The organism is Streptococcus gallinaceus (assembly GCF_024170225.1).
GTDB classification, from domain to species: Bacteria; Bacillota; Bacilli; order Lactobacillales; family Streptococcaceae; genus Streptococcus; species Streptococcus gallinaceus.
This window is the reverse complement of the sequence record NZ_JALJXU010000006.1, coordinates 57,306-113,738: the sequence shown is the minus strand read 5'-3', so window position 1 is coordinate 113,738 and position 56,433 is coordinate 57,306. Positions and strand designations below refer to the sequence as shown.

Here is a 56,433-nt window from a genome sequence, read left to right as displayed (position 1 = left end):
GGTTGCTGGAGTGGCATTATGTGCTAGCCCCATTTTTCCAGCTGGATGAAGGAAAGAGGCAATGACTAAGACAGCCAATACAAAGAGTAGGGTCGGCGTCAGGTATTTCCCGATACGGTCCGCCATCTTGCTCGGACGAATAGCCAACCAATAGGAAATCCCAAAGAAAATCAGAGCATAAATGACTTTCCCCATAAAAGACGGTCCAAAAATCGGCTCAATCCCGATAGAGTAGGAAGTTGCACCTGTCCGAGGAATGGCAAAAAATGGACCAATGGACAGATAGAGAGCAACTGAAAAACAGAGAGCGTATAGTTTAGAAACTGGTCGCGCAATGGACTCCGCATCCTCCGTTCCCGTATAGGCGATAGCCGCAACCCCCATCAAGGGCAGGGTAACAGCTGTCAAACAAAAGCCAACAATAGTCAGCCAAACATTGCTTCCCGCATAAATTCCAAGATAAGCAGGGAAAATCAAATTCCCAGCACCAAAAAAGAGGGCAAACAGCATCAATCCAATGGTGACATAAGCACTAAGCGACGGTTTCTTTTTCATTATCTTACCTTTTTCTAGAATAAATTCATTCTCTCTATTCTAACAGAGTCTAGCGCCGAATTCAAGAAAAACGAGGCTAAATCACTGTCTAGCCTCACTTTCTTTTATGCTTTAAAATTGTATTGCTTGCAAAGGGTATCTAAATCTGCATTGATTTTGGCAATGCTATCTTCACCACCGACTTTCAAGTCATTTTGGCGGTCAAAGAGGGCATCCACTGCATCGGAAATTTTTTCTTTCACCGTTGCATCTGCCATCTCTTCAGCTACTTTCAAAGACGCCCACAATCGTTCTTCCAGAGCATCCATTTCCGGACCAGTTACCTTGGCACCTTCTTCAGTGTTGTCTTCATCAGCGCCATCTTCCTTGTCTGCTGGCTCCTCAGATGGGGAAAAATTATTGGTTTCAGGGTCGCTAGCGTTGCTACCATGTCCATAGTCACTGCTGTGGCCCCATCCGTCTTTGGCAGGCAATTCGTCAGGGTGGGCAATGTAGTACTTAATCGTCGCAAAGAATTGCTCTAAAGTATAACCATCTGGCGCAGTATACAACTTTTCATCAAACCAGCTAAACTTGAGGTTATGGTAATGGTCTGTATGCGGAATGATGATGTAATCGTCCGATACTTTGACCGCATAAGCTGCATTGTAGCTCATCTTTTCAACTGGAACAATCTTAGCTGGTGCTACGCGCTCATACAGCTCTTTGGCAGAAAGATTTGCCAGTGGATTCGTTGGTTCAGCAGATTCTGCAGGTTTTTCTACTGGCTTTTCTACTGGTTTATCGACAGTTTTTTCTGTTGATTTTCCAGCCAAGAATTCCTCAGCCGCCTTGCGTTCTGCGGGTGACAAATCTTTCTTAGGAACCCAGTGCTCATGCGTCATGTGAGGGATAATATAAGCCTCTCCCAAATCCTCTTTGATATCTTTCGCATCAAAGATATAGCCGTCTGACGTTGCGTATTTACCTGCTGCCTTTGCAGCGGCCACTTCTTCTGGGCTATAGATAATTTTTGAATTTGGCTTACCAGGACGCTCTGCTATAGGGGTAAAATAGGTCACATGCTTGCCACCATGATGCTCCTCCGAAACAATCGGTTTCGGACTTGGTTGCGCGGGTTGAGGTTGATGGGCAATTGGTTGTGGTTGCGGCTTCTGTTGCGGTGGATTCACCCTTTCTGGTTCGTGGAAGCCACTCACATCTGCCCCAATAGGAATACTACGGGCAATTTCTTGTTCCAACGGGCTCATCTGTGAATAAGGAATCATATGGTAGTGATTGCCGTGCGGTACCACGACTCCTTGCGGAACCCGACGCGTGATTTGTGCAGGATCAAAAACGAGACCGTCTGGCTCTACATGACGTTGATTGCGTGGGAGATTGTATAATTGGCGAAATAATTCGCGCCAATTTCCAGCTGAATGGCTTGGTTGACTAAGAGGACTTACTTGATGACGAGGCGCATCATAACCTGTCCAACTGTTGCTAGGAACTCCGTAGCTGACGGACGAATTTCCGCTTGATTTGCCTTGCTTTTGGTCCCAATAAGCCTGAGCTGCTTGCAGTTCTGCTGGTGACAAGTCCTTTTTAGGGATGTAATGGAAATGGTCCCCATGCGGTACTAAAAAGGCATCTCCAAAGTCATCGATGATGTCTGTCGGGCTAAAGACATATCCATCATCCGTAGTATAGCGTCCTTGTGCCGCTGCAGACGCCAACTGACTAGCCGAGGCTTGACCAGATAATGCACGACTATGTCCACCCCATTTTTTCTGCTCTGCTTCAATCTGAGCCTTTGTACGGATATTGACTTTCTTGCTACCCGACTTCAGATAGAGGTAATAAGCTCCATCCACTTTGATAATGTAGCCATCTCTCACTTCGTTGATGACGTCAGAAGATTTGAAGACGTAATGTGGGTCTTTCATAATCAATTCTTCACTGATAATCGCATCGTAGGGCACTTTCCCGTTGAAGAAATGGAAATGGTCTCCGTGAGATGTGACGTAGCCCTTGTCCGTGATTTTTACAACGATTTGCTCTGCGTGAATGCCTTCTTCGTCACTGATTTCGTCTGGCGTTTTTTCCTTATTGGCCAGAGCTTTTGTTTTTTCTGCCTTTCCATCTATATACGCAACTTTCTGACTAGCTCCTATCTCCGCTTTTGCCTGGTAATGTCCCGCCTGGTAACCCGCAAAGCTCAAAATAATCGCTACAACAGAACCATAAATATAGTGTTTTTTCATCGGCATCTCCTATTCTAAATCTTTGGCTAGAACAGCTAAATTTGCATCTAAATTCTCAATAAAACTTTTCTCATTTGCTGGGTCTGCTTCAAGAGGTTGCAAGACCTTCAACTTCACATTGGTCGATGTCTTCAAGGTCTTGGCTAGCTTATCCGATACCCCGTGTTCTACAAAAATGGTCTTCACCTTGTAACGCTCGATAAATTCTTTTATTTCAGCGAGCTGACGTGGACTTGGCTCCTCTTCAGACACCCCTGCAATCCCTAATTGCTCCAACCCAAATCGCTTGGCTGTATAAGCAAATGCCGTGTGCTGAGTTACAAAACTCTTCTGTTTGCAGGCTGCAAATTTCTTTTTGTATTTATCTGTTAGCTGTTCTAACTCTTTTGTCATCTTGTCTGCATTTTTGTGGTAGGTTGTTGCATTTTTCGGATCAAGTTCTGATAATTGATTGGCAATGATGGCAACTTCTTGGCTCACCAAAACCGGATCAAGCCAACTATGAGGATCGTAAAGTGTCGACTCATCCATACCCGCACCCGCTTGAACATCTTCTAAACCTGCTACTCGCTCTAAGTCAATCCCTTTTGACGCCTCAATCATCTTGACTTTTGAGTGTTGAGTGGAAGGATTCAGACGCCCAGCCCAGAATTCTAAAATGTGAGAATGATAGAAAAAGACATCCGCATCATAAATGGCCTGAATATCCGTCACAGACGGCTCAAATGAATGAATTCCTTGCCCAGATTGAATCATGCGCACGTCGTTTAACTCCCCTGACACCTCCTTTGTCATGGCATAGATAGGGTAGAAACTAGTGACAATTTTCATTCCTTTATTTTCTTCCACCTTGGGCTTACCGCAGCCAAACAAGGTCAGCACCGACAGGAAAACCAACAAACTACCGACTATTCTTTTCACAATATCCTCCTTATTTATAAAAAATATAATTAACCAGTTAACTATTTGATAGTATACCATTTGAAAAACTGACTGGCAAGCAAAAATCGTTTTCTGGCGAAAAAATAAAAAACCTTGCATTTGCAAGGTGGTTAAATCCAATCTTTCAGCTTTTCTACGAATAAATAAGCCGCTGGACAGATCAATGTATTCTTGATGGTTAAATGGTTGATTTGATAAATTTTCTTGCGGTCTGTGTGGGGAAATTCCCGACAGGCCTTTGGACGAACATCATAGATTGAGCAGAGATTATCCCCTCCCAGAAACGGGCAAGGCATGGACTTGAAAATCTTGTCCCCATCTTCGTCCACTTTGAGGTACATCTCCTCAAAGGCTGATAATTTCATCCGGAAATGCTTGGAAATCCGCTGAATATCCGCCTCTGTAAACAAGGGGCCTAGAGTTTTACAGCAATTTGCACACTCGATACAATCAATTTCATTGAAGACTTCCGTATGTACTTGCTGGACAATCTTGTCCAAATTTTTCGGTGCCTTCTTCTTCAAACTCGCCAAAAACTTGCGGTGCTCTCCCTGCTTTTGCTCGGCCAAAGTCCGATATCTTTCCAAATCCATATCCAATCTCCTCTATCTAGTATGGAAACTATTATAACAAAAAATAGGTAGAGAGAAATCCCTTGGTCGGTCAACCACTATTTTCATGAGATAAAAAACACAATCGAGTCCGAAAACTCGACTGTAGGATTTATTTTTTGAATAGGACTGCCATGATTGTTCCTTTTCCGATGGAGCTAGATAGATTCAGGTGACCATTATGAAAGGCTAGCGCTTTTTTAACGATAGACAAACCTAGGCCGGTTCCTCCGACTACTTTTGAACGGCTCTTGTCCACTCGATAAAAGCGCTCGAAAATCCGCTCTTGATCATCCGAAGCAATCCCAATCCCCGTATCTGCCACAGTCAGGCTAATCTCATGCAGCAGATTTGCCACAGTCACTTCAACACTGCCGTGCTCTTTGTTGTAAATGATGGCATTGTCGCACAAGTTATAAACCAAAGAATGAAGCAAGACAGGATTTCCACGGAGAAGGGCATCTTCTCCCTTCAAGACAAGTGAAACATCTTTTTTCTGAGCTTTTAGCTGCAAATCCTCTATCACCGACTCAGTAAGCTGGTAGAGATTGACTTCTTCCATTGGAAATTCAGATTGCTCATCCAGTTGAGACAGATTGATGATGTCTTCTACCAATTTGACCAAGCGGTCAGACTCTGTATGAATTTTCGTGGCAAACTTAGGTACTTCTTCACTCGGTACCATTCCATTGGCCAGCAATTCTGAATAGCCCGAAATAACATGAAGAGGTGTTTTTAATTCGTGGGAAACATTGGCGGTGAATTCCCGCTGCAATTCTTCCAAGTGTAGTTGATCCGTGACATCAAAGAGCAAAATCACCAAACCAGTTACAGTGGCACCATCCTTGGTCGGTCTCACCAGCACCTTGTACTGACTTTGCTCAATCGCGATGACCCCTTCGCGCTTTTTCCCTGCAAGTCCTTGGTCAATCAAGGAGGTCAGGGTCAGGTCACGACTGATTTCCAGCATCAAGCGTCCCTGCCACTCGCCCTCCACATGGAAGAGGCGGCGGGCTTCCGCATTGATACTGACAATCCTTGCCTGGTCGTCTAGGAGAACCATGCTTTCTTTGATTTTTGCGATAATGGTGTCAAATTCCTTTTGTTGCCGTTGAAGCATGGATTTTTGCTGACGAATCTCGCTTTGGTGGCTATCAATCCGTCTCAACAGAGGCGTGATTTCTTCATAGCTGTCGTTTGAAAGCGGGTGTTCCAAGTCCAGATTATTGAGCGGCTGAGAGACTTTTTTGGAAATATACCGGGCAATAAAGACCGACAGCCCCACAGACAATAGGACGATGAAGAGAATGGGCGATACCATTCCCAACAAGAGAACGAAAATCGTTTGCTGGGCTACAGATAGGCGGACAACAGTGCCGTTAGGGAGACGCTGCGCCGCGTAAATGGATTTTTCTGTCAAGGTCGAAGACCAGCGAGTACTTTCACTGTAACCATCTTTCAGCGCTTCTTTAATCTCTTCGCGGTTGGCATGATTTGGCATGGACTTGGCATTCGACTGGGTATCATACAGGACCTGACCACTATTGTCCACCCAGGTTATCCGCACGCTAGATGTTTTGAGATTTTCAAAGAAATCCTTGCCCTCAAAGGCAATTCCTTGCGCCGCCAGAGCCGTCTGGGTCCGTAGCTGTTCTCTTTGGATTTGACTGAAGTAATTATAGAGAAATCCGAGGAGCAATAATATGGTCACAAAGACCATGCCGAGGCTGGCGGATAGGGTCGCCCGAAAAATCTTTTTAATCATGGTCTTCCTCCAAACGATAGCCAACACCGCGCACGGTCGCAATCAAGTGGCCGTCATCGCCTAGCTTGGTTCTCAACGTGCCAATGTGGACATCAACCGTTCTCGTCTCACCCAGAAATTGCTCGCCCCAGACCTTGTCCAAGAGTTCCTGGCGGGTAAAGACGCGATTAGGATGGCGGAAAAAGAGTGCCAACAAGTCAAATTCTTTCAAGGTCAGCTGAATTTTTTCCGTGCCGCGCTTGACCAAGTAATTGCTGGTATCTAGGTCAAGATTGCCGATAAGGATGTGGTCTTTCTGATCACTTTTCTGGCTTCTTCGAAGTACTGCCTTGATGCGCGAAATCATTTCCATCATGCCAAATGGCTTGACCAAGTAGTCATCTGCTCCCAAGTCCAAGCCTTTGACCTTATCGTACTCGCTCCCTTTTGCCGTCGTCATCAGGACAGGAATCATCTCTGTCTGACGCTTGCTTCGTAGCTTGTCAAGAATGGTCAAGCCGTCATCACCAGGTAGCATAATATCGAGCAAGACAAGCTCAGGTTTCTCCTGGTCAAGAGCTTGCCAAAAATCCTCACCATTTGAAAAACCTCTAGCTATAAAACCGGCCATTTCTAGGGTATAGAGCACCATTTCACGAATATCTGCATCATCTTCCACACAATATATCATTACGTTTCTCCGTCTAGGTGTCCTGTGATTGAAAACAGTACCCATTTAGCAATATTGACGGCGTGGTCTCCGATACGTTCCAAGTATTTTGCAACCATCAAGACGTCAATCGGGTATTCCCCTTCTACATCTGGTACTGAAAAAGATAAAACTAACTGCTTCTTTATTGTATCAAATTCCTGATTAACTGTCTTATCTTGCTGAATAACTTGGTGGGCTTGATCCTCGGTTCCGTAGATAAAGGCATCGATACTCTTGGTCAGCATTTCAATCACGTTTTTGGACATGTGGTCTAGCTGCTGACGTTCTGGTCCAGTACCTTGGACAATATGACCCAAGCTAATGATTTCTGCAATTTCATAGGACTGGGCACCAATCCGTTTCATATCATAGACCATCTTCAAGGCAGAAGAAATCCGGCGTAAGTCCTTGGCAACTGGCTGCTGACGCAACAAGAGTTTGAGACATTTTTCTTCAATATCCCGCTCCATTTCTTCAATCTTATGATAGGTTTCTGAAATGCCCTCCAGCGATAGCTCTTGACCATCTGTCAGAGGAGCCAGAGATTTCCCGATAATATCCTCGCACAAGGCTCCCATAAAAATAATTTCTTTATTCAAGTCATTAAGCTGATTGGTAAATTTTGAACGAATCATCCGAATCTCCCTGTGATATAGTTTTCTGTGCGCTCATCCTGCGGCAATGAAAAGAGTTGGCTGGTTTTATTGTACTCCACCACCTCGCCCATTAAGAAAAAGGCAGTCTTGTCTGAAATCCGCACAGCCTGTTGCATATTGTGGGTAACAATCACGATAGTGTAGTTCTTCTTGAGCTCCATGACCAAATCTTCGATTTTAGCTGTTGAAATCGGGTCTAGGGCACTGGTCGGCTCATCCATCAAGAGAATGTCTGGTTCAATAGCCAATGCACGCGCAATGCATAGACGCTGCTGCTGCCCGCCCGACATGCCTAAAGCTGACTTGTGCAGACGATCTTTGACCTCATCCCAGAGAGCAGCCTGTCTCAGCGAACGTTCGACAATGGCATCCAACTCCACCTTGGCATGGATACCATGTGTTCTCGGTCCAAATGCCACATTATCGTAGATGCTCATGGGAAATGGATTTGCTTTTTGGAAGACCATTCCCACTTTTTTACGCAATTGATTGATGTCTAACTCCCGATAAACGTCCTGACCTTCCACCGTGATTTCTCCAGTGATTTTGCAATTTTTCACTAGGTCATTCATGCGGTTGAGACTCTTCAAAAGAGTGGATTTTCCGCAACCTGACGGTCCGATAAAGGCTGTAATTTCTTTTTCTTCGATGTCGAGATTGATATTTTTAAGAGCATGAAAATCTCCGTAATACAAATCCATATTCTTAATCGCTAATTTACTCACTATTTGACTCACTTCCTAAATGCTTGGCAACTCGGCCTGACACAAAATTCACCACCATGACCAAGACCAATAAAACAACTGCTGTGGCATAAGTCTGATTGACATACAACCCTTCTCCCGAGATAGCATACATATGAACTGCCAAGGTCCGAGTCGAACTAAAGACAGACTGGGCTACCTTAGCGACTGTCCCCGCTGTAAAGATCAAGGCCGCCGACTCACCGATAATCCGGCCAACCGCCAAGATAATTCCTGAAAATATCCCCGAGACCGCACTCGGCAAAACAATTCGAAAAATGGTACGCAACTTTCCAGTACCAAGAGCAAAAGCCCCTTCCCGATACGAATCAGGTACCGACAAGAGCGCTTCTTCGGTCGTCCGCATAATCAAGGGCAAGATCATAATGCTCAAAGTCAAGGAACCCGATAGTAAGGAAAGCCCCAAATGCGTGTATTTGACAAAGAAAAGCGCGCCAAATAAGCCGTAGATGATTGACGGGATACCTGCCAGTGTCTCCGTGGCTATCCGTATGATTTTCAGATAAGGATTGTCCCGTCGAGCATATTCAGTCAGGTAGATAGACCCACCAATCCCCAAGGGAACGGCTACCAGCATGGTCAAAACAATCATAAAAACAGTATTGATAAAGGCCGGTAGCAGCGATACATTTTTCGTGTCATAGGTCCAGGCAAAAAGGCTAGCATTGATATGCGGCACCCCCTTGACCAAGATATAAACCACGACGAAGGCAATAGTCAGCACACTCAGAAAAGCAGCTAGATAGACAATGGTAAATAAGAAGAAAGAGAGTGGATCTCTTTTAAGAGACTCCCAATACTGCTTGGGAGTTCGTTGATTGATATTTTCCATCTTACCCCTCCTTCTGAAGCGCTGAAAAGCTGATATTGATCAACAAGATAAAGACAAACAGGACAACCGCTGTCCCGATAAGAGCCTGCCGGTGAAGACCAGATGAATAGCCCATTTCCATAACGATATTGGTGGTCAAGGTGCGGACGCCAGAGGTCAATGATTGCGGCAAGATAGCTTGATTTCCAGCTACCATGATGACCGCCATGGTTTCCCCAATCGCGCGCCCTGTACCAAGAACGATTGATGCCAAAATCCCCCGCTTAGCCGCTGGGACTACCGCAAAAAAGACGCTCCACTCGTGGGAGGCTCCAAGAGCAATCCCACCCTCATAATAAGCAGCAGAAACTGCCCTCAGAGACGACTCAGAGATACTGATAATGGTCGGCAAAATCATCATGCCAAGCAAAATCGAGGCCGCTAGGACGCCCATACCAAAGCCACCCAAAGACTGGCGAATCATGGGAACAAGAACGACCAACCCAAAGAAACCATAGACTACAGACGGAATCCCCGCCATCAAGTTAATGGCTGACTTCAGCGGCTTGTAGAGAACTGGCGGGCAAAAATAGGCCATAAATACAGCTGTCAAAATCCCGATTGGACCACCCAAAATCAAGGCACCAGCTGTCACATAAAGCGAGCCCACAATCATAGGAAAAATCCCGAAAAGGCTATTCCCCGGACGCCAAACCTTCCCCAAGAGAAAGTCTCCCCAACCAATTTTCATAACGGCAGGTAAACCACTTGCAAAGAGAAAGATACAAATTAAAATTGCTGATACGACACTAACACAAGCTGTGAGGAAAAACACAGCTTGCATCAGATCTTCTTTTGTTCGTTTCATGTATTCTTCTTACCTTATTTTGATAAGTCGGCCCAAGACGTTGTCTTCCCAGTGAAGATTTCTTTTACCTGTTCAGTTGTTAAATCACTCACTTTATTTTTCTTGTTAACCACGACAGCGATACCGTCTGTGGCAATAACAGTTGCTTTGACACCTTTGCCAGATTCTTCGTCTTTCAATTCACGAGAAGCCATACCGATGTCTGCCGAGCCGTCGATGGCACTTGTGATACCTGTTGATGAATCACTTTGTTGGATTTCCACATCGACCTTAGTATTTACTTTTTGGTAAGCTTCCTTAATTTTTTCCATGACAGGCGTTACCGAGCTAGAACCTGCCACCACCACCTTGCCCGATGAAGCTGTTGACTTGTAAGCTGCTGCATTGTCTAGCGGGATGTAACCAGCAGTTTCCACCACCTTTTGGCCATCCGTACTCAAGATATAATCCATAAAATCTTGCGCTGCTTGGCTGACCTTGTCTTCTTTTGTCACGATATTAAATGGACGTGAAATCTTGTAGGTTCCATTCTTGATGTCTGCCACACTAGCTGTCTTACCGTCGATATTTAACACTTTTACGCTATCATTCAATGAACCAAGCGAAGCATAGCCAATCGCTGACGCATCCTCAGCCACAGTTGTCAACATGACAGAAGTCGAGTTGGTCACAATAGCTGTGGTAGACGTATTGTCAACTTTTTCACCGTTAGCATCCTTTTCTTCCACGCCAAACAATTCAATAAATGCCCCACGCGTACCGGAACCTTCCTCACGCGAAACCACGTTAATGGTATCGCTGGCAGAAAATGAAGAGCCTCCCGAACAAGCCGCCAAGATACCCAGTCCCATCAATCCAGTCGCTGCCAAAAGTAAAATTTTCTTAGATGTTTTCATGTCAAACTCCTCTATTTTGATTAGCTTCAGTATACCCAAGAAATGTCAAATCTATTTGTAGACTTTTGTAAAATCTATGTAAAATCAAAAAAGTGTCCTGAACTCTCAAAAAATTCTCGGCAAAATAAAAAAGCAAGACCATCACTGATCTCACTTTTACTAACTACTTTTATTTTTGGCGTTTTTTAACACCGACTAACACGCTAAATCCTAGAAGAATACTTCCTAAAACAATGGCCAATCGTCCTTGTTGGTCTCCTGTTTTTGGTAATCCTTTGGTTTTAACTGCAGGTGATGGCATAGCAGTTACTTGCTTCTTGGCATCGGACGCTTCCTTATTTCCTGTTGCTGGAGTTACTTGTGTTGATGGCTGAGTGTCAGCTGCAACTCCTGGTTGAACTGAAGTAGATGCTGCAGAAGTTTAGGTTCTGCCTTTGGCATTTCACCTTGAACTGTTTTGCCTTCAACTTTTGGCTCTGTTTTTGGCTCCACTGATGCTTTATCGGATGGTTCAGAATAGTTCGCTTTATTTAGGTATTTTGAATTCCCAATTTCTGAATAATCTTTGATTGTGATATTGCCAAGCATAGAAGATGGATCTGTAGACATAAAGTGCTCTTTTCCATCTTCTGTCACCAAATGATAATGATCTTGGTGCTTGTAGACCTCCTTAACGAGGCTACCATCAATCTTCCAATCCTTGATAACCGCATCGTGAGAAGCATCTTTCCCCTTTAGCGTCTTAGGATCACACACATGGCGAACTGTTTCTTCAAGCGCCTTGGTCCAGTTGCGGGCGATATTAGCTGCTTCTCGTGTCTTAGACTGGCCCCAATCATAAGTAGACTGCCCATTCGCCTGAGCAATTTGAAGCGGAGTTAATACTGTTGGTACAGGAGTTATATATTGATTATTCGCATAACTTGACGAAGTAGTCGGTGGCACTTGTCGCAACATTTGCACCAACCCCTACAAATTGACCTCCTATAAATCCAGCTAATGCTCCTATCCCGGCACCTTTAAGTGTAGAGCCAGCTAGTGACCAGCCACATTGACCAGATGAATAAGCATCATGGCCAAAGACAATAGCTCCAGTAGCCGCACCACCAATAGCCATAGCTACAGAGGAGCCTAGACCTCCTGTTGCTACTGTAAGGGCAATACCGACACCGATTGCTCCTGCAGTGACACCAACCTTCTTCCAGTCAACATTTTTCAAGAATTTTACAGTAGCCTTTTTAATACGTTTACCCGTCTTACATACGTGGGTATACATATCTTTGAGTGCTTTACCCCAGTTGCGGAAGAGACTCTTTCCTTCACGAGTCTTAGGAGTTTTCTTGAGACCAGTAGCTTGAGCGTAGTCCTCTCGGATATGTTGCTGGCGATGTTGTTCTGCTTGTGCTCGTTGTTGGGTTTGTTGGTACTTCTGTTCCACATAGTTGCTAGTTCCATTATAGGCATAGGGATTACCTGTATACTACATTAACATCAACTGACACATCCTTATCTGATAGACTCTTAATTTTTATAGTAAAGTCTTTCTTAGATTGAAAGCTAAATGTAACATCTTTGGGAGTATCTATGCTTATACCTTCCTTGTCTACTGCAATACCGTCCAGTGGATTCTGCAAAATCATTACTGCACTCTTCCCTAAGACTGAATCATACTCCCATTTTTCGACCTGAGCAGTAGTTATATTATAGTGAATATCTGCATTAGCATTATACCAATTATGCCCGTATGATAACTTTATTCTTCCACTGTTGCGATAACTTATTACTTGGATTTCAATCAGAGCATCCAAAGATTGAGTATTGCCTTTTATTCTAATTAGTCGTTCCTCATCTGGCTTTAAATGATACTTGTTCAGTTTAATTTGTAGAAAAAACATCAACATAATGCTTAAAATTCCTATAATGATAATCCATTTATTCAAAATAATTTCCTGTCATAAAACTTTTGAATGCTTTCCAATCTGCTTCGAAAAATCCAAGCGATTTAATATCTGAAACCTCTTGAGCTGCTCCTGCGGCAAACTTTAAATAATCATCTGAAGAATGTAAATAGCCTTTCCCAACATAACCATACAAATAATTTCCTGCATAGTCATTTTTTACACTATTTCCCCAATCTCTACTCCAAATTGAATAACCTACATCTTCTGTTGATTTATAGGATCTATTCTTTAAGTCTAACGGCTGTCCAGTATTAACTAAATTATAGAATTGATAATTATCCTGAATACTTGCCGATATTTTACTTCCTACTACGAATGGAATATATCCTGCATTAGAGTTTACAGATAAAATATCATCTCCCATTTGTTGCAAGATAGTTTTAATATTCACACCAGATTTTTGTAGCTTTTCTCCAAGTTTTCTTTCTGCAGCTGCAGCTACTTGATTTTCTGCGATATTCCAAGTTTTAGATTTTTTCTAACAGTCCAATACTCATCAAAAGCAGCTTTATTAGTATTATATAAATAATCCTCATATGCTTTGATGATTTCATCTGATCTGATACTATCCGATTTAGAACTTGCTTTGATTATTTCTAAAGAATTATCAAGTCTAGCTTTCTCAATAGAAATATTGCCTTCAAAGGTTACTGTACTAGCGTGAACAGTTGTTCCGTCAGTTGCTCTACCAGCTACTTCACAAACATGGCGGATTGTCTCTTCCAGTGCTTTCGTCCAATTATAAGCGATGTTTTTGCTTTCTCTAGTCTTAGATTTGCCCCAGTCATAGACAGATTGACCTGCCTGTTTAGCTAGCGTCCATGCGTTTGAAACTGTTTGATAGGCTCTTGAAATTCCATTCATCACTCCATTGTATGCACTGTTCGCTGACTTATAGAGCGGGGTTTGTTGGAAATTATACCATTACTTACTTGCAAAATTAACTATGGCTTTAGGAGCGTTGATAATTCCTTTAACAAGATTTGTTCCAATATTTACGGCGGATTTCACAAGATTACCCAGTGGTTTTGCTACTGATTTGACAACACTCTTTACTGCATTAACTGCTTTGTTATAAAGGTTCTTAGCACCCTTAATTAGCCCTTTTAAGAAATGCCCACTAGGGTCGGTGTAGTTGACAGGGTTGTTCTCTACATAGGCATAGCGATTTTGGCTAAGTGGGTCTAGTTGTGTCCCTGCGTAGGAATCCTCGATCAAGAAGGTTCCAGCGCTGCTATCATAGTACATCACCTAATTCTTCATCGATTAGCAACTCATCTGTAATCGCAGAGAATCGTGCTGGAGCTGTTACAAAAATTTCCTCACCATTTATTAGATATGATGATGTAAAGTCTTTTACATAAGTACTCTCCATTATTGAATTACCTTCCTTAATATGACTTAAGTGAACTAAATTTATTAGTTGACTCATCATAAGTTAATGTATATTGTACGGTATTCGCCGTTGGTTCGCCACCTCTAACAGATGTTTGGTATTTAATGATAGCATAACATGTGTTCCCAAGAAAGTAGTATTTTTCATCAGCTATCTGTGTCTTGACATCTTTATTTACTGTAGCATACGGAGATAGGTTACTTACAACTTCTTCTGTTGCATAATTCATCGCCTTTTCTTGGTATGCTAACAATCGTATCAGATGTGTTCCACCAAAAACTAATGAAGAGCTACTTAGAATTGAGTTATTTTCTAAAAATGATATAATGTCTAATGTACGAGAAATAGCCCTCCTGAAGTATCGAATGGCACTATCAGGCAGTTACTATTTACAAACAAGGTCTAAACCCTTGATACGAAAGGAATCTAGAAAATCTTATGATGAATATGCAAAATATGATGCGTCAAGCACAAAAACTCCAAAAGCAAATGGAGCAAAAACAAGCCGAATTGGCTGCGACTGAGTTTGTCGGTAAATCAGCCCAAGACTTGGTGGTTGCTACATTTACAGGAGACAAAAAATTGGTATCCATCCAATACGCTGAAGCTGTTGTTGACCCAGAAGATATGGAAACTCTTCAAGACATGACTACTCAAGCCATCAACGATGCTCTGGATCAAATTGAGCAAGAGACTAAAAAAATCATGGGCGCTTTCGCTGGAAAATTGCCATTTTAATCAATTGTAGCTCCGATAAAATCGGAGCTTTTTTCCTAGTTGAATTTGCTAGTAAAATAGAGCATATTAGGGTAAAATGATACTATTAGAATTCAAAGGAGATACCGTCATGCCAGCATTTTGGGACCAATATCCTGCTATTCAGACGCAAATTGACCAGACACGTCAGATGATTGACCGGCGTGTTCATGTACGAAATTCGGATATTGAAGCTGCTATCCTTGAACTCAGCAATGCTGGTGGAAAGTATCTGCGCCCTGCTTTTTTCTTTTTATTTACTGATTTTGGAAAGGACAAGCACACTGACCCCGAGCGGCTCACTAAGATTGCAGCATCTCTTGAGATTTTGCATATGGCAACCTTGGTGCACGATGATGTGATTGACGACTCGTCTTTGCGCCGCGGGAAAACAACGGTCCAGGCCCGCTTTGGAAAAGACATCGCTGTTTACACGGGCGACTTGCTGTTTACTGTCTTTTTTGAGCTGATTTTGGAGGGGATGAATGGCACGCCATACATGGCCATCAATGCGGCATCCATGAAGAAAATCCTGATGGGTGAACTCGACCAGATGCACCTTTATTTCAACCAAAAACAGCGCATCCGTGACTATCTCCGTGCGATTGCTGGAAAGACTGCCGAGCTTTTCAAATTAGCCTGCAAGGAAGGGGCCTATTTTAGTGGAGCAGACGAGTCTGTTGTGCGATTGGCAGGACGGATTGGTTACCACACTGGAATGGCCTTTCAAATTTTGGATGATATTCTCGATTATACTGCCGACAAGAAAGAGTTTAACAAGCCAATTTTAGAGGATTTGGGAAATGGCGTCTATAGTCTACCACTGCTTTTTGCCCTTGAAAAAAATCCAGCCGCCTTCAAGCCACTGTTGGACAAGAAGGACCAGCTAACAGTTGCCGATACTCAGGAAATTGCAGACCTAGTCATCGACCATAAAGGTGTCGAAGACGCTCGAAATCTCGCTCGACGCTTTACCGAAAAAGCTCTGGCTGATATCAAAAGATTACCCAAAACGACATCGCGCAAGTACTTGCTACAGCTGACCAACCATCTCCTCAAACGGAAAATTTAACAAAAGAAAAGACCGGAAAGTCACCTTCCAGTCTTTTTTATTCACCATCATCAATGGCTTTCAAGAGCTGATAGCGCTCATTGCTACTAGCCAATTCTGCCGGCGAACCGGACATTTCCAATTGACCATCCTCGATGAAAATGACGCGATCTACCGCTTCAATGCCTTTCAAATGGTGTGTAATCCAAATCAAAGTCTTGCCTTCCAACTCTTCCATAAAAGTTGAAATCAAGGCTTTTTCTGTAATAGGGTCCAAGCCAACCGTCGGCTCATCCAAGATAATAATCGGTGTTTCTTTCAACAAAATCCGCGCCAAGGCCAAGCGATGCCGCTCGCCACCCGAAAAGCGCAAACCTGCCTCATCTACCATGGTTTGAAGACCAAGCGGCAAGACTGCAACCATCTCTTTCAAGCCGACGCGTTCTAAGACCTGCCAAACCTCTTCTTCGCTAGCCGCTTCATTTCCCAGACGAACATTATTGAGAATGCTGGTGTTGAAGAGATAAGGCGCTTGCTGAATCACGCCAATATAGTCCGAAATGGTCTCTTCTAGGCTCGAAACCTCCACACTTCCTAGCAAGATATGTCCTGCACTTGGCCGCAAATCGCCTCGAAGCAAGGTAGCAAGAGTGGATTTACCCGAGCCACTACGCCCTAAAATAGCTAATTTTTGTCCTGCAGGTATCTGCAAATCAAGCCCTTTTAGCACTTCTTTTTGGTCAGAAGCATAGCGGAAATGCAAACCGTCCACTGCTATATCAAAGGGAGCTTGTGGCGGCTGAGCTGCTCTTGCAACCGGATTAACCTCTGGTAAGTTGTTCAAGCGGTGAATCGAGTCCGCATATGTGTTGGTCTCTTGAGCCGCAGTGGACAAGCCTGAAAATGCTTCTGCCAGCGGAAAAACAGCCAAGACAAAGGCTGCAATCCAGTTGGCTTGTCCGCCGTGATTACCCACAAATTCCTGACTTGACCAGACAAGAGTGAGAAGCCCCAATACTCCAAACCCCAACTCAAATAGAAAAGTACGACGATTATTGAAATGACGCATCTTCTTCTGCACAGCCAACAAATCATCCTCCGAAGACTGATGAAGAGCGACATATTCCTGCCCACGTTGGCTGAAAATCCAATCCGAAACCCCCAGTACATTATCCGTCAAATCTGTATACAAGTGATTTTTCAGTACCTTTTCCTGCTTCTGACGAGCTCCATTGACCAAGACCGACCAGAGGGGAAAGACAAAGATTAAAATCCCCAGATAGAGCAGGATAAACAAGGCGAACCAGACAGAGAAGAAGCCCAGACCAATCACGACAAATAGGTAGAGCAACCAGGCAATCAAGGTTGGAAAAATCGTTCGCAGATAGAGGTTTTGGAGATGATTGATATCTTCTGCCAAGAGCCCCATGATGTCTCCCAAACGGTAATTGCGTTTGAGGAAAATGGCATCCTGTTCCAGACTCTCATACAATTTTTTCCGTAAAGTTGACGTCATCCGCAAGACCCAGTTATGGCTGGTCAACCGTTCAACATAACGAAAAATTGGCCGACTAATCCCAAATGCTCGTGTCAAAACAATCGGGATATAAACCAGCAAGATATTGACAGGGAGTGACGCTGACTTACTGATGAGAAAACCTGAGTTGAACATCAGCGCCGCTGCGCTGAAGAAGGTCAAAAATCCCAAAATTAGAGCCGTCACTAGCGAGAACTGATATTGCTTAAAAAACGGCTTGACCCACTGGTCTCTTTTTAACTCTTGAAACAACGGTATCTTATTCATGATTGCCTCCCATAGCATGCTTTAACTGATAGAGATAGCCTTTTTGAGCCAGCAATTCTTGGTAAGGACCGAATTCAACCACCTTACCTTGATCCAGAACAAGAATGACATCCATTTCTTGCAACCAGTGCAAGCGGTGAGTCGCAAAGAAAACTAAACGATTGTCCATCAATGGAATCATTTTTTCCTTGAGTTCTAACTCAGTCTCGATATCCAAGTGAGCTGTTGGCTCGTCAAACAGCATGATGCGGCGTTGTCTATCCAGAAATGCACGCGCCAAGGCAATCCGTTGCGCCTGACCACCCGAAAGAGGGCGAGCCCCATTTCCGACCAAGGTATCCAGACCCTGTGGCAGTTCAGCCACCAACTCCTCTAGCCCGACCACTCGAATAGCCTCCCAGACTTCCTCGTCACTGGCTGTCGGTGTATAGAAGCGGATATTTTCTCGTAGCGATGTCTCAAAAACATAGGGAGACTGTGGAATATAGAGAAGTTGCTTGCGCCAATTTTCCTGATGCAGGTTGGTCACCACTTCACCATCCAGGTCAATCTGACCGCTAGCTGTTGGCAAAAAACCACCTAGTAGATTGATTAGGCTGGATTTTCCTGAACCGCTCATCCCAATAATCCCAACCTTCTGGAATCCTGTGAAGGTTAGATTTGTGCCTTCTAACAAGGTCTTGTCCTCGTAAGCCATGGAAATATCCTGCAAGGCAAGCTGACTGGTTGGATGCCAAGTCTCAAGAGATACTTGCTCCTCACGAATATCCTCCGTTGCCAAGACCGCTTGAATCGCCTGAAAAGCATTTTTTCCATCCAAGGTCGCATGGTAATCGCTTGAAAATTCACGAACAGGCAGGAAATACTCGGGTGCCAAGATTAGTATCGTCAAAGCTGGCAATAAGAAAATTTGCTCATTTAAGAGACGAAGACCTAGCAATACCGCGACAATGGCGATTGACAAGGTGGTAAAGAAATCCAAGGCAAACGTAGATAAAATCCCGATTCGCAAGGTAGACATGGTCGCCTTCCGAAAGACTTCACTGGTATTGTAGATGCTAGTGGCATAGCGTTTGCTAAGACCGAAAAAGCGAAGGGTGTCCATGCCACGCAGCGAGTCTAAAAAGTGATTGGACAAGGATTGGTAGGACTCGTACTGACGGTCCGCCTTTGCCTTCGCAGCCAATCCAAGAATAATCATAAAGACGATAATCAAAGGAAAGACCAAAAGCAAAATCACTCCCGATTTCCAATCCAAGTAAAAAATAGTCGCCAGTACAATCCAGGGAACCACACTCATATCCATCATCTTTTTGAGGATGAGGTGCAGATAATTTTCAACCAAGGAAATGCCGTCCAGAGCCATCGTAACTGTATTCCCCGTTCCTTGATTTTGGACAACCTGCGGCCCCAAATCAAAGAGTTTTTCCAACAGTTGCCCACGAAGAAGTTTCCCTTGCATGGCTGAGAAATCATCCAGCCGCTCATCCTTTACATAGTTGATGGCGTGACGTCCTAGATAAGAAACGAGAAAAGTGACCATTGGCACGATTTGCCCCACCAAGGCCTGCCCCTCCCAGAGCCCTGTAATGGCCAAACTCAAAGAATATGCCTGTCCGATAATAAAGATTGCCTGAAGGATGTCTAATCCCACAAGCAATCCCATTAGTTTATGAATACCGGATAAGCGCATAACCGCTTTATCTAACATTATTTTTCTCCTGCATGAACCACTGGTAAAGCAATGCGTTTTCTGAAAATATAGTAGCTCCACGCCGTATAAGCCAGTACAAATGGTACCAAGGTTAAGGCAACAATGGACATGATTTTCAGAGTATAAGGCGATGAAGAAGCCTTTTCAATTAACAAGTCATACTTGGCGCTGATAGAGCTAATCATAACACGTGGGAAGAGCCCTTGGAACAAGAGAACTACAACTGCTACCAAGCTCAAACCGCTTGATAAAAAGGCTGTCAACTCCACACCTTTGAAGATTGCTACATGGGCCACCACTGTCAAGACCACAATCAAAAGGGTCAATGCAAAACTAGCGATAAAGTGCAATTGGAAGAAGTCTGTCTTCAGCACCAACAAGAGTGTAAAAACAACCAAACCAAGGTAGAGAACCCAGTAGAGGAACTGCGCGTAGTTGCGCGCACGTTCACGAACAGGACCATCTGTTTTCAAACTAATGTAATTCAAACCGTGCAAGTAAGACATGAGTACCATAGCTACTCCACCAACGATAGAGAAGAGGTTAAAATAATCTCCAAAACTTGCCCAAACATTTCCATCTGCATCCATTGGCATCCCTTGAACCAAGCTGATAAAGAGGACACCAAAGAAGAATGGCACAATCGTTGAGCCGATGGTCAAGGTCCAGTTCCACAATTGTTTTTGATGGGCTTCGACTTTATGACGGAATTCAAAGGATACCCCGCGGATAATCAAGCCAAACAAAATTGTCAACAAAATCAAGTAATAACCACTAAAAAGTGATGCGTACCAGTAAGGGAATGAAGCAAACATGGCCCCACCCGCTGTCAACAACCAGACTTCATTTCCATCCCAAACAGGGCCAATCGTATGAACAATCTGGTCTTTTTCCTCTTCGTTGTGGGCCAAGCTTTGAACAGCCATGCCGACACCGAAGTCAAAGCCTTCCAAGAAGAAGAAACCTGAAAAAAGAAGTCCGATTAGAAAGAACCATAATAGTTGTAATCCACTCATCTTAGTAGGCTCCTTTCTCAAATGGGTCAATCGTTGAATAAGCATTCAAACGAGCTTGCTCTTCTTCGTACTCTGGTCCTTTTTTCAATTCGCGAACAGTCAAGCCGACCATCATCACGGCCAAACCACCAAAGAGTAGGAAGTAAACAGTATTTGAAATCAATAGAGATGTCACGGAAACATTTGGTGATACGGAGTCTTTGATTTTAAACAAACCGTAGACCGTCCAAGGGTAACGCCCTTGTTCTGTGATAATCCAACCAAATGAGTTGGACAAGAACGGTGCAAATGTTGTCAAGGCAACAATCCACATCATCCATTTGTGCTTGTAAAGAATCGGTGCTTTCTTACGTGTCAAGAAGAGACCAAGTACCGATACACCCAACATCAACATACCAAAGGCTGCCATTGTACGGAAACCGTAGAACATGAGGTTTACCATTGGGTAATAATTGTCCTCACCATATTCTGCCACGAGGTTTTTATTGGCTGTTTCCATACCATCAACCGCACCTGACAATTTTCCGTAAGAAAGGATAGACAGCATGTATGGGATTTTAATGCCAAACACTTGCTTGTGCTGAGCTTCATCCGCCCAAGCCACAACCGTCCAGGCTGCAGGATTACCAGAATCCTCGTAATCCCCTTCCATGGCTGCAAATTTCATTGGTTGGTCTTCAATCAAGGCCTTCATTTGCAAGTCACCAGCTCCCATAACAGCAAGAGAACCAAGCAGACCGACAATCAAACCAACGCGCAATGATTTTTCGTAAATTTCTTGAACAGACTCCGTCAAACTTTCCATTTTCAAGAGACGGAAAGCAGCCATCCCTGCTACGACAATCCCACCCATGGTGAAAGCACCAAAGATAACGTGAGTAAACTCATAGAAAAACTGATGATTGGTAATCAAGGCCAAGAAATCGGTCATCTGCGCACGTCCGTTGATGACTTCGTAGCCAACTGGATGTTGCATGAAGGCATTGGCCGTCAAAATCCACATAGCAGACATCATTGAGCCAAATACAACCAACCAGATAAAGGTGGCATGCAAGCCCTTGCTGATTTTCTTGTTGTCCCAAGTAAACATCCAAAGTCCCAAGAATGTTGACTCCATAAAGAAGGCCAAGAGGGCTTCAACTGCCAGTGGTGCCCCAAAGACATCCCCGACAAAGCGTGAATAGTCTGACCAGTTCATCCCAAATTGGAATTCTTGGATAATCCCGGTCACCACACCGACCGCAAAGCTGAGCAACATAATGTTACCCCAAAACTTGGTCATTTTTTTGTAGATATCATTTTTCGTTTTGACATACATGGTTTCCATAATTGCCACTACCAAACTTGTTCCGATAGTAAATGGCACGAAGAAGAAATGGAAAACTGTTGTCATGGCAAACTGGAAGCGTGCTAAAGTTTCAATATTCATCATAATCCCTCTTTCTAATGTCTTGCATTAGAATGTATCCTAAAATAGCTGTTTCAGCCGAGTAATGATCCAACTAATCTTAATGGTAAAGGTCGAAACGGCCTTTGGCCATGAGTTCCTTTAAGCCACCGATATCAAGGAGTGACTTGTTCATAATCATTTTCTTCGCAGCTGAGGCTGGGTAGGCTTTCAAGGTCACACCAAGCGACTCACCGAGTCCATGCGTATTCCCAACAGAAGCAACAGTTCCCAATGACTTAAACTTAAAGTCTACAGGTGCTTGTCCTTTTAGTTGAAGAGCCAAGTTTTTAGCCACGTGAGCTCCCATGCGTGTCGCGATTTGAGCTGTCGTTGGGAATGGGCGATTTGAGGCTGTATCCATGAAGGCTGCTACGTCACCGATGATGTACATGTCTTGGTGAGCGGGATCACGCAAGTCCGCACCAACTACGACACGACCACGACGTTGGTCAAATCCTGACTCAGCCATAACAGGGCTACCGCTGACACCCGTTGTCCACACGATTGTTCCAGCTGTCAATGACTGGTATTCTGTATCTTCTGGATTGGTCACGTACAATACTTGACCGTCTTTGATTTCTTTAATCATGCAACCAAGCATGAGGTTAGTTCCAACTTTGCGCACAAGTTCTGTACCGTAGGCTGCCAAGTTATCATCAAACATTGGGAAAATACGGCTTGCCGCTTCCACGCAAATGATTTCAATTTTTTCAGGAGCTACACCAGCCAAGTCCGCATAAACCTTACGCTCGTCTGCAAAGGCACCCGCCAACTCAACACCTGTAAATCCAGCTCCACAGATCAATAGACGCAAATTGTTCTCATCTTTTGTTTCGCGATAGGCTTTCATTTTAGCTAGGATATGCTCATGGATGGCAACTGCTTGGTCAATCGTTGTCATTTGCAAGGCATTGTCCATTGCGCCTGGGATGCCAAACGTTTCTGAAGTAAAGCCCAAGGCTACAACGACATAATCATAGGTCAACTGACCATGTTGTACCAATTCAACTGTTTTTGCATCTGCATTGACCGTCACAACTGAATCTTGAATGAAGGTTACTTTTTTCGGGTCAATCACATCTGCGATTGGGTACGAAATTTTTTCTTTCGGCACTGAACCAGCTGCCACTTCGTGCAATTCTGTTGCTTCATAGTGGTAATCATTGCGGTCCACCAATGTAATATGGAAATCACCAGCTTGTTTTTGCAAAGAAACAACTGTTTTCAACCCTGCATAGCCAGCTCCAAGAACGAGGACTTCTTTCATAATCTAACTCCTTTTATAGTAAAATCCCAAATAGATAGGTCAGGGCTTGAGTTGCCGAACCCAAGGCCAAAATCCGTATCGCACACACAAACGTTTCTTTCTTGACTTGCTTTTGCCACAACTGCCGTGTCTGTCTGTAAATAAACGGAACCAAGACAAGCGTCAGCAAGACTGTGGCGGGAGCCAGCCCAAAAAGAAACTCCAACAAAATCGCAAGCACCGCCAAGATATTGGCTAGTGCAAACAAGTACAAGCCACCCCTAGTGCCAGTATAGTGGACCAAGGTATAGCGGTGGTTCTTTTCATCTTCTTCCTTGTCGCATAGATTATTGGCCAACATCAGATTGGCAATCCATAGGGTATTAGGCAAGGAAATGAGGAGAATCTGTCCAATCGTTTGCATATCCCAGCTAAACACCTGATAGGTATTGAGATAGACACAGATCAGACTAATCATGAACCCCATGGTAAATCCCGAGAATACCTCTCCTAGCGGCAAACTAGACAAGGGCTTGGGCCCCGAAGAATAGAAAATCCCAACAGCAAAACAAAAACCACCCATCAACAACAAGGGCCATCCAACCAGCCATGCCAAGGCAAGACCAAGTAGGGTCGAAGCACCGATCAGGCAGGCTAATAAGATTTCTACCTGACGCAGAGATAAATTCTTCCGCCCGATAATGTTGGTATCTGTCTTGTAGGTCTTATCGACCGCATTCTGATAATCATTGTAGTTGTCCCACACATCCACAAACATGTTAAACAAAAACATGGCTAGAAAATACAAACCAACCAATAGGGGATGTATACTGCCATACTGATAATAGGAATAACACAGACCGATTAGAAAAGGGAGTACACTTGCCGTTTTTGCTTTGATTTCAACTAATTCCAGAAACACTGGTAACGTCATCTTTGTCCCCTTTCTATGTTTATAGTTCTTTAACATTCCTATTATAGAAGAAAAAGATAACGATTGAAAATAATTGAACTAGAAATTTTAGGAACAACTAAAAAAAACGAGTCCAACCCGATTTTTACTCTTTCATTTTGTTTTTAGGTCCAAGAAAATCCCTTTTTCTGCTAAATTGTCAAGACATTCTTTCCGATAATCAGCATCGTGCTCCGGATAGATGGGATTTCCAATCTGAACTGGAACAAGATTTTCATAAGCTAAACAAGTCTTCCCACGATAACCTTTCTGCAACCACTCTTCAGAGACCTTATAACCTCGCCGCGTCATCTCCTCCATAATCAGCTGATGATAGGCAAATAGACAATAGGGCGAATAATCAAAAACATAGTTCACCGTCGCGTGTTTCTTTCCCCAACCATTTCCCCGCAAGGCACAGCACTCTCGGTGTTGCCCCAGTAGCTGCGGACGTGGTAGAAGCGAAATGAAATCTTGATGCCACAATCTCACTCATCATCCTCCTTTAAAATACTGGTATTGCTCAGATAGGTATTCGGATAGTGTTTTAGAAGATCTTGCAGTGCCTTGATAAGTGTTCCCTTGTCCACACTACCCGCTGCATACTGCTCCAATCGGAATAGGAAGTCTCTCTTTTCCTCTGGTCTGGCTACCTTTTTGAAATACCCCCACATATGCTGCATGGCCGTGTAGACATACTGGCGATTTTCCTCCATACCCCGAGCTTGCTCAATCAGACGATGCACCTCACTCAAATCAACCACATCCGACTTCAAATACTGACGAATCTCCAAATAAATCTTTGGCGACTGACTCAGGACCTCATACTTATATCTTGCCCAAAGCTCTTCTGCCTGCTTCTTGATACTTTTTTCAACCATTTTATCACCCTCGCACTCCTAGCAATCAAACTCTGCATACCGCATACACATCAACTCTCCCCAGTATAACACATTCCTTGAACAATAGAAAATCCTCTCATAAGAGAGGATAAACTTATTCTTTAGCCAATTCCAGACAATAGGATTTTTTATGGCAGTACGGACAGGTTAGTTTCCGCGTACGGGGCGTGTGCCCTGCCCAGGCAAATTCTTTAAAACTTGGCTCAAAAATATGGTGACAATTGGGACAGAGATAGTGAAATTTCTTGCGAAAACGAATAACCGTATAGGTATAGATAGAAATAAAGCCCCCCATCATACACCACTGCAACCACCGAAGACCCAAGTGACCAACCCCAAAGACAAGAAGAGCATAAACCACCGCTTCTAATAGGAGGATACCATACATCTTCCATTGTAACTTTTGCCACGAATCTTGATTTTTCATAGTGATCGAAAGGTCTGTCAGGTAGGCCAACTCATAGTTATCTTGCTTTTTCAAACTGTCAAGTACGTTGACAGCTGTGTCAAGTTTTGCTTGCGCAGACCCAACCTCTGTTTTTAATTGTTTAATCTGGGTCACCAAGAGCATTTCCAGAACCTGCTGAACATTTTCTTCGACCAATATTTTCCCGATATCATCAATGGAAAAATCCAATTCTCGCAGAAAACAGATAATTTGAAGCGTCATCAAATCCTCTTCCGAATAAATCCTCCGCCCACCTTCTGTGACATCGCTCGGTTGCAAAATCCCTCGCTGGTCATAGTATTGGACTGTCCGAACAGAGACATTGGCTTTCTTGGCTAGCTCCCCAGTTGTATAGGTAACAGACATTTCTTCACCTCCCTTCTGCCCTCATTATAGGACATAACCCAGCGTTACGAGCAAGCCCTCACCTTAGGTTATTTTTCATTTTTTCTAAAATCGATACAAGAGACCTTCCATTTGGTAACGCAGGAGGTCTGCATAATCGTGGTCTTCTTCCAATTCCTGCAAGAGAGCTTTCAGTTCTGTCAAGTTGTCCGTAATAATCCCATCCACCTGCAACTGCACCGTTTGATTCATAGTATCAGTATCATTTGGCGTCCAGGCATAGACCATCTTCTGGCGAAGCCAGGATTTGACCATAAAATTCTGGTCGAGTGACGAATACTCCATGGTGTAACCGTCAGCCACTGTTGTTGGATAGATTGAGTTAAACGGCAGGATAAAAGCCGTTACCAACTTAGGTTCATACTCTTCCGCTTGTCGAATGACATCATAATCCAAGAACTGCAAGCGATGACCGTATTGCAGCAAGGTCTTACTGTACTTTTTGAGAAAATTTCTTGTCATATTGTGAGAATCCGTCGAATTAACCTTAATCTCTACTAGTAACTTTTGACCCAATTCATTTGCCCGCTTCAAGTAGGCATCAAAAGACGGAACTGGGGCCGACATGCCATTTTCACTGGCTGTCATCGCGGTCATCTCGCTCAAACTATAATCGTGGGTGCCGCCAGGAAAACCTGTCAACTGCTGGATATCATTGTCGTGCATGACCACAAATTGTCCATCCTTGGTCTCCTGAACATCCATCTCGACATAGTCCGGTTTCAATACCGCTGTTTTTTCAAGTGAAGAAATGGTATTTTGAACACCATTTTTCAAATTAACCCCTCGGTGTGAAATGGTTACGGGAAGAGTGCTAAATGGAAAGTAGAGATTTACCGCGCCTTGCAGACCAAAGTAAAGACTAGCCAACAGCATGATGGTCAAGCGCAAGCGATGACGCAAACGTGAACGACGATAGTCTGGCATTCCTTGTCTCGTCAACATTTCTACAAATTTAATCAAGAAGATGGCCACTGCACCATAGTAGGCAAATCGCAGTACAATATAGTTGCCCACTGCTGCCACCGCTGAAATCTCCTCTGGTAACAAGTCTGCAGCTACCTGTAGGCTATAAGTCACGATGCCAAAAAGCAGGAAAAAGAGCTGCGACTGCAACATAATCCACAGCAAGCGCAGAAGGGATTTCCACTGCTCGCTCCCTCTCGTTTTTTCCCATGAAGTCAGCAACGAAGCCCGCACCCCTTTTTGGTCAAAATAAACTAGCGGAAGGGCGTACATGACACGCGCAGTCAGCCAGAAAAAGAGGAGCAAACAGCCTGTAATCAGCCCGCCTAGCAGGTATTGATTGGAGAGATAGTCGAGGATAAACTGCGGAACGACCAGCTTGTTGAAGTAGTAAATTCCCAAGATTCTCCGTAAAAAAGGAAAAAGAATCACGGAAAAACAGAGCACAAAGAGAATCTTAGACAAGTGCAGACTTCGTAAATTTGAGCAGAGACCTCGGTAGGTCTGACCGATAAATTGTCTCAAGGTTTTGGGTTCCTGGTCCAGTAGTGTCAAGATTCCTGTCAGGACAAAGCCGATTTCTAGATAGGATATCAAGAGATTGACTAAGATTAAGAGCACAAAGAGGCCTGTAACCCACCACCGCGCCGTCAAGACCGCACCGATATTGGTCGTGGAGAGATAGGCATGCCCCGTCAAACGCAAGAGATGCTCTGCTAAAAACGAATTCACCGGAATCCAAATCACCTCAATGGCACCAAAAAGAGCCAAAAATAGTAATAAAATCTTATCCAGCTGATGATAAACTTTTTGAATTTCTTTCAACATGTATTTCATAGCCATAGTGTCGCATATTTGAGAGGAAAATGCAAGATTTGATAAAATAGGGTTGAATTATCTAGAATATTCTGATATGATTGAATTATCTGAAAATTAAGTCGAGGAGCATGGATATGACAAGACACATTCATTGGGATGGAAATCTCTCTCAAGAAGGGTACGATATTATTAGAGGTGAGGGTGGTGTAATCGTCTGCCCTACAAAGGTTGGATACATTATCATGACAGCTGACAAGGCTGGTTTGGAGCGTAAATTTGATGCAAAAGAACGCAAACGCAACAAACCAGGTGTCGTTCTCTGCGGTAGCATGGATGAATTACGCGAATTGGCACAATTGACGCCTGAAATCGATGCTTTCTACAAAAAACATTGGGACGAGGACATTCTTTTAGGTTGTATTCTTCCTTGGAAGCCAGAAGCTTATGAGAAAATGAAGGCCTATGGTGATGGTCGTGAAGAGCTGATGACTGACGTTCGTGGTACTTCTTGCTTTGTTATCAAGTTCGGCGTAGCCGGTGAGCAGATTGCCAAAGAAATGTGGGAAAAAGAAGGTCGTATGGTCTACGCTTCTTCTGCCAATCCTTCTGGTAAAGGGAATCGTGGTAAGGTCGAAGGAATCGGTGAACGCATCGAGTCTAAAGTTGACTTGGTCATCGAGGCAGACGACTACGTCGCTTCTATCCAACCCGACAAGACCATCGAAACGCGCTACGAACAAGGTGTCATGGTGTCTATGGTTGATGCCGATGGTAAACTCATTCCCGAGCAAGGTGCCAACAGCCGCTCAATCGAGCCATGTCCAGTTGTCATCCGCAAAGGTCTCGATATTGATAAGATTATGATACACCTATCAGACCACTTCAACTCTTGGAATTACCGCCAAGGTGAATACTATTAACTCTCGCTAACTAGGTTAGAAACCCCAAAGAGAGCTGTATTGATGATACAGCTCTTTTTTAGGTCAACTGTCGAATTTTTTCTTCCACCTCATCAATGGCTCTTCCAAATCTGCAATTCCAGTCTGTCTTGAGAATGTCTATGACTTTCTGGTAAGCCTGGATAGCGCCAGCCTTGTTTCCTAAAAGGAGATAGCACTGGGCAATGGCAAGATGGTAATCTGTGAATCGAGGTTTCTCTTGCGCCTCATAAGCCGCCTCCCAGATAGGAATGACCTCTTCGTAGCAACCGTGAGCAGATAGGGAATTGTCCACTATCCAGCCGACCTTCAATTTTATCCAGATATTTTTCCTTGGTATAATCAAATAACTCATCAATACTAACTCCAAAAACCATTGCTAGTTCAGGAAGCAAGCCAATTTCTGGTTGAGCCGTATTGGTTTCCCATTTGGAAATAGCTTGATTAGACAGACCAAGCTTATCCGCCAACTGCTGCTGACTGAGACCTGCCTCTCTTCGCAATACTTTAATTTTTTCACCAATTGTTTGCATGGTAATAACTCCTTGTTTTATTCATCTTGAGCTCTTGACAATCACAGTATAAACCCAAAGGAAACAACTATAAATAGGAAATTGGTTGGGATTTATCTCTTTTTAGTTGGAGTTTTTTCAAACATAACTATGCTATAATGATGATAAAAAGAAGGAGAGAGCTATGCACACGATTTATTTTTTAGGTGGTCTGGGAGGCAATCGCCACCAGGTTAAAGAGTTGGCAGAATTTCTGGGGCAAACCTTGGTCTATATCGACCTGCCTGGTCATGGTCAAAATATGCAAGACATGGTCACTAGCCCTCTTGAATTGCGAGATTGGTTTGCAGCGAAAATTGATACCTCTGCCCCTTTCTATCTCATCGCTCATTCCATGGGGGCAAATCTGGCAACTTTCTTGGCTATACAATTTCCTCAATTAGAAAAGTTGGTCCTGCTGGATGGGGGATATTTCCAATTTGACAGTTTCGAATCTCTGGAAGAAGCCTTGGCTGGGACAGAAAATTTCTTAAAAGAAACCATCTTCACAGACATTGAGGCCATTATCGAGCAAGAAAAGGCTAGCGCCCCCTACTGGTCTCGCCACATGGAAGAGGCTATTCGTGAGACCTTTATCTGGAAAGACGACGCCTATCGCTTTCATCTCAACAAAGAGAGCATCCTTGAGCTGATTCGCCTTCAGAGAGAATTTGAGAATCTTCTTTCTCAAGTAACCTGCTCCACTCTTCTCATCGCCCAGTCTGACAAGGAAACCTTGGATAGCAAACAGCAAATGTTGGCTACTGTCCCCCAGCATATCCATCTCAACACGAGTCTTGATTGCGGGCACAGTCCACACACAGAAAAACCTGAGCAAACTGCCCAGGTCATTCGTGAATTTCTAGAGATTCCAGTCCAGTAATGGTCCCACAGGTACAATCCCATTTGGATTGATGGTCTTATGGCTACCATAATAATGTTGTTTGATATGGCCAAAATCTACCGTTGCCGCAATTCCTGGCATGTGGTAAATTTTTTTCGTATACTGCCACAAATGTGGATAATCTACCAAGCGCTTGAGATTACACTTAAAATGCCCATAGTAAACCGCATCAAAACGTACGAGCGTTGTAAAGAGACGAATGTCTGCCTCTGTAAATTGATTGCCAACGAGGTATTCTTGCGTGCTCAACAAGGCCTCCAACTCATCCAAAGCCGCAAAAAGATGACCTAATTCCTCTTCGTAGACAGCTTGGTCCGTAGCAAATCCAACCTTGTAGACACCGTTATTGACTGCGTGGTAAATTGTTTCATTCATGGCATCAATCTCGTCAAGCAAGGCAGCAAGAGCATAGTCTCCTTTTTTTACACCAATCTGGTCGAAAGCCGAGTTAAACATGCGAATAATATCCGCCGACTCATTGCTGACAATGGTATCTGTCTTTTTATCGTAGAGAACCGGCACCGTCACGCGCCCCGTATAGTCAGGCTGAACATGAGTATAAATCTCATGCAAATAATCCGCCTCCAAAATCGGATCTGCAACCACACCAGGACCGTCCGCAAAGGTCCAGCCATTTTCCAACATGAGCGGGTGCACAACCGATACAGAAATCATGTCCTCTAGCCCCTTCAAGGCCCGCATCATCAAGGTACGACTGGCCCATGGACAAGCAAGAGATACATACAAATGATAACGCCCCGCCTCTGCCTGATAACCGCCAACTCCCGTCGGACCAGCCGAACCGTCCGCTGTAATCCAATTCCGAAAGAGCGCATTGGTCCGCACAAAACGTCCACCTGACTTCTTGGTATCATACCATTGGTCAACCCATTTTCCTTCTACTAATAATCCCATAGCTTACCTCCATTTTGACTTTATATTATCACTATCTATTGGTTTTTGCAAAAATATAGACTAAAAGACCGAGAGTGAGTTCCCGGTCTTTTCTGTTTATTTCAGTACCGAAGTTACCAAGTCGACAATGGCTTGTGTTGTTAAACCATAGACCTCTTTTAGATAGTCCATTTTTCCTACTTGTCCAAATGCTTCCTCAACACCGACACGATAAACTGGTGTCTGAGATTGACTAGCAAGCAGTTCACAAATAGCGCTTCCCAAGCCGCCAATACGATTGTGATTTTCTGCTGTGATGACATGTTTACCAAGTAAGTGCTCCATTAAACTTGGATCAATCGGCTTGATACGGAAAAGGTCGATAACCTGAACATCTATTCCCTGCTCAGCCAAGCTCTCTGCCGCCGCCAAGGCTTCCTCCACCATAATCCCGCTGGCAACAATGGTTGCATCAGCACCTGTTCGTAAAATGCAATAACCCTTGCTAAAATCCTCACCACCTTGATAGATGGCTGTCGGCGCCTTACGAATAGTCCGAATGTAATTCAAGTGTTCACCAGCCAAGGTTTCTTCCAAAACTGCCGCAAACTGAACATCATCACTGACTTCATAAACACGCATTTTAGGAATTAACCGCATCAGACCCAAATCTTCAAACGGCATGTGAGTTCCGCCATTCATTTCAGCAGATACCCCCGCATCAGACCCAATGATCGTCGCATTTAACTGTGCATATCCGAGAGAAAGGAAAACCTGGTCATACACTCGTCGGCTGGCAAATGGTCCAAAAGTGTGAACATAAGGTTTAAAACCTTGAACAGCAAGACCAGCTGCAATCCCAATCATTTCTTGCTCCATGATACCGACATTAACATAACGTTTCCCAAGAATAGCCCCTAACTGGTTGGTCGACATGGAGCTAGATAGGTCTGCTTCAATCGCTGCGATCGTTTTATCTTCCTGACCGAATTCTGCCAAGAAATCACTGTAGACTTTTCGCATTTCTTTTGCTGATCTCATGCTATCCCTCCAATCCTTGTCGCACTTCCTCAGCGGCTTGTTCCAAACGCTCTTCCAATTCACTGGTTAAACGCAAGTGGTGATTGCTAGCCATTTCTTCCAAGAATGGGACTCCCTGGCCTTTCACCGTATCAAGCACGATACATTTGGGTTGAAGAGATAAGCTGGCTTTCAACTCTTCAACAGCTCCAATAATCGCCGCAATATCTAATCCATCCACACGGACAGCTTCCCAGCCAAATGCACGGAATTTTTCTGCAAAATCAAAGGTCTTACAAATCTCATCTGTCGTGCCATCCAACTGCTTCTTATTGTCATCTACAAAAAGGATGAGGTTGGATAATTGTTGGTGCGCTGCAAACTGAGCCGCTTCCCAGCACTGTCCCTCGTTTAGTTCGCCGTCCCCAACAATGGTATAGGTAAGATGCGGACTGTGTTTGATTTTTTGACCGTAGGCAATTCCAGTTGCTGCACTGACTCCCTGACCCAAGGAACCAGTCGTCATATCCACACCGGGAGTTAGATTGCGGTCTGGATGAGATGGCAAGCGAGTGCCGTTTGTATTGAGACTCCACAAAAAGTCATGATCGAAAAATCCCTTGAGATAGAGGGTGCTATAAAGAGCTGGACCGGCATGGCCTTTTGACAATACAAAGTAATCACGCTCTGTTGACGAGAAATTCTGGACTGTTACATCGAGAATTTCGCCATATAGAGCTGCCAAAACTTCGACAATTGATAAACTTCCTCCGTAATGCCCAAATCCCAAATGATTGAGAGTTGTGAGCGTATGGTAACGGATTTCAGTTGCAAAATTTTCTAGTTTTTTCAACTCTTCTTTCATCTTAAGCCTCTTTCTTGTCTTTCTTAAGAACTGTCATAGCTACCATCACTGCAAGAACCGCAAAGATACCGATGGATACAGCTACAACACCGCCTTTATTGGCCAAGGTTCCAAGGAAGATACCTGACAAACCAAAGTCAGCATCAGAGAAGGTTGAACCTGCAAAGCCAAGGTCTCCCAAGACAGGCATCAAGAATACTGGCAAGAAGCTAATCAAGACACCTTGCATGAAGGCACCAACGATTGAGCCGCGGATACCACCTGAAGCATTCCCCATTACCCCTGCTGTTGCTCCACAGAAGAAGTGCGGAACGACACCTGGTAAGATGACAACGCCACCAGTCAAAATCATGATCAACATGCTGACCAAACCGCCAACAAAACTAGAAATAAAACCAATCAATACAGCATTTGGAGCTGATGGATACACGATAGGACAGTCCAAAGCTGGTTTAGAGTTTGGTACCAATTTTTCAGAAATACCTTTGAAGGCTGGTACGATTTCTGCCAAGATCAAGCGAACCCCTGCAAGAATTGTGAAGACACCAGCTGCAAATGTACCACCAAGTTGGAGAGCATAGACGATACTGTTTGTACCACTACTCAATTCTTTTTCAATATAAGCACCACCCGCAAAAATGGCTACGATGATGTAAATGATAGACATAGAAAGGGCGATACTAACTGTGCTGTCACGCAAGAATGCCAAACCTTTAGGGAATTTAATATCTTCTGTTGATTTTGATTTGTCCCCAACGAGTCCACCAACAAATCCACTGAGCCAGTAACCCAGCGAGCTGAAGTGTCCAAGAGCAACCTTGTCATTGCCTGTCAACTGCACCATGTATTTTTGTACAAAGGCTGGTGAGAGAGACATGATGATACCAAGAGCCAAACCACCCATCACAATCAAACCTGCTGATGTAAAGCCTGCAACTGTCATAATTACGGCAATCATACAAGCCATGTAAAGTGTGTGGTGACCTGTTAAGAAGATATATTTGAAGCGTGTAAAGCGGGCAATCAAAATGTTAAAGACCATCCCTAGCAACATAATCAAGGATGTCGCTGTACCAAATTTATCTAGCGCGAGCGCGACGATTGCTTCGTTATTTGGGACAACACCTTTCAAATGAAAGGCATGTTCAAACATTTGACCAAACGGTTGTAGCGAGGTTTGTAGAATAGTGGCACCACCACTTACTACGATAAAGCCGACGAAGGTTTTGATACCGCCCTTGAGCAAATCCGATGCAGATTTCTTCTGTAAGGCAAGACCTAAAATAGCAATCAACGCTACCAAAATTGCGGGAGTTTTCGCAATATCAATTAAAAAATCTAACATATTTTCTCTCCTTTTTGAGCAACCCTAACTTATACAAGTCCTTTTTCTTTGCAAATGCCCATAATCAATTCACGTAGTTCATCCATATCGATGATACTATTTAAAATACGAACATCTCCTAAATGCGTTGCAGAATCTGCCAAGTCGCGACCGACAATCCAAATATCTGCGGCACTTGGATCTGCTCCACCCAAGTCATAATGTTCCACTTGAACGTCTGAGACGCCCCATTCTTTCAAAATGGATTCGATATTCATTTGAACCATGAAACTTGAACCCAAACCTGAACCACATGCAGTACCAATTCTTAGCATGTTGTATCCTCCTTTAATAAATCTTTAATAGCGTCGAAGTCAGTTGACTCGACAAGTTGTTGCAATTTTTCTGGCTCTCTCAATATAGCTGTCAAATGAGATAAAGCTCTGAGATGGGTTTGATTGTCCACCGCTGCGATACAGATGATCAGACGAATTTCATGACTAGCATCATCCAGCAAGTAGACTGGCTCATCTAGCTTCAGCATGGACATACCAATCCGATTGACACCATCTTCCGGACGAGCATGCGGAATGGCAACCCCCTTTCCTAAATCAATAAATGGCCCAAATTCGATGACCTTATTCACCATGGCACCCACATAGGATTCCTCAATCGCTCCTTGGGCTAACAAAGGCTCAGCAGCACAGGCGATAGCTTCCTGCCAAGATAGCTTGCCTGCCCGATATTGATAGGTTTCTCTGGTAATCAATTCCTCTAACATAGGACTTCTTTCCTTCCTTTCATAAGATTTTTCATTTAGAAATTGGACTAATTCATATTTTAATGCTTGCTCGCGATGAACGGTCGCATACTTGCCAATTAGGGTCATGAGCTGCTCGATTTCGATAGGAAAATAACCTGCATTTGCAAATTCTTGTCCTACCAAGTGAAACAATTCTCGTTTTTGCCCTAAACTCATCATCGGTGGCACTAGGAAAAATGGACATGTTGTTTCCAGCTTGATTGTTGAAAAAATCATGTCATACTCATCTTGGTCAATCTGCTGCAATCCCGCTACCGAATGCGCGTCGGCAAAGAATATATTTGGGAAAAGTTGCTTGAGATTTTCCTTTACAATCAAGGACGAGCTGACACCATTTGGACAAACAACCAAGGCACGGTAGCGAAAACTTCGCTCTTGCACCGCTTCAATATACCCTCCAAAGTGGATGACAAAGTAAGAAACTTCTCCATCTGGAACAGGAAAGCCAATGGCTTCTTCTAAGGGAGATAAGGCTTTCTTGACAATTTCAAACAAATCCTTGTGTTCTTCCTTTATGACCTCCGTATAGGTATTGATGGTAAACGTCCGTGACCTCAAGCGATGGTAAGCTGGTATCAGATGCTTTCGCAATCCTTCCAACAGATCCTTCCGCCGTTCAAAACTAATGAGCGAGAGGCGCTCCATTTCTTCTACAATAGCAAGAGTCAGATTTGAGAAAAATTCATCTTCTTCTACAGCCTGTCCTTCCAAACAACCTTGCAAAAGATGAGCCAAATACATTCTCCAAGAATCTGTCAGACTCGGTACGCTATCATCAGCCTGTTCCAAGTGTTCCCATAGTTGGGCCACAACCTCTTGGATTGTCTGAGACACTTCGCTTACCTGCCAATCTACCTCTACGCTGATACGTTTTCTACGAATCGCTAAAAATTGGAGAAAGTAAAGAAATTCATCCAATCGATCTTCTAAAGGAGATAGTTGGTAAAATTGACAAAGCTGAAAACTCAACGGCTTGATACATTCTCGCTTGATCGCTTCTCCCCAAGAACGTAGGATATAATCCAAAGCCCAGATACCGACTGGCGACTTGAGACAGTCACTAATGGCATAAAAAGCTAGCCGATGCTTATCTTCCTCGCGACCGAGCAAATGGTAACCTTGAGACCGAGTGTATTGAAACTCAAGTCCAAACTGCCGACACAAGTCTCGAACATTTTTGATATCCGTCAAGGTTGTATTCTTGCTGACACTAAGCAAATCCTGATAATGAACATTTGATATGAACTCTTTTCGGATAAAGGTGTAGAGATAAATCAACACGCGCCGCTCTTCCTGAGATAGATAAACCTCGCGGCTCCTCAATAATTCAAAAATAAGAGACTGATTCTCCTTCAAACTCTCTGGAACGCGGTAAACTCCATCTTGAAAATCAATCGTCGAAAATCCATTATCCTGTAATAAGTCATTGACTTGTTGCATACTAGTCAACAGACCTTCCTTTTCAACTCCTGTCTGAACACCTAATTCATAAAGACTGAGTTCCTGATTTCCAAATAATTCCATTAAAATGGTGATGGCACGATTATCAATCATTTCCTTCTCCTTGTCTAAATTGTAACCCTTTTCATTTTTCTTTTCTAGTCTATTTGAGCCCAATCGAATAGTCTGTACTTTCCCTTTCAATTGTGCTCAAGCAATCATCTCTGAAAATCAAAAAAGCCGAGAAATCTCTCAGCTCTCATTATTTCCCAAAAAGTTTTGCAAAGAATCCTTTTTTGGTCTGTTCTTCTTCTACTTGTGCTTTGGCTTGGTCCAATTCCAACTTCAATGTCTCTTTATCAGCCATGGCTTTCAAGGTTAATTGTTGCTGTTGGTCCAACTGCTTGTCTTTCTCAGAAATCTGTACATCCTTGACACGCAACTGCTCATCTTTTTCAGCCAACTGCTTGTCTTTTGCTTTCAACTGGTCGTACAGGCGAATGATTTCTGCATTTTTCTCATCCACCAAAATCTCCATGAGCTCACGTTGCTTCACTTCTTCGCTGATTGGCTCATCTTCAAAAATAGTGGTCTTGTAAATTTCTTCCAGCTTAATCAGACCAGCTCTGTTAACAACCGTCACGCCCTTATCGTTTTTTTCAACAAATTCTTCAGGTAAGGATTTGACACGATTGTTCATAGCCTGTCGGCTGACCCCTAAAATCTCAGCTAATTCGCTGACTGTTTTTTCAATTCCCATAATTTCCTCAATCGCTTGATTTTTCTAGATTCTATCATTAAAATCTTACCACAACCCCTATTAACTGTCAAATATAGGGGAATAAAGTGGCAAATCAAAATCTATCTTGATTTTTCCTATTGAATATCCTAAAATGAAACTAACATCACCTTTAGGAGAGCGATTATGTATCGGAAAAGACTTGCACAATTATTTCTGACCCTCAGTCTCGTATTGGGAACTTGCTTTTCATTTTCTATCCAGCTACAGGCAGACAATATTTCCCAAGAAGCCGGTACCCTTCCTTTTCAGGCACAGCGGCAACTTCAACTAGGAGAGCTGGACCAATTTCACAGAGCAAGTAGCGTCCACATCCAGCTAAATACTGCCGACCAACCACGGCAAATGCGGATGGCCCGTATCAAGGCTAATTCCGTCGGCTGGCATAACTATCGTTTTTACTATTCAAACGGTAGCAAAAAAGCCTAGGTCATGAATCGTGGGCACCTTATTGGCTATCAATTTAGCGGTCTCAACGATGAACTACGTAATCTAACACCATTAACTGCCTGGGTCAACTCGGGCAACTACAGTGGAATGGATAGCGGCAACATGCCAGCCAATACCAATTGGGACAATGTGATTACCATGTCTGAACAAGAAGCTCTAAACCTAGGAAAACGCCACACAAGTAAAGAATAAACAGATGAGAAGCACTTATTAACTAGGTGCTTCTATTGTTTTATGGTAAAATAAGCCCATGAATACATTTGATACGATCGTAATTGGAGCAGGTCCTGCTGGTATGATGGCGGCTATTTCCTCCAAATTTTATGGAAAAAATACACTCTTAATTGAAAAAAATAAGCGTCTAGGAAAAAAGCTAGCTGGTACGGGCGGTGGCCGATGCAATGTCACCAATAACGGTAGCTTGGAAGACCTATTAGCTGGAATCCCTGGCAATGGACGCTTTCTCTATAGCGTATTTTCGCAGTTTGACAACCATGATATCATGAATTTCTTTGAAGAAAATGGTATCAAACTAAAAGTCGAAGACCACGGACGAGTCTTTCCGACAACAGACCGTTCACAGACTATCATCAAAGCACTGGAAATGAAAATGCTGGAGCTAGGTGTGGACATTCGAACAGGAACCGAGGTCTTGTCCGTCCGAAAAATCGATGACCTTTTTCAGGTGAAAACGGCCGACCAACTCTTTACCGCTCCACAGCTGATTGTGACAACTGGTGGAAAATCCTATCCTTCCACTGGCTCAACCGGTTTCGGTCATGAGATTGCGCGGCATTTCAAACTCAAGGTAACAGACCTGGAAGCCGCTGAAAGTCCTATTTTAACAGACTTCCCTCATAAAAAACTCCAAGGGATTTCTCTGGACGATGTGACCCTGACCTACGACAAGCACCAGATTACCCACGACTTGCTCTTTACGCATTTTGGCCTGTCCGGTCCTGCCGCTCTTCGCCTCTCTAGCTTTGTAAAAGGGGGAGAAACAACTTATCTAGATGTCATTCCCACGATTTCATCAGAGGAATTAGCCAGTCATTTCCAAGCGAATCGAGAAAAATCAGTCAAAAATTGCCTTAAAGACCTCATACCTGACCGTTTGGCAGAATTTTTCGCCGAAGGTTATGACTTGAAAGTTAAGCAACTGAGCCACAAGCAGCTTGAAACGCTCCTCTTAGACATCAAGACCATGCCTATCAAGATTACAGGAAAGATGTCTCTCGCCAAATCCTTTGTCACCAAAGGAGGCGTAGACCTATCTGAAATCAATCCAAAAACACTGGAGAGCAAGACTGTTCCAGGTCTGCATTTTGCCGGCGAGGTTTTGGATATCAACGCCCACACAGGCGGCTTTAATATCACTTACTGCCTCTGTACAGGCTGGGTCGCAGGTAGCCTGCATTACTAAAAAGGAGAAAAGGCATGCAACTCAATCCATTCAATCAAACCATCGGCGGCGCACTGGCTGATTTTACCCCCGGTGCCATCCCACAAGTAGAAGTCCTAGAAGGCCAAACCGTACTCGTTGAAAAACTCACCGAAAAGCACCTTGATGACCTCTATGAAGTCTACGAACCCACTAGCCCTCTCCAAAACTGGACTTACCTCCCGATAGAGCCTTTTACAGATAAAGATAGTTTTACAAGCTACTTTCAGCAAATGGTTGCGTCAAAAGACCCGCTTCATTTTGCTATAGTAGACAAGACTAGCAAAAAAGCTCTTGGAACAGTTGCACTTATGCGGATTGACACACAAAACCGCGTCCTTGAGATGGGCTGGGTTGTCTATTCAACCACTTTGCAACGCTCACGGCAGGCCACAGAAGCCCAGTATCTCCTGATGAAGTACGTCTTTGAAGACTTGGGCTACCGCCGTTATGAATGGAAATGCGACTCCCTTAACCAACCGAGTCATAATGCCGCTCTACGCCTTGGATTTACCTACGAAGGCACCTTTCGACAAGCCGCTGTCTACAAGAGGCGAAATCGCGATACCAATTGGTTTTCCATCCTAGATAAGGAATGACCCACCAATAAAAAACGCTTGGAAGATTGGCTGACTGCTGAAAATTTTGACGAAAATGGTCTGCAAAAAACACGCCTCTCTACTATTAACTAACACAACCTGACAAAACCCACTCAAGCTGAAAACGCTTGATTTTTTATTTGTTTTATTGTATTGTGTATATAAAACAAAAAGGAAATTCCCTATGAAACTCACCCTCTCATCTATTTCAAAAAAATTTGACCAAAAAGTTATTTTCCAAGATACATCCTTTACATTTGAACAAGGGAAAATTTATGGGCTACTGGGGCGAAACGGCGCTGGGAAGACAACTCTTTTCAACTGTATCGCCAAAAATCTTCCTCTTGATGGCGGAGAAATTGGCCTGCAGGCTGACGATGCTACTGCCACCCTTGCCTATGACAATACCGACATCGCTCTTAATCAAGCCACACCGCAGCTGCCTGCTTTTATGACTGCCTTTGAATTCATCCGCTTTTTCATGGACATTCACAAGGAAAAACTAAAAGACAACCGCAGCCCTGAAGACTGGCTACTGCTAGCCGGTATCACGGCAGAAGACCAGCATCGACTGCTAAAGGATTTTTCTCATGGTATGCAAAATAAGGTCCAGATGATTACTTCCTTGATTGCCCAACCACCCGTTCTCCTACTGGATGAGCCGCTGACCTCTTTTGACCCCGTTGCTGCCCACGAATTCAAGGAGCTCATCCGCTCTGCTAAAAAGGACTCCATCGTCATCTTCTCAACACACGTCTTACAGTTGGCTCAAGATTTATGCGACGAGATTGTCCTCCTTCACCACCAGCATTTACAAGAAATACCGGCTGAACGTTTACACGATGCAGATTTCGAGCAAGAAATCGTCGACATTTTATCCGACAAATAAGTAGGAGAAGGCCTATGAAAGACATCATAAAACTAGCCTGGCATCGGCAAAATTACGATGTCCACAAGTCCATCAACGGAATTTTCTACTACCTCCGAAAATTCCCCCTTGTCGGGCGGTACATTCCCGACACCATTTATCAGGCGAATGATTTAAAAACGGGGCTCTATATCCTCTTTTCCATCCTCTCTATCCCCTGGCAAATCCTCATCAAATTCCTCTGGCTAGCACTCTATTTTGGTGTGGGGCTTTTCTGGACAAATATCCTAACCAACTCCGATACCCCACTCGCCCTTCATGAGAATTCGTGGCTGCTAGGCTTCCTACTCTGGTGGCTAATTGTCGGGCTAGATATTCAGTGCGGAAATGCATTTTCTAGTGTCATTCCAAAAGCCGAGCGAGATTTCATGGACTTTTTCCAACTACCTCGACGAACCATTCTCCTTGAAAAAATCTGGCTACAGCCACTTATCACGGCTATCTTCTACCTGCCTGCTTTCATCGTTTTTAGCCTTCTAGCCCAAAATTGGTGGTATCTCCCAGTCGGGTTCCTGACTCCGATTGCTATGACACTCTTGGGCTACTCTCTGGGGCGGCAAACATTTGACAAGCAATTGTCAACTAAAACGCAAAAGAGCCTCTGGTGGATAATGGGCCTTTCTGGTTTTGTCCTAGCTATTCCTATTATCATCTTCCACTCTTTTCTTAACCCGCAAATCCTTCCGATCCTGTTCATTCTCGAAATTCTACTATTGCTAGGCTGCAGTTTCTACATGAAGCATTTCCCTGAATTGGATGCATTTCTCCTCAGCCGCATGGAGGATTCCTTGCAATCAGATCAGCGAGTCGCCCAATTAAAAACGGGCAACCAATACACCCGCCAAGGCTTGCAAATGAAGGAAAAGCTGACCCTCGATGATAAAAAAGACCTGTTCAATCTTTCTGGAATGGCCTATCTGAACGCCCTTCTCTTTCAGCGTTACCGGTCTATCTTGTGGAAACAACTGCGTACCCGCTTAATCTGTATCGGTCTGGCCGGTATAGCGGGTATCGGTTTTGCTATCTATACCCATGAATTTCTCCCTGAAAAAGCACTCATCGGATTTATGCCCTTTGCCTTCATGATTATGTATGCTTGCTCGATGGGACGCCCCATTGCCCAAATGGTCTTTGTCAATTGTGACATCGCCATGCTACACTACCCATTCTACCGGGAAGGTCGGGCCATTTTAGCTGGATTCCGGTATCGCTTTTTCAAAGCCACTCAGTACAATGGTATTTCTGCCCTCTGCATTTTCTTGGTTTGTTTGGCCTTTGGTGGTTTTCGCTACTCGATCGGAACAATTGCACTTTTAGCCTTGCTTCTGACCAGTCTCACAGCCCTCTTTTCCTTCCATGACTTGTTTATCTACTACATCCTTCAACCATTTACAAAAGACATGGAAGTTACCAATCCTGCCTACAAACTGCTGAGCGGGGCACTTTATTGGGTAGCCTACCTCAACACTCAACTCCATATTACCAGCAACCTCTATGTATTGGGGATTTCTCTCATTCTCCTCCTCTACGTCGGCATTGGTTATATGATGTTGCTGAAAAGAGCTCCACAGACATTTCGTATGAAACAATAAGAACCAGGGATTTTATCCCTGGTTCTTATTTGTCTAAAAAACAAGTCGTAACATGGCAATTATAATAATTCCTGCCACAACAGTCCAAAGCAGATTTTTATAGCGATAAGCCACCCAAAATGTAGGAATACTAGCCAAAATTTCTAACCATAAAAAGGTTGGAAAAACGGCTCCTTTTTCCTTAGAAACAAGGCTAGACAGAGTCAAGGCAAAGATAATTGTCACCGGAAGGTACTTGAGCAGACGTTCGACAATTTTCGGAAGACTACTGTACTTGACCAGGATAAAAGGAAAGACCCGTGGCACCCAGGTTACCAAGGCAGACAGACCAATAGCCCACAAAAGATAACTAGTTTCCATCCAAATACCCCCCTACTAGACAACCACACAGGGTTGCTATCAATACCGCTGCTGCTTGTGACACCACCAAGAGAGCTACAAAAAAGCTTACCGTCACTGCTGCCAGTATCACCACTAACTTTTTCACTGGTTCTGACAAGGCCATGGCCTCCCATTGACCTATAAAAATCCCGATAAACATTCCAACCAAGGCATAGTCCAAGCCAAACCCAATCGGATTTGGAATCATGGCTCCCAGAAGAGCACCGACGATAGTCGCCACAATCCATGACAGATAGGAAAAGACATTATTTCCATGCATCCAACTAGTCGTGATGTCCTGATTGTGCACCGCTTCTCCCATCAGAACCCCATACGATTCATCCGTTATCAAGCTACCAATGAACAGTCCTTCCCACAAAGGAACTTTTTTAAAAAAGGTTGTCGCGTGTAAGCTCATGAGCATATTTCTCAGGTTAATCAAAAAAACCGTCATGGCAATCGCCAACAGCGAATCCCCTGTCAACAAGAGAGAAACCAGCGCAAACTGGGCTGAACCTGCATAAACCAAGATACTAGACAGCGCAACTTCCCACCAGGACCAACCGCTTCCTGCAGCCACAATCCCGAAAGCCAAACCAATCGAAACATAGCCTAATCCAACCGGAATCGCATCCCGCATCCCGTGAACAAATGTTTTCTTCACAAACTCTCCTCCAATCATATCCCTTCTAGTATAGGCTAGTTGGAGACGTTCGTCAAGCAATTTTCAGAAAATTCTTAAAAATAAACTCTATTCTCACTCTCTAGCAATTCGATTTTTTGGTAGTTGTACTACAAAATAGTAAAGAGCCTAGGATAAAATCCTAGGCTTACTTTCACATCCCCACACTGTCAAATGCTAGACTTGGTTTGGCATTGAGCGACCAGTCTGCACGGTGTCCTTTGTCATACTCAACTGCAGCTGCTAGGGCTATCATCCCTGCATTGTCTCCGCAGAGGCGAAGAGGTGGGATGACCACTTGTACATCCTTGATGTCCTGAGCCAAGCGTTCTCGCAAACCTTGGTTGGCCGCCACGCCACCTGCGACGATAAGCTGCTTAACAGGATATTGCTCCAAAGCTTTTTGCGTCTTTGCTAGCAAAATATCCAAAACAGCCGCTTGGAATGAAGCGCACAAATCCTCTGTTACCAGCTCTTCCCCTTTTTGCTCAGCATAGTGATGCAAATTGATAAAGGCCGACTTAAGCCCTGAAAATGAAAATTCCAGGTGATCTTCCTTGATCATGGCACGCGGAAAATCATAAATGTCCTGTCCTTTATGAGCCAGCTGATCAATCTCGCGCCCTGCTGGATAGTTCAATCCCATGACGCGACCAACCTTGTCATAAGCTTCGCCAACCGCATCATCGCGCGTCTCCCCGATAATCCGATACTCTCCCGGCTCACTCACATAAACCAACTCTGTGTGCCCACCTGAAACCAAAAGCGCCATCAAGGGGTACTGCAATTCCTCTACCTCACACGCCGCCATCAGATGACCAGCCATATGATTGACCGGAATGAGAGGCAGACCATGCGCCCAAGCGAATGCTTTCGCAGTAGCCATCCCTACCAAGAGAGCTCCTACCAAGCCCGGTCCATAGGTCACAGCTACCGCATCCAAGTCCTCCGCTGCAATTTCCGCCTCGACCAAGGCATCCTCAATACAAGTCGTGATAACCTCGACATGATGACGGCTGGCTACCTCTGGCACCACCCCACCAAAACGCTTATGGCTCTCAACTTGACTAGCAATGATGTTGGTTAAGAGTTCCGTTTCATTTTTCAAAATTGCCACACTGGTCTCATCACACGACGACTCTATGGCTAAAATATATCTATCCTTCATTTTTTCTCTCCATGATGACCGCATTCTCGACCGGCGCATGATAATAATTCTTTCGTAAGCCAATCTGTTTGAAGCTATACTTTTGATACAAGGCACGCGCCGCCAGATTTCCCTCTCTAACTTCTAGGAAAATCGACCCCGATACCATCTGTAACTGCTCTAGCAAATGTCCAGCTAAACCTTGACCCTGATAGGCTGTTTTCACAGCGATATTGGTTATTTCCAACTCGTCTGCCAAATCTTGCACTGCCAGAAAACCAACGATCTCCCCGTCCTGCTCCACAAAAAAATACTGGGTCTGAGTTTGGTCCATATCTGCTGCAATCTGCTCTTTATTCCAAGGAGCAATCGGATAAACATCCGATAAAATCTCCCAAACAGCTTCTACATATTTGCTATCTGCCATCTTATACTCGCTTGATGTAATCAGCCGGATTGGACTCGCTATTATTCTTCAACCAATTTTCTTCTGCTTCCACACGTTTTAAATAACGTGGTACAAAAGCATCCACATCTACAGCTGGCAAGTCCTGACCAGCTAAACCAATCCATTCTGTTGAAGGTAGACTCGGAATAATCTTAGCCTGCGGCAGAGCTGCCTCAATCTGGTCACGGAAAGCCTCTACTTCTCCAACAAAGGCCAGATTTTCTTGCCCCTGCAACTGCTCCAAGACCTCCTCAAAGCTAGCATGGTGATCTGGTTCAACAGACCGGTCATTTTCATAAAAGCCAACGTAGACATTATTGCGGCGTGCATCCATCAACGGTACAATCAAGCCGTCAAAACCGACCTGTGTCAAGGCATACAGACTAGACACACCGACCAAATCAATTTTCAAAGCATAAGCCAAGGTCTTGGCTGTCGCAACAGCCACCCGTAATCCTGTATAAGAACCCGGACCTTCCGCGACAACAATGCGCTCCAAATCACTCGGTTTCCAGCCAACTTGCGCCATCAAAAAATCAATCGTCGGCATGAGACTGACGCTATGGTTCTTTTTAACAGTAACCTTGGTTTCAGCCAATAAAGTTTGTCCCTCTAAAATCGCTACAGACAAGGCATGACTAGAGGTATCAAATGCTAATAGTTTCATCGAATCATCACTTTCTCTTCTCTTATCCACTATTGTAAGCTATCTCCCTCATTTTTTCAAATCATGGACTTTCCTTGCAACTGAAAACGATTGCATTTTACATTTTCCCTGCCAATTCTTTTTACAACCGTATCATTTATGATATAATAAATGTAATTGCTACGTTCAAAAAATATTACTATTATTACTATTACTCGGAAAAATTGCATACCCATTTACCAGCTGGCTAACCTATCTGGTATTTTTCCGGACAATCGTTGCAACAGAAAGGAAACTTATGATTTATAAAGTATTTTACCAAGAAACAAAAGAGCGTTCTCCTCGCCGCGAGCAAACTGTCTCACTTTACTTAGAAGTAGATGCAGCTACTGAATTGGAAGGACGCATTATCGCGCGCCAATTAGTCGAAGAAAACACAAGCTACAATATCGAATTCATCGAATTACTCTCTGAAAACCACCTTGAGTACGAAAAAGCTCACGCAGATTTCAAACTTACGGAGTTCTAATCCATGTCATCTATCAATCTAAAACCTCAAGAAGTTGGCGTTTACGCCATTGGTGGTTTGGGAGAAATCGGGAAGAACACCTACGGTATCGAGTACCAGGACGAGATTATCATCGTTGACGCTGGTATCAAATTCCCTGAAGATGATCTACTCGGGATTGACTACGTTATCCCAGACTACTCTTACATCGTTGAAAACATTGACCGCGTAAAAGGACTTGTCATCACCCATGGTCACGAAGACCACATCGGGGGTATTCCATTCCTCCTCAAACAAGCCAATATTCCTATCTATGCAGGTCCATTGGCCCTAGCCTTAATCCGTGGCAAACTAGAAGAACATGGGCTCTTACGCGATGCAACCCTGCATGAGATCCACCAAAATACCGTTCTCACATTTAAAAACCTCAAGGTTAGCTTCTTCCGTACGACTCACTCTATTCCAGAACCTTTAGGAATTGTTATCCACACCCCTCAAGGGAAAATCGTCTGTACCGGAGACTTTAAGTTTGACTTTACACCAGTTGGAGAACCCGCTGACCTCCATCGCATGGCAGCTCTTGGCGAAGAAGGCGTTCTCTGTCTTCTATCCGACTCTACAAATGCTGAGATTCCAACTTTTACCAATTCGGAAAAAATCGTTGGCCAATCCATCATGAAAATCATCGAAGGCATCCACGGACGTATTATCTTTGCTTCCTTTGCCTCCAATATTTTCCGTCTGCAACAGGCCGTTGAAGCCGCCGTTCGTACGGGTAGAAAGATTGCCGTTTTCGGACGTTCAATGGAAAAAGCCATCGTAAATGGTATTGAATTAGGCTATATCAAAGCACCTGAAGGGACCTTTATCGAAGGAAACGAGATTAAAGAATACCCTGCTGGCGAAGTCATGATTCTCTGTACAGGGAGCCAGGGTGAGCCTATGGCCGCACTTTCACGTATCGCCCATGGAACACACCGCCAAGTGCAATTGCAACCTGGTGATACTGTTATCTTCTCATCTAGCCCAATTCCAGGCAATACAACCGGCGTCAACAAGCTGATTAACATCTTGATTGAAGCAGGTGTAGAAGTTATTCACGGTAAGGTCAATAATATCCATACATCTGGGCACGGTGGTCAGCAAGAGCAAAAACTCATGCTCCGCCTGATTAAACCAAAATATTTCATGCCTGTTCACGGTGAATACCGTATGCAGAAAATCCATGCTGGCTTAGCCGTTGATACTGGTGTGCCAAAAGAAAATATCTTTATCATGGAAAACGGTGACGTGCTAGCACTAACCAAGGATTCTGCTCGTATCTCAGGTCATTTCAACGCACAAGACATCTACGTAGACGGAAATCGGATCGGTGAGATTGGTGCAGCCGTCCTCAAAGATCGTCGCGATTTATCAGAAGACGGTGTCGTTCTTGCTGTCGCAACTGTCGACTTCAAGACACAAATGATTTTGGCTGGACCGGACATCCTAAGCCGTGGCTTTATCTACATGCGTGAGTCAGGAGACCTGATCCGTGAAAGCCAACGCATCCTCTTCAACGCTATTCGTATCGCCTTGAAGAACAAAGATGCTAACATTCAAACGGTTAATGGCGCCGTAGTCAATGCACTTCGTCCATTCCTCTATGAAAAGACAGAACGTGAACCAATCATTATCCCAATGATTCTCACACCAGACGAAGACTAATATCTGTAACTAGCCCCTCCAGGCTAGTTTTTTTATTTGCCCAACATAAAAAGGCTGGACTTCTGTCCAACCTTTTCTTATTTTGTATCTGGAGCGTAGATATAAGACACGACCGCATTGCTTGATTCCGTTTTCGGATTAAAAGCACCACGGTAATTGTTGATAGCTGGATTACCAGCATAATTCGCTTCCTTGACTTGAACCATCCCATCTGCTGCCACTTCTGTCACGACTGCCACATGACCAAAACCACCGTCTGACCATACCATAACCGCACCAGCTTTGGGTGTGTCGCCAACTGTGAAGCCAGCCACTGCTGCACTTACCGCCCAATCATTCGCATTGCCCCAGTTATTACCAACCCAAGGTGCCAACTCTTTCGCTCCCCATGTACACTGACCCACTGCATAAGTATTAGGGGTCATCACAACTACTGGCTTTTCTTCTTTTGCTACTTTCTCCGCTTTCATCGTCTTACTCGTTTCAGCAACCTTAGCAGAAACTGTTGACGATGTCTTAGACAAATTTACCACTAAACTTTTACTGGTTTCCGCAGGCTTTATTGCTGCTTGTGCCTTAGGACTTCCTACAAACAGAAGCATTGTGAACACAAAACCTAGTAAAATTAAATATTGTTTCTTTTGTAACACAAATGTACCTCTCATTTCAACAGACTATAGCATATCGTCTTTTTGTGACATTTAGATGAAGAAAGTGTTACAAATATTACAGAATTCTTATGATTTGAATACCCATATTAAAAAGCCTCAATTCCCGAGGCTTTCTGTTTAATAAACGTCCAAATAATTATCAATTTCCCATTGAGAGACAAAGGTTGCATAGCTTGCCCACTCAATGCGTTTAGCTTCGATAAAGTTTGTAAAGATATGATTTCCAAGCGCCTCTTTGACCACTTCGTCTTCTTGAAGCGCCTTAAGGGCATTGTGAAGAGTTGAAGGAAGGTCGATAATACCTGTTGCCTTACGTTCTTCAGCTGACATGGCATAAATATTTGTTTCCACTGGTGCTGGTGCTTGGATTTTATTTTCGATACCATCCAGACCCGCTTCCAACAATACAGCTAAAGCCAAGTAAGGGTTAGCCATTGGATCCACCGAGCGCAATTCCAAACGAGTTCCCATACCACGAGAAGCAGGTACGCGGATCAACGGTGAACGGTTACGACCTGCCCAAGCGATGTAAACCGGAGCTTCATAACCTGGAACCAGACGCTTGTAAGAGTTGACTGTTGGATTGATGATAGCCGTGTAATTGTAAGCATGTTTCATCAAGCCACCAAGGAAATAGTAAGCATCTTGTGACAATTGCATACCACGTGGGTCTTTTTCGTCAAAGAAGGCATTTTCACCCTTGTCATTGAAAAGAGACATGTTGCAATGCATCCCGCTACCAGCAATACCGTATTTTGGCTTAGCCATAAAGGTTGCATAAAGCCCATGTTTACGGGCAATAGTCTTAACAACCAATTTGAAAATTTGAATATTATCACAAGCTTTTAAGACGTCTGCGTATTTGAAGTCAATCTCATGCTGACCAACAGCGACTTCGTGGTGACTAGCTTCTACTTCAAAGCCCATTTGAGTGAGGACGTTGACAATTTCACGACGTGTATTGTCTGCCAAGTCTGTTGGAGCTAGGTCAAAATAGCCACCTTTATCATTGACTTCAAGAGTTGGGTTGCCATTTTCATCCAATTTGAAAAGGAAGAATTCAGGCTCTGGACCCAAGTTAAAAGACTTGTAGCCGATTTTTTCCATGTGACGAAGGGCGCGTTTCAAGTTACCACGAGGATCACCTGCGAATGGTTCGCCTTCTGCTGTGTAGATATCACAAATCAAACCTGCAACTGCACCATTTTCATCTCCCCAAGGAAAGACAGTCCATGTATCCAAGTCTGGATAAAGGTACATGTCAGACTCGTTAATCCGAACGAAACCTTCAATAGAGGAACCATCAAACATAGCCTTGTTAGACAAAACCTTTTCCAACTGTTCTTCTGTAGCTGGAATTTCAACATTTTTCATCACACCCAAGATGTCTGAAAACATCAAACGTAAGAAGGTAACATTTTTTTCTTTGACTTCGCGACGAATGTCAGCAGCTGTAATCGGCATTTCTTTCTCCTTTGTAGAAACCAATACTTAAAAACGGAATGAGTTAAAACCATTTGGTGAGGTGGTAAATCCTCCCACCTTCGTCAGCTCATCGTGCAAGATTTGACGGACTTGACTATCAGATAAGGTCTGCTTACGGGCCAATTCCTTGGCTTCATACTCACGCTTAATGGCTGCAATATTGTAGCCATCTGCAATGTAGTCCTTAATCTCCAACAATCTGTCCATGTCATTTAACGAATACATGCGGCGATTGCCCTCATTTCGGTCTGGCTCAATCAATCCCTGTTCTTCATAATAACGAATTTGACGAGCTGTTAAATCTGTCAATTTCATAACTGAACCAATTGGAAAGACCGCTAATGAACGACGTAATTCTTTTTCTCTCACGAAAGCTCCTTTCTGAATACCATTATATTGGATTATTTCCATGTCGTCAAGAGTTTATGTTAGAACTTCTAACATCATTCGGATTTAAGACGTTTTCTAAGGCTATCAATATCTGAATTGACCATGATAGCCACAAAAACTCCTATAAAAGTCTCAAATACACGACTAATTGCATAGAGAATCGAGTGCCCAGCTGGAATGGAGAGAGCGATAATCAGCATGGTTGCGACCCCGCTAATAATCCCAGCCTTATTATTCATGGCATAGTTAGTCATAATTGTTAACATTGTAAAAATTGGGATAAAAATGACCGTTACCCAATATTGTCCATGGAACCAATCCTGCAAAAGGAAGTACAAAAGCGCGTAAAAACCACCGATAGAATTGCTTAAGATACGCGATGAACCAAAATGTACACTTTTATCAAAATCTTCACGGAGACTAAACACTGCTGACAGCGCTGCAATCTGCAGGCCATCCATCTTTAAGACACCAAAAACCAGAGCAAGCACAAACACTGCTAACCCCGTCTTAAAAGTGCGCATCCCAAGTTTAAATTTCTTAGGATCAAAACGATACTTTTTTAACATACTTCTATTTTATCACGGAAAAGCAATATTTTATCAATTTCTCCCTGATTTTTTCATACCTAGCTATAGAATCCTCTCACTGCCCTAGTTATCTATAAGACAGAAAAAAGAAGGCCTTGCTCCACTTTTACAACACAATGCATAGAAAAAAGCACCTAACGGTGCTTTTTCTAGCCTTCACGGCTCGCAGTAGCTGATTGATGGTTCATTTCGCACAGCTCATGACCAATCTAATCAGCCTTGCGGGGGTGCGTCAACAAAATCAAAGATTTTGGACTTACCGCCTATTTCTCAGTAAGTGCTGCCAAACCTGGAAGTACTTTACCTTCTAGTAATTCCATTGAAGCGCCACCACCTGTAGAGATCCATGAGAATTTGTCTGCACGACCAAGGTTGATTGCAGCTGCAGCTGAGTCACCACCACCAATGATTGATTTAACGCCTGGTTGTTTCACGATAGCGTCCATCACACCGATTGTACCTGCTTGGAAGTCAGGGTTTTCAAAGACACCCATAGGACCGTTCCAGACAACTGTTTTTGCACCAGTCAACACTTCATCAAATTTAGCGATTGATTTAGGACCGATGTCAAGACCAAGGAAGCCTTCTGATACTGCTTCGCCTTCAGTGTCGCGTACAGTTGTGTAACCTGCAAATGAATCTGCTTCTTTTGAGTCAACTGGCAAGATCAATTTACCATTTGCTTTTTCAAGAAGAGCTTTCGCAACATCAAGTTTGTCTTCTTCCACAAGTGAGTTACCGATTTCGATACCTTGCGCTTTGTAGAATGTATAAGTCATCCCACCACCGATAAGGACTTTATCAGCTTTTTCAAGCAAGTTTTCGATAACACCAATCTTGTCTGAAACTTTTGAACCACCCAGGATCGCTACGAATGGACGTTCTGGAGTTTCAACAGCTTCTTTGATGTAAGCAATTTCGTTTTCAAGAAGGAAACCAGCAACTGCTTTTTCAACGTTTGCTGAGATACCAACGTTTGAAGCGTGCGCACGGTGAGCTGTACCGAATGCGTCGTTTACGAAGATACCATCACCAAGTGATGCCCAGTATTTACCAAGTTCTGGATCGTTTTTAGATTCTTTTTTACCGTCAACATCTTCAAAACGAGTGTTTTCAACAAGAAGAACTTCTCCGTCTTTCAAAGCGTCGATAGCAGCTTCCAATTCAGCACCACGAGTAGCACCTGGGAAAGCAACATCTTGACCCAATTTAGCAGCCAAATCAGCAGCTACTGGTGCAAGTGATTTACCAGCTTTGTCAGCTTCTTCTTTCACACGGCCAAGGTGTGAGAAGAGGATAGCACGTCCACCTTGCTCGATGATGTATTTAATAGTTGGAAGTGCCGCAGAGATACGGTTGTCGTTTGTGATAACGCCGTCTTTCAAAGGTACGTTAAAGTCCACACGAACGAGAACTTTTTTACCTTTCAATTCAACGTCTTTAACAGTCAATTTTGCCATTTGAAAAGACTCCTTAAAATTTTTATACTCCTCATTATACCATATTTCCTTATATAATTCTAAAGAAATCCACCTCTATTTGTGATTTTTGTAACGAAGAAGACGAAGTCCATTCAGAATAACTAGAATAGTAGAACCCTCGTGTCCAACCACCCCTAAAGGAAGAGTAATTTGTTGGAACAAGTTACTGATAATCAAACTAGCAATGACAAGCAAGGCAAATACGATATTTTCCATCACAATGACCCGCATTTTTTTAGACAAGCCAATTGCAAAGGTGAGGCGAGTCAAATCGTCAACTAGGACAACATCCGCGCTTTCCATGGCAATATCTGTACCGGTCGCAACTGCAAATCCGACATCTGCCAAAGCCAAGGCCGGAGCATCATTGATTCCATCGCCAACCATGCCCACTAAACCGTATTCTTTTTGGAAGTCTGCGATGTACTTAGCCTTGTCTATCGGCAAACAATTGGCTACAACACGGTCAATTCCTAGTTCGCTAGCAATCGCTTGCGCTGTTTTTTCTTGGTCACCTGTCAACATAATCGTGACAATACCGATTTCTTTCAAGTCCGCTAACACTTGTTTGCTTTCCTTACGCACTTGGTCTGCCAAGGCATAGATCGCTTGCAAAATACCATCTGCACTAACGAATACCAAGGTTTGTCCCTTAGCTTCGTGTTCATCCATAAATTGCTGTGTTGCAGGCGCTAGAGGTTGAGATAGATTTTCTAAGATAAAATCTTTTTTACCAATTCTCCAGATCTTAGCTTGAAATACAACTTCAAATCCCTTACCAGTCACATCGGTCAATTGGTCCAGTTCAACTTGAGCTTGCTCTGGATAAAAGTCAAGCAAGACTTGCGCAATCGGATGACTGGTCTTGTTCTCAGCAGATACCACCACTGCAGCCAGCGTTTCATCCGCCACCTCCGAAGCCAAATGCAGAGCTGTCACACTTGGTTTCCCAATGGTTAGGGTTCCCGTCTTATCAAAGACAATTGCCTTAAGACCAGCCAGATTATCAGCAGTATCACCACCTTTTAAAATCATACCCATACGCGCGGCACAACTAATAGCTGACAAACTTGCAGGAGTACTACTTGCCAATAAGGCACACGGAGAAGCAACTGTTAATAAAATCATACCACGGTAGAAGGCATCGTGAAGAGGCCAACCAAGCACAAGACAAGTAAAGATGATAAAGGTTGGCACCAAGAACAAAACTCCCTTTACATAGCCATTTTCCAACTTATCGATAAAAGTTGTCGTCTTACTATTACGTGCCTGAGCCTCTTCCACCATATTCACAATTTTTGAAAACAGGGTGTTATCATTTTCAACTAGCACTTCCAACTCAATCGTCTCGCTCTGGTTGATGGTACCCCCAATAATCGTTTCTCCCGCTTTCTTTTCAGCAGGGAGGGGTTCACCCGTTACCATAGATTCGTCAAATAAAGCCATTTCAGACAAGAGCGTTCCATCAATCGGAACAGATTGCCCCTTTAAGACTTGCACCCGGTCTCCAATTTTCAAATCAGCCGTAGGGATAACAGTGACTGTTCCATCTTCTGATAACAAACGGGCCTCATCTGGTGTCATCGCCATCAACGATGAGATAGCTTCTGTACTTTTAGCCATGGCCAACACTTCCAAAGTGGAAGAAAGGGAAAAGATGAAGATGAGCAAAGCCCCTTCCAGCCAATACCCAATAATCCCTGCCCCAAAAGCAGCCAAGACCATTAAAATATCAACATTCAAGTGTTTGTCTTGAAATAACTCTTCAAAACCTTCCTTAGCAGACTGATAGCCTCCCACTAAAAAAGCCGCTATAAAAAGAATTGTTTCTGCTGTCGAAACTTTCAACAGTGAACTCACCAAACCTAGTAAAATCAATACCACACAAGTTGTTGTAATAAGGATACTCTTCTTTGTTTCTGAAATCATTTCGATTACCTCCATTCCTACTATTTTCTAATAATTTTAAGAAAAAACCTTGTTCTTGAAATATTAGAATATCTCCTTTACAATAGTAGTATGACAGATTTTTATTGGCAAAAACAGAAACAGTTTGCCAATTTTGTTAGATACTGAACATCTCATTTAAATTGTCTAGGGGATTTTGATAGTAATGGATAAACGAATCGTAAAAACAAAAGAAGCCATTTTTGCGGCCTTTTTTGGCCTGCTCAACGAGAGCTCTTTTCAACAGATCAGCGTTGGTGACATTATCGAAAAGGCCAATATCGGGCGCAGTACCTTCTATAGCCACTTCACCAGCAAAGACGACCTCTTATCCGCTGTGTGCCAGCACCTTTTTGACCATGTCTTTGTAACAGCTTCCTATTCTGACCATCGATTGGTTGACAGAGATGACTTTGAAGACTCGCTGGCTGACCGTATTGCCCACCTCTTTTATCATTTCAAACAAAATGACGATAAGGTACTCACACTATTCAGACTGAACGATGATTATTTCCGTAGAAGTCTCCGTGAACAATTGGCACTCCATTTGTCTCCACCCGTCAAAGAATACTTCTTCAGCAATAGTACTATTCCACCATTGCTCTTGCAGGAACACATTATTTCAACTTTTATCACCTGCCTTAACTGGTGGCTACGCTATGCATCCGATAAAACTGCTGAAGACATTAGCCAATACTTTTTGGACCTTCTCTAAACGATTACAAAAGAACCCTGAATCAGCTAGATTTGGAGTTCTTTTTTGCTTTTTCTAAAGTATCAAAAAAAGAGCCTAACGGCTCTTTTTATACTAAACAATCGAATTATTTAGCGATTTTTGCAAAGTACTCAAGAGTACGAACAAGTTGCGAAGTGTATGACATTTCGTTGTCGTACCATGAAACAACTTTAACTAATTGGTTTCCGTCAACTGTTTGTACTTTAGTTTGAGTAGCGTCAAACAATGAACCAAATGAGATACCTACAATATCTGAAGATACGATAGCGTCTTCAGTGTAACCGTATGATTCGTTTGAAGCTGCTTTCATAGCTGCGTTGATTTCTTCAACTGTTACTTCTTTTTCAAGAGTAGCAACCAATTCAGTTACAGAACCTGTTGGAACTGGAACACGTTGTGCAGCACCGTCAAGTTTACCGTTCAATTCTGGGATTACAAGACCGATAGCTTTAGCAGCACCAGTTGAGTTAGGTACGATGTTAGCTGCAGCAGCACGAGCACGACGAAGATCACCACCACGGTGTGGACCGTCAAGAACCATTTGGTCACCAGTGTAACCGTGGATTGTAGTCATCAAACCTTGTTTTACACCAAAGTTATCTTGAAGAGCTTTAGCCATTGGAGCCAAACAGTTTGTAGTACATGAAGCACCCGAGATAACTGTTTCAGTACCGTCAAGAATGTCGTGGTTAGTATTGAATACGATTGTTTTAACATCGTTTCCACCAGGAGCTGTGATAACAACTTTTTTCGCACCGTTAGCGTGGATGTGTTGCTCAGCTTTTTCTTTAGATGTAAAGAAACCAGTTGCTTCAAGAACGATTTCTACACCGTCGTTAGCCCAGTCGATGTTTCCTGGTTCGCGTTCTGCAGAAACTTTAACGAATTTACCGTTAACTTCAAAACCACCGTCTTTAACTTCAACTGTACCGTCGAAACGACCTTGAGTTGTGTCATATTTCAACAAGTGAGCAAGCATTGCTGGGTCTGTAAGGTCGTTGATACGAGTAACTTCAACACCTTCAACGTTTTGGATACGACGAAAAGCAAGACGACCGATACGACCGAAACCGTTAATACCAACTTTAACTACCATTTATGATTTCCTCCTTATGAAAATCGTACGTTTAATTTATAAAAGGACAGGCCTTTTACCCAATTGTGAAAAAATTAACTTGTCAGTTTATAAACTAACAAATCGCTTTTCAACATTTCTATTATATACTGAATTGCCATAAAATGCAAGACTTTGACTCAAAAGATTGAAAAAAGATTCACAAAGTTTTCATGTAAATACATTCTATTTTCTAATATTTTTTTGCTTGCATCACAAGCAATATAAACTTCGTTTCCAT

62 protein-coding genes and 4 pseudogenes (2 of these 66 running past the window's edge) are annotated in these 56,433 nt (G+C 43.5%); 13 read left to right on the top strand and 53 right to left on the bottom strand.

Going from position 1 to position 56,433, the window contains the following annotated elements:
• The 21 genes and pseudogenes from brnQ to J2T50_RS08170 all read right to left on the bottom strand — a co-directional run.
• A protein-coding gene (gene brnQ / locus J2T50_RS08260) for a branched-chain amino acid transport system II carrier protein (RefSeq protein ID WP_253365566.1) crosses the window boundary here: on the bottom strand, positions 1–555 show its 5' end (the start). It extends 825 nt beyond the left edge of the window; the window shows 555 of its 1,380 coding nt (coding positions 1–555); its start codon is at positions 553–555; its stop codon lies off the left edge, out of view.
• A gap of 104 nt (positions 556–659) precedes the next feature.
• Positions 660–1,538: pseudogene (locus J2T50_RS10615) on the bottom strand (pneumococcal-type histidine triad protein); the annotation flags it as partial.
• A 225-nt stretch (positions 1,539–1,763) separates the two neighbouring features.
• Positions 1,764–1,955, bottom strand: a pseudogene (locus J2T50_RS10610) (pneumococcal-type histidine triad protein); the annotation flags it as partial.
• A 95-nt stretch (positions 1,956–2,050) separates the two neighbouring features.
• Positions 2,051–2,807 (bottom strand): annotated as a pseudogene (locus J2T50_RS10605) (pneumococcal-type histidine triad protein); the annotation flags it as partial.
• Between the two features lie 3 nt (positions 2,808–2,810).
• Positions 2,811–3,782, bottom strand: coding sequence for a metal ABC transporter solute-binding protein, Zn/Mn family (locus J2T50_RS08250; protein WP_301282836.1), 972 nt, complete (start codon positions 3,780–3,782; stop codon positions 2,811–2,813).
• A gap of 71 nt (positions 3,783–3,853) precedes the next feature.
• Positions 3,854–4,336, bottom strand: coding sequence for a YkgJ family cysteine cluster protein (locus tag J2T50_RS08245; RefSeq protein WP_253365564.1), 483 nt, complete (start codon positions 4,334–4,336; stop codon positions 3,854–3,856).
• Positions 4,337–4,466: 130 nt separating this feature from the next.
• Positions 4,467–6,119, bottom strand: coding sequence for a sensor histidine kinase (locus tag J2T50_RS08240; RefSeq protein ID WP_253365562.1), 1,653 nt, complete (start codon positions 6,117–6,119; stop codon positions 4,467–4,469).
• Positions 6,112–6,789 (bottom strand): winged helix-turn-helix domain-containing protein, encoded by a 678-nt coding sequence (locus J2T50_RS08235; protein ID WP_253365560.1) that lies wholly within the window; start codon positions 6,787–6,789, stop codon positions 6,112–6,114. The genes J2T50_RS08240 and J2T50_RS08235 overlap by 8 nt, the downstream gene beginning before the upstream one ends.
• On the bottom strand, positions 6,789–7,445 hold the full coding sequence (gene phoU / locus J2T50_RS08230) for a phosphate signaling complex protein PhoU (RefSeq protein WP_253365558.1): 657 nt from the start codon (positions 7,443–7,445) through the stop codon (positions 6,789–6,791). The genes J2T50_RS08235 and phoU overlap by 1 nt, the downstream gene beginning before the upstream one ends.
• Positions 7,442–8,191: a phosphate ABC transporter ATP-binding protein PstB gene (pstB, locus tag J2T50_RS08225; protein WP_253365555.1), complete on the bottom strand. Its 750-nt coding sequence runs from the start codon at positions 8,189–8,191 to the stop codon at positions 7,442–7,444. Before pstB ends, phoU begins: the two co-directional genes overlap by 4 nt.
• Positions 8,184–9,062, bottom strand: coding sequence for a phosphate ABC transporter permease PstA (gene pstA, locus J2T50_RS08220; protein ID WP_253365553.1), 879 nt, complete (start codon positions 9,060–9,062; stop codon positions 8,184–8,186). The genes pstB and pstA overlap by 8 nt, the downstream gene beginning before the upstream one ends.
• A 1-nt stretch (position 9,063) precedes the next feature.
• Positions 9,064–9,909, bottom strand: coding sequence for a phosphate ABC transporter permease subunit PstC (pstC, locus tag J2T50_RS08215; RefSeq protein WP_253365551.1), 846 nt, complete (start codon positions 9,907–9,909; stop codon positions 9,064–9,066).
• 14 nt (positions 9,910–9,923) lie between these two features.
• Positions 9,924–10,805, bottom strand: a complete 882-nt coding sequence (locus tag J2T50_RS08210; protein ID WP_253365549.1) for a substrate-binding domain-containing protein — start codon at positions 10,803–10,805, stop codon at positions 9,924–9,926.
• A gap of 169 nt (positions 10,806–10,974) precedes the next feature.
• Positions 10,975–11,106: an LPXTG cell wall anchor domain-containing protein gene (locus J2T50_RS08205; RefSeq protein ID WP_253365548.1), complete on the bottom strand. Its 132-nt coding sequence runs from the start codon at positions 11,104–11,106 to the stop codon at positions 10,975–10,977.
• Positions 11,107–11,159: 53 nt separating this feature from the next.
• A complete protein-coding gene (locus J2T50_RS08200; RefSeq protein ID WP_253365546.1) occupies positions 11,160–11,762 on the bottom strand; it encodes a hypothetical protein in 603 nt (200 codons plus the stop codon).
• Entirely contained in the window at positions 11,716–12,243 is a 528-nt protein-coding gene (locus J2T50_RS08195; protein ID WP_253365544.1) for a hypothetical protein, read from the bottom strand. The genes J2T50_RS08200 and J2T50_RS08195 overlap by 47 nt, the downstream gene beginning before the upstream one ends.
• A 31-nt stretch (positions 12,244–12,274) precedes the next feature.
• Complete coding sequence (locus tag J2T50_RS08190; protein ID WP_253365542.1) at positions 12,275–12,745, bottom strand: hypothetical protein; 471 nt, start codon at positions 12,743–12,745, stop codon at positions 12,275–12,277.
• Positions 12,738–13,157: a polymorphic toxin type 44 domain-containing protein gene (locus J2T50_RS08185; protein ID WP_253365540.1), complete on the bottom strand. Its 420-nt coding sequence runs from the start codon at positions 13,155–13,157 to the stop codon at positions 12,738–12,740. The genes J2T50_RS08190 and J2T50_RS08185 overlap by 8 nt, the downstream gene beginning before the upstream one ends.
• Before the next feature lie 47 nt (positions 13,158–13,204).
• Positions 13,205–13,630: a hypothetical protein gene (locus tag J2T50_RS08180; RefSeq protein WP_253365538.1), complete on the bottom strand. Its 426-nt coding sequence runs from the start codon at positions 13,628–13,630 to the stop codon at positions 13,205–13,207.
• Between the two features lie 60 nt (positions 13,631–13,690).
• The gene (locus tag J2T50_RS08175) at positions 13,691–14,014 is read right to left on the bottom strand and encodes an RHS repeat-associated core domain-containing protein (RefSeq protein ID WP_253365537.1); all 324 of its coding nucleotides are present in this window, start codon (positions 14,012–14,014) and stop codon (positions 13,691–13,693) included.
• Positions 14,004–14,201, bottom strand: coding sequence for a hypothetical protein (locus J2T50_RS08170; protein ID WP_253365536.1), 198 nt, complete (start codon positions 14,199–14,201; stop codon positions 14,004–14,006). Before J2T50_RS08170 ends, J2T50_RS08175 begins: the two co-directional genes overlap by 11 nt.
• Positions 14,202–14,600: 399 nt before the next feature.
• On the opposite strand from J2T50_RS08170, the gene J2T50_RS08165 reads away from it, so the two are divergent.
• Positions 14,601–14,900: a YbaB/EbfC family nucleoid-associated protein gene (locus J2T50_RS08165; RefSeq protein ID WP_253365535.1), complete on the top strand. Its 300-nt coding sequence runs from the start codon at positions 14,601–14,603 to the stop codon at positions 14,898–14,900.
• 109 nt (positions 14,901–15,009) lie between these two features.
• Positions 15,010–15,990, top strand: coding sequence for a polyprenyl synthetase family protein (locus tag J2T50_RS08160; RefSeq protein WP_253365534.1), 981 nt, complete (start codon positions 15,010–15,012; stop codon positions 15,988–15,990).
• A gap of 37 nt (positions 15,991–16,027) precedes the next feature.
• Here the strand turns inward: J2T50_RS08160 and cydC are convergent, their stop codons facing one another.
• The 10 genes from cydC to J2T50_RS08110 all read right to left on the bottom strand — a co-directional run bounded on the left by cydC (position 16,028) and on the right by J2T50_RS08110 (position 27,715).
• On the bottom strand, positions 16,028–17,773 hold the full coding sequence (gene cydC, locus J2T50_RS08155) for a thiol reductant ABC exporter subunit CydC (RefSeq protein WP_253365533.1): 1,746 nt from the start codon (positions 17,771–17,773) through the stop codon (positions 16,028–16,030).
• On the bottom strand, positions 17,766–19,484 hold the full coding sequence (cydD, locus tag J2T50_RS08150; RefSeq protein ID WP_253365532.1) for a thiol reductant ABC exporter subunit CydD: 1,719 nt from the start codon (positions 19,482–19,484) through the stop codon (positions 17,766–17,768). Before cydD ends, cydC begins: the two co-directional genes overlap by 8 nt.
• Positions 19,484–20,503: a cytochrome d ubiquinol oxidase subunit II gene (gene cydB, locus J2T50_RS08145; protein WP_253365530.1), complete on the bottom strand. Its 1,020-nt coding sequence runs from the start codon at positions 20,501–20,503 to the stop codon at positions 19,484–19,486. The genes cydD and cydB overlap by 1 nt, the downstream gene beginning before the upstream one ends.
• Position 20,504: 1 nt before the next feature.
• Entirely contained in the window at positions 20,505–21,932 is a 1,428-nt protein-coding gene (locus J2T50_RS08140; RefSeq protein ID WP_253365664.1) for a cytochrome ubiquinol oxidase subunit I, read from the bottom strand.
• A 79-nt stretch (positions 21,933–22,011) separates the two neighbouring features.
• Positions 22,012–23,220 (bottom strand): NAD(P)/FAD-dependent oxidoreductase, encoded by a 1,209-nt coding sequence (locus tag J2T50_RS08135; protein ID WP_253365528.1) that lies wholly within the window; start codon positions 23,218–23,220, stop codon positions 22,012–22,014.
• A 13-nt stretch (positions 23,221–23,233) separates the two neighbouring features.
• Positions 23,234–24,133: a prenyltransferase gene (locus tag J2T50_RS08130; RefSeq protein ID WP_253365526.1), complete on the bottom strand. Its 900-nt coding sequence runs from the start codon at positions 24,131–24,133 to the stop codon at positions 23,234–23,236.
• A gap of 132 nt (positions 24,134–24,265) precedes the next feature.
• Positions 24,266–24,643: a TIGR02328 family protein gene (locus J2T50_RS08125; protein WP_253365524.1), complete on the bottom strand. Its 378-nt coding sequence runs from the start codon at positions 24,641–24,643 to the stop codon at positions 24,266–24,268.
• Positions 24,640–25,032, bottom strand: a complete 393-nt coding sequence (locus J2T50_RS08120) for a DUF1722 domain-containing protein (RefSeq protein WP_253365522.1) — start codon at positions 25,030–25,032, stop codon at positions 24,640–24,642. Before J2T50_RS08120 ends, J2T50_RS08125 begins: the two co-directional genes overlap by 4 nt.
• Positions 25,033–25,147: 115 nt before the next feature.
• The gene (locus tag J2T50_RS08115) at positions 25,148–25,867 is read right to left on the bottom strand and encodes a MerR family transcriptional regulator (protein ID WP_253365514.1); all 720 of its coding nucleotides are present in this window, start codon (positions 25,865–25,867) and stop codon (positions 25,148–25,150) included.
• A gap of 84 nt (positions 25,868–25,951) precedes the next feature.
• Positions 25,952–27,715, bottom strand: coding sequence for a glycerophosphoryl diester phosphodiesterase membrane domain-containing protein (locus J2T50_RS08110; RefSeq protein ID WP_366515781.1), 1,764 nt, complete (start codon positions 27,713–27,715; stop codon positions 25,952–25,954).
• A 110-nt stretch (positions 27,716–27,825) separates the two neighbouring features.
• On the opposite strand from J2T50_RS08110, the gene J2T50_RS08105 reads away from it, so the two are divergent.
• Entirely contained in the window at positions 27,826–28,611 is a 786-nt protein-coding gene (locus J2T50_RS08105) for an L-threonylcarbamoyladenylate synthase (protein WP_253365512.1), read from the top strand.
• 58 nt (positions 28,612–28,669) lie between these two features.
• On the opposite strand, the gene J2T50_RS08100 is transcribed toward J2T50_RS08105, so the two are convergent.
• A complete protein-coding gene (locus J2T50_RS08100; RefSeq protein ID WP_253365660.1) occupies positions 28,670–28,975 on the bottom strand; it encodes a BTAD domain-containing putative transcriptional regulator in 306 nt (101 codons plus the stop codon).
• Positions 28,857–29,162: a helix-turn-helix transcriptional regulator gene (locus J2T50_RS08095; protein WP_253365510.1), complete on the bottom strand. Its 306-nt coding sequence runs from the start codon at positions 29,160–29,162 to the stop codon at positions 28,857–28,859. The genes J2T50_RS08100 and J2T50_RS08095 overlap by 119 nt, the downstream gene beginning before the upstream one ends.
• A 163-nt stretch (positions 29,163–29,325) precedes the next feature.
• On the opposite strand from J2T50_RS08095, the gene J2T50_RS08090 reads away from it, so the two are divergent.
• Positions 29,326–30,063 (top strand): alpha/beta fold hydrolase, encoded by a 738-nt coding sequence (locus J2T50_RS08090; protein ID WP_253365504.1) that lies wholly within the window; start codon positions 29,326–29,328, stop codon positions 30,061–30,063.
• Here the strand turns inward: J2T50_RS08090 and J2T50_RS08085 are convergent.
• The 7 genes from J2T50_RS08085 to J2T50_RS08055 all read right to left on the bottom strand — a co-directional run bounded on the left by J2T50_RS08085 (position 30,043) and on the right by J2T50_RS08055 (position 37,210).
• Positions 30,043–30,999: a glutathione S-transferase family protein gene (locus J2T50_RS08085; protein WP_253365503.1), complete on the bottom strand. Its 957-nt coding sequence runs from the start codon at positions 30,997–30,999 to the stop codon at positions 30,043–30,045. The two genes, J2T50_RS08090 and J2T50_RS08085, sit on opposite strands and share 21 nt — an antisense overlap.
• A gap of 96 nt (positions 31,000–31,095) precedes the next feature.
• Positions 31,096–32,019, bottom strand: a complete 924-nt coding sequence (locus tag J2T50_RS08080) for a transketolase family protein (RefSeq protein WP_253365502.1) — start codon at positions 32,017–32,019, stop codon at positions 31,096–31,098.
• 1 nt (position 32,020) lies between these two features.
• The gene (locus J2T50_RS08075; RefSeq protein ID WP_253365501.1) at positions 32,021–32,863 is read right to left on the bottom strand and encodes a transketolase; all 843 of its coding nucleotides are present in this window, start codon (positions 32,861–32,863) and stop codon (positions 32,021–32,023) included.
• Between the two features lies 1 nt (position 32,864).
• Positions 32,865–34,208, bottom strand: a complete 1,344-nt coding sequence (gene ulaA / locus J2T50_RS08070; protein WP_253365500.1) for a PTS ascorbate transporter subunit IIC — start codon at positions 34,206–34,208, stop codon at positions 32,865–32,867.
• Positions 34,209–34,237: 29 nt separating this feature from the next.
• Positions 34,238–34,522 carry a PTS sugar transporter subunit IIB gene (locus J2T50_RS08065; RefSeq protein ID WP_253365499.1) on the bottom strand — a complete coding sequence of 95 codons (285 nt, stop codon included), beginning with the start codon at positions 34,520–34,522 and terminating at the stop codon, positions 34,238–34,240.
• Entirely contained in the window at positions 34,516–36,564 is a 2,049-nt protein-coding gene (locus J2T50_RS08060; RefSeq protein WP_253365494.1) for a BglG family transcription antiterminator, read from the bottom strand. The genes J2T50_RS08065 and J2T50_RS08060 overlap by 7 nt, the downstream gene beginning before the upstream one ends.
• A 148-nt stretch (positions 36,565–36,712) precedes the next feature.
• A complete protein-coding gene (locus J2T50_RS08055; protein ID WP_253365493.1) occupies positions 36,713–37,210 on the bottom strand; it encodes a DUF536 domain-containing protein in 498 nt (165 codons plus the stop codon).
• Positions 37,211–37,375: 165 nt separating this feature from the next.
• Here J2T50_RS08055 and J2T50_RS08050 point away from each other — a divergent pair, with 165 nt between their 5' ends.
• The 6 genes and pseudogenes from J2T50_RS08050 to J2T50_RS08025 all read left to right on the top strand — a co-directional run bounded on the left by J2T50_RS08050 (position 37,376) and on the right by J2T50_RS08025 (position 42,259).
• Complete coding sequence (locus J2T50_RS08050) at positions 37,376–37,678, top strand: hypothetical protein (RefSeq protein WP_253365492.1); 303 nt, start codon at positions 37,376–37,378, stop codon at positions 37,676–37,678.
• A gap of 3 nt (positions 37,679–37,681) precedes the next feature.
• Positions 37,682–37,891 (top strand): DNA/RNA non-specific endonuclease, encoded by a 210-nt coding sequence (locus J2T50_RS08045; RefSeq protein WP_253365490.1) that lies wholly within the window; start codon positions 37,682–37,684, stop codon positions 37,889–37,891.
• Between the two features lie 58 nt (positions 37,892–37,949).
• A complete protein-coding gene (gene aao, locus J2T50_RS08040; protein ID WP_253365488.1) occupies positions 37,950–39,122 on the top strand; it encodes an aminoacetone oxidase in 1,173 nt (390 codons plus the stop codon).
• Positions 39,123–39,136: 14 nt separating this feature from the next.
• Positions 39,137–39,832, top strand: a pseudogene (locus J2T50_RS08035) (GNAT family N-acetyltransferase).
• A gap of 91 nt (positions 39,833–39,923) precedes the next feature.
• Positions 39,924–40,628, top strand: coding sequence for an ABC transporter ATP-binding protein (locus J2T50_RS08030; RefSeq protein ID WP_253365486.1), 705 nt, complete (start codon positions 39,924–39,926; stop codon positions 40,626–40,628).
• Positions 40,629–40,642: 14 nt separating this feature from the next.
• Positions 40,643–42,259 carry a hypothetical protein gene (locus tag J2T50_RS08025; protein WP_253365484.1) on the top strand — a complete coding sequence of 539 codons (1,617 nt, stop codon included), beginning with the start codon at positions 40,643–40,645 and terminating at the stop codon, positions 42,257–42,259.
• A 33-nt stretch (positions 42,260–42,292) separates the two neighbouring features.
• Here J2T50_RS08025 and J2T50_RS08020 read toward each other — a convergent pair whose 3' ends face one another.
• The 5 genes from J2T50_RS08020 to tsaB form a co-directional block, all read right to left on the bottom strand.
• On the bottom strand, positions 42,293–42,619 hold the full coding sequence (locus tag J2T50_RS08020) for an AzlD domain-containing protein (RefSeq protein WP_253365482.1): 327 nt from the start codon (positions 42,617–42,619) through the stop codon (positions 42,293–42,295).
• On the bottom strand, positions 42,609–43,280 hold the full coding sequence (locus J2T50_RS08015; protein WP_253365658.1) for an AzlC family ABC transporter permease: 672 nt from the start codon (positions 43,278–43,280) through the stop codon (positions 42,609–42,611). Before J2T50_RS08015 ends, J2T50_RS08020 begins: the two co-directional genes overlap by 11 nt.
• A gap of 196 nt (positions 43,281–43,476) precedes the next feature.
• Positions 43,477–44,490 (bottom strand): tRNA (adenosine(37)-N6)-threonylcarbamoyltransferase complex transferase subunit TsaD, encoded by a 1,014-nt coding sequence (gene tsaD / locus J2T50_RS08010; RefSeq protein ID WP_253365480.1) that lies wholly within the window; start codon positions 44,488–44,490, stop codon positions 43,477–43,479.
• Positions 44,480–44,896 (bottom strand): ribosomal protein S18-alanine N-acetyltransferase, encoded by a 417-nt coding sequence (gene rimI / locus J2T50_RS08005; protein ID WP_253365478.1) that lies wholly within the window; start codon positions 44,894–44,896, stop codon positions 44,480–44,482. The genes tsaD and rimI overlap by 11 nt, the downstream gene beginning before the upstream one ends.
• A gap of 1 nt (position 44,897) precedes the next feature.
• Complete coding sequence (tsaB, locus tag J2T50_RS08000) at positions 44,898–45,584, bottom strand: tRNA (adenosine(37)-N6)-threonylcarbamoyltransferase complex dimerization subunit type 1 TsaB (protein ID WP_253365655.1); 687 nt, start codon at positions 45,582–45,584, stop codon at positions 44,898–44,900.
• A gap of 277 nt (positions 45,585–45,861) precedes the next feature.
• Here tsaB and J2T50_RS07995 point away from each other — a divergent pair, with 277 nt between their 5' ends.
• A complete protein-coding gene (locus J2T50_RS07995) occupies positions 45,862–46,092 on the top strand; it encodes a DNA-directed RNA polymerase subunit epsilon (protein ID WP_253365477.1) in 231 nt (76 codons plus the stop codon).
• Between the two features lie 3 nt (positions 46,093–46,095).
• Positions 46,096–47,778, top strand: a complete 1,683-nt coding sequence (gene rnjA / locus J2T50_RS07990) for a ribonuclease J1 (protein ID WP_253365473.1) — start codon at positions 46,096–46,098, stop codon at positions 47,776–47,778.
• Positions 47,779–47,855: 77 nt separating this feature from the next.
• Here rnjA and J2T50_RS07985 read toward each other — a convergent pair whose 3' ends face one another.
• The 6 genes from J2T50_RS07985 to J2T50_RS07960 all read right to left on the bottom strand — a co-directional run bounded on the left by J2T50_RS07985 (position 47,856) and on the right by J2T50_RS07960 (position 54,324).
• A complete protein-coding gene (locus tag J2T50_RS07985) occupies positions 47,856–48,443 on the bottom strand; it encodes a CHAP domain-containing protein (RefSeq protein ID WP_253365471.1) in 588 nt (195 codons plus the stop codon).
• Positions 48,444–48,566: 123 nt separating this feature from the next.
• Positions 48,567–49,913, bottom strand: coding sequence for a type I glutamate--ammonia ligase (gene glnA / locus J2T50_RS07980; RefSeq protein ID WP_253365469.1), 1,347 nt, complete (start codon positions 49,911–49,913; stop codon positions 48,567–48,569).
• Between the two features lie 27 nt (positions 49,914–49,940).
• A complete protein-coding gene (locus tag J2T50_RS07975; protein ID WP_253365467.1) occupies positions 49,941–50,303 on the bottom strand; it encodes a MerR family transcriptional regulator in 363 nt (120 codons plus the stop codon).
• A 74-nt stretch (positions 50,304–50,377) separates the two neighbouring features.
• The gene (locus J2T50_RS07970; protein ID WP_253365465.1) at positions 50,378–50,893 is read right to left on the bottom strand and encodes an FUSC family protein; all 516 of its coding nucleotides are present in this window, start codon (positions 50,891–50,893) and stop codon (positions 50,378–50,380) included.
• Positions 50,894–51,177: 284 nt separating this feature from the next.
• Positions 51,178–52,374 carry a phosphoglycerate kinase gene (locus J2T50_RS07965; protein ID WP_253365462.1) on the bottom strand — a complete coding sequence of 399 codons (1,197 nt, stop codon included), beginning with the start codon at positions 52,372–52,374 and terminating at the stop codon, positions 51,178–51,180.
• 75 nt (positions 52,375–52,449) lie between these two features.
• Complete coding sequence (locus J2T50_RS07960) at positions 52,450–54,324, bottom strand: heavy metal translocating P-type ATPase (RefSeq protein WP_436300270.1); 1,875 nt, start codon at positions 54,322–54,324, stop codon at positions 52,450–52,452.
• A 184-nt stretch (positions 54,325–54,508) separates the two neighbouring features.
• Here J2T50_RS07960 and J2T50_RS07955 point away from each other — a divergent pair, with 184 nt between their 5' ends.
• Positions 54,509–55,057, top strand: a complete 549-nt coding sequence (locus J2T50_RS07955; protein WP_253365458.1) for a TetR/AcrR family transcriptional regulator — start codon at positions 54,509–54,511, stop codon at positions 55,055–55,057.
• Positions 55,058–55,163: 106 nt separating this feature from the next.
• Here the strand turns inward: J2T50_RS07955 and gap are convergent, their stop codons facing one another.
• Both gap and J2T50_RS07945 read right to left on the bottom strand, forming a co-directional pair.
• Complete coding sequence (gap, locus tag J2T50_RS07950) at positions 55,164–56,174, bottom strand: type I glyceraldehyde-3-phosphate dehydrogenase (protein WP_253365456.1); 1,011 nt, start codon at positions 56,172–56,174, stop codon at positions 55,164–55,166.
• Between the two features lie 158 nt (positions 56,175–56,332).
• Positions 56,333–56,433, bottom strand: partial view of a hypothetical protein gene (locus J2T50_RS07945; RefSeq protein ID WP_253365454.1) — the final stretch only. 184 nt of this gene lie beyond the right edge of the window; 101 of the gene's 285 nt are visible here — the last part of the coding sequence; the start codon falls outside the window, past its right edge — the gene reads right to left on this strand; the stop codon is at positions 56,333–56,335.

Bases quoted from the DNA above. Each gene is read 5' to 3' on its own strand.
- J2T50_RS08235 (WP_253365560.1), bottom strand. From the start codon at position 6,789: ATGATATATTGTGTGGAAGATGATGCAGATATTCGTGAAATGGTGCTC.
- J2T50_RS08160 (WP_253365534.1), top strand. From the start codon at position 15,010: ATGCCAGCATTTTGGGACCAATATCCTGCTATTCAGACGCAAATTGAC.
- J2T50_RS08110 (WP_366515781.1), bottom strand. From the start codon at position 27,715: ATGGCTATGAAATACATGTTGAAAGAAATTCAAAAAGTTTATCATCAG.
- J2T50_RS08105 (WP_253365512.1), top strand. From the start codon at position 27,826: ATGACAAGACACATTCATTGGGATGGAAATCTCTCTCAAGAAGGGTAC.
- cydD (WP_253365532.1), bottom strand. From the start codon at position 19,484: ATGTTAGATAAAGCGGTTATGCGCTTATCCGGTATTCATAAACTAATG.
- J2T50_RS07985 (WP_253365471.1), bottom strand. From the start codon at position 48,443: ATGAGAGGTACATTTGTGTTACAAAAGAAACAATATTTAATTTTACTA.
- phoU (WP_253365558.1), bottom strand. From the start codon at position 7,445: ATGATTCGTTCAAAATTTACCAATCAGCTTAATGACTTGAATAAAGAA.
- J2T50_RS08025 (WP_253365484.1), top strand. From the start codon at position 40,643: ATGAAAGACATCATAAAACTAGCCTGGCATCGGCAAAATTACGATGTC.
- J2T50_RS08115 (WP_253365514.1), bottom strand. From the start codon at position 25,867: ATGTCTGTTACCTATACAACTGGGGAGCTAGCCAAGAAAGCCAATGTC.
- J2T50_RS07955 (WP_253365458.1), top strand. From the start codon at position 54,509: ATGGATAAACGAATCGTAAAAACAAAAGAAGCCATTTTTGCGGCCTTT.
- J2T50_RS08015 (WP_253365658.1), bottom strand. From the start codon at position 43,280: ATGCGGGATGCGATTCCGGTTGGATTAGGCTATGTTTCGATTGGTTTG.
- cydB (WP_253365530.1), bottom strand. From the start codon at position 20,503: ATGAGTGGATTACAACTATTATGGTTCTTTCTAATCGGACTTCTTTTT.
- J2T50_RS08055 (WP_253365493.1), bottom strand. From the start codon at position 37,210: ATGGGAATTGAAAAAACAGTCAGCGAATTAGCTGAGATTTTAGGGGTC.
- pstC (WP_253365551.1), bottom strand. From the start codon at position 9,909: ATGAAACGAACAAAAGAAGATCTGATGCAAGCTGTGTTTTTCCTCACA.
- glnA (WP_253365469.1), bottom strand. From the start codon at position 49,913: ATGCCGATTACAGCTGCTGACATTCGTCGCGAAGTCAAAGAAAAAAAT.
- J2T50_RS07970 (WP_253365465.1), bottom strand. From the start codon at position 50,893: ATGTTAAAAAAGTATCGTTTTGATCCTAAGAAATTTAAACTTGGGATG.
- J2T50_RS08060 (WP_253365494.1), bottom strand. From the start codon at position 36,564: ATGATTGATAATCGTGCCATCACCATTTTAATGGAATTATTTGGAAAT.
- J2T50_RS08210 (WP_253365549.1), bottom strand. From the start codon at position 10,805: ATGAAAACATCTAAGAAAATTTTACTTTTGGCAGCGACTGGATTGATG.
- J2T50_RS08245 (WP_253365564.1), bottom strand. From the start codon at position 4,336: ATGGATTTGGAAAGATATCGGACTTTGGCCGAGCAAAAGCAGGGAGAG.
- J2T50_RS08020 (WP_253365482.1), bottom strand. From the start codon at position 42,619: ATGGAAACTAGTTATCTTTTGTGGGCTATTGGTCTGTCTGCCTTGGTA.
- tsaD (WP_253365480.1), bottom strand. From the start codon at position 44,490: ATGAAGGATAGATATATTTTAGCCATAGAGTCGTCGTGTGATGAGACC.
- ulaA (WP_253365500.1), bottom strand. From the start codon at position 34,208: ATGTTAGATTTTTTAATTGATATTGCGAAAACTCCCGCAATTTTGGTA.
- J2T50_RS08240 (WP_253365562.1), bottom strand. From the start codon at position 6,119: ATGATTAAAAAGATTTTTCGGGCGACCCTATCCGCCAGCCTCGGCATG.
- J2T50_RS08075 (WP_253365501.1), bottom strand. From the start codon at position 32,863: ATGAAAGAAGAGTTGAAAAAACTAGAAAATTTTGCAACTGAAATCCGT.
- J2T50_RS08180 (WP_253365538.1), bottom strand. From the start codon at position 13,630: ATGAATGGAATTTCAAGAGCCTATCAAACAGTTTCAAACGCATGGACG.
- aao (WP_253365488.1), top strand. From the start codon at position 37,950: ATGAATACATTTGATACGATCGTAATTGGAGCAGGTCCTGCTGGTATG.
- J2T50_RS07965 (WP_253365462.1), bottom strand. From the start codon at position 52,374: ATGGCAAAATTGACTGTTAAAGACGTTGAATTGAAAGGTAAAAAAGTT.
- J2T50_RS08050 (WP_253365492.1), top strand. From the start codon at position 37,376: ATGTATCGGAAAAGACTTGCACAATTATTTCTGACCCTCAGTCTCGTA.
- J2T50_RS08130 (WP_253365526.1), bottom strand. From the start codon at position 24,133: ATGACGTTACCAGTGTTTCTGGAATTAGTTGAAATCAAAGCAAAAACG.
- J2T50_RS07995 (WP_253365477.1), top strand. From the start codon at position 45,862: ATGATTTATAAAGTATTTTACCAAGAAACAAAAGAGCGTTCTCCTCGC.
- J2T50_RS08090 (WP_253365504.1), top strand. From the start codon at position 29,326: ATGCACACGATTTATTTTTTAGGTGGTCTGGGAGGCAATCGCCACCAG.
- J2T50_RS08045 (WP_253365490.1), top strand. From the start codon at position 37,682: ATGAATCGTGGGCACCTTATTGGCTATCAATTTAGCGGTCTCAACGAT.
- J2T50_RS08120 (WP_253365522.1), bottom strand. From the start codon at position 25,032: ATGGTTGAAAAAAGTATCAAGAAGCAGGCAGAAGAGCTTTGGGCAAGA.
- J2T50_RS08165 (WP_253365535.1), top strand. From the start codon at position 14,601: ATGATGAATATGCAAAATATGATGCGTCAAGCACAAAAACTCCAAAAG.
- J2T50_RS08205 (WP_253365548.1), bottom strand. From the start codon at position 11,106: ATGCCATCACCTGCAGTTAAAACCAAAGGATTACCAAAAACAGGAGAC.
- J2T50_RS08175 (WP_253365537.1), bottom strand. From the start codon at position 14,014: ATGTACTATGATAGCAGCGCTGGAACCTTCTTGATCGAGGATTCCTAC.
- J2T50_RS08030 (WP_253365486.1), top strand. From the start codon at position 39,924: ATGAAACTCACCCTCTCATCTATTTCAAAAAAATTTGACCAAAAAGTT.
- J2T50_RS08095 (WP_253365510.1), bottom strand. From the start codon at position 29,162: ATGCAAACAATTGGTGAAAAAATTAAAGTATTGCGAAGAGAGGCAGGT.
- J2T50_RS08200 (WP_253365546.1), bottom strand. From the start codon at position 11,762: ATGTTGCGACAAGTGCCACCGACTACTTCGTCAAGTTATGCGAATAAT.
- J2T50_RS08250 (WP_301282836.1), bottom strand. From the start codon at position 3,782: ATGGTATACTATCAAATAGTTAACTGGTTAATTATATTTTTTATAAAT.
- pstA (WP_253365553.1), bottom strand. From the start codon at position 9,062: ATGGAAAATATCAATCAACGAACTCCCAAGCAGTATTGGGAGTCTCTT.
- J2T50_RS08135 (WP_253365528.1), bottom strand. From the start codon at position 23,220: ATGAAAGAAGTCCTCGTTCTTGGAGCTGGCTATGCAGGGTTGAAAACA.
- J2T50_RS08170 (WP_253365536.1), bottom strand. From the start codon at position 14,201: ATGATGAGTCAACTAATAAATTTAGTTCACTTAAGTCATATTAAGGAA.
- J2T50_RS08140 (WP_253365664.1), bottom strand. From the start codon at position 21,932: ATGAATATTGAAACTTTAGCACGCTTCCAGTTTGCCATGACAACAGTT.
- J2T50_RS08080 (WP_253365502.1), bottom strand. From the start codon at position 32,019: ATGAGATCAGCAAAAGAAATGCGAAAAGTCTACAGTGATTTCTTGGCA.
- cydC (WP_253365533.1), bottom strand. From the start codon at position 17,773: ATGAATAAGATACCGTTGTTTCAAGAGTTAAAAAGAGACCAGTGGGTC.
- rnjA (WP_253365473.1), top strand. From the start codon at position 46,096: ATGTCATCTATCAATCTAAAACCTCAAGAAGTTGGCGTTTACGCCATT.
- J2T50_RS08085 (WP_253365503.1), bottom strand. From the start codon at position 30,999: ATGGGATTATTAGTAGAAGGAAAATGGGTTGACCAATGGTATGATACC.
- rimI (WP_253365478.1), bottom strand. From the start codon at position 44,896: ATGGCAGATAGCAAATATGTAGAAGCTGTTTGGGAGATTTTATCGGAT.
- J2T50_RS07960 (WP_436300270.1), bottom strand. From the start codon at position 54,324: ATGATTTCAGAAACAAAGAAGAGTATCCTTATTACAACAACTTGTGTG.
- gap (WP_253365456.1), bottom strand. From the start codon at position 56,174: ATGGTAGTTAAAGTTGGTATTAACGGTTTCGGTCGTATCGGTCGTCTT.
- tsaB (WP_253365655.1), bottom strand. From the start codon at position 45,584: ATGAAACTATTAGCATTTGATACCTCTAGTCATGCCTTGTCTGTAGCG.
- J2T50_RS08065 (WP_253365499.1), bottom strand. From the start codon at position 34,522: ATGCTAAGAATTGGTACTGCATGTGGTTCAGGTTTGGGTTCAAGTTTC.